This window comes from Pseudomonas piscis (assembly GCF_009380155.1).
GTDB lineage: Bacteria > Pseudomonadota > Gammaproteobacteria > Pseudomonadales > Pseudomonadaceae > Aquipseudomonas > Aquipseudomonas piscis.
Map to the genome: position 1 here is coordinate 725,926 of NZ_WHUV01000002.1, position 57,671 is coordinate 783,596.

Below are 57,671 nucleotides of genomic sequence, written 5' to 3' on the forward strand. Positions count from 1 at the left end.
TTCTGCCGGATGATCCAGCGCTATTTCGACAGCGTTCTCAAAGAAGGCAACCAGGTCATCGACCAGGCGCAGGGCAACAGTGCCGAGGTCCTGACGGAGTATTTCCGAGTAGGAGCCAAGGCTGGCAGTACGCTCAGCACACCCTTCCTGCTGGATCTGGAGCGGCTGCCGGAAGCCAAGAGGATCTTCGATGAGTACCAGAACGCCCGCGCGGTGGTCGCCGAGCAACTTCTCGAGCAAGGCATACGCGAGGGGTTCTTCGTGCCCTGTCACGTACAACTGATCGTGGAGACTTTGCGAGCGGCGGCGCAACGGCTGCGCCAACCGGAATTCCTGACCAAGGCCGGCATGACCATGGACCAGGCATTCGATGAGTTCTATCGGGTCATGCTCGGTGGGCTCCTGGAGAAGCGCCCCGGGGAGCCGGCAAAAGACAAGGCGCCGCGGGCACGCAAGGCCAAGACGCCGCAATGACTTGAAATGGCGCCCCCCGGCAGGTTCGAACCTGGCCGGGGCGGCGCACCGAGCCGATCGGGGTGGACCGGCTCAGCCGCTCAAGAGCCGATTCTCAGGCATCGCCCGGGGCGACACGAATCACCAGCTTGCCCGAACTCTGGCCGGATTCCAGGGAGTGCTCTGCCGCGGCGACCTGCTCCAGCGGCCATTGCTCGATCTCATACAGGGTTTCGCTTTCCAGCCACTCCAGGGTGAAGGCTTCGGAGGCTTCCCACTCAGGCTGGCCGAACCAGGCAACGATCGAGTACGGCATGATGGTGATGCCGTCATAGCAAATGGGTTGGGTATCGATGGGCGGCATGCTGTCGCCGGCCTGGCGGCCAAAGATGACCCAGCGGCCACGCTTGCGAATGACCTGGGCATCGGTGGCGATCGTCGGCCCGGAAACGCCGTTGATCGAGACATCGACCCCGCCCCCCTGCTCACCGCCGACAAAGAAGCCGCTGGTCTTGGGACCACAGATGCGATTGATCTCATCCACGTAGTTCTGCGTCTTGCGATTGACGACGTGGTCGCAGCCGTTGGCACGCAGCAACTGCACCTTGTCCTGCGAACTGCAGATGCCGATCACCCGGACGTTGCTGAACTTGCGCTTGAGGATCTGCAATACCAGAAGACCGATGCCGCCGGCTGCGGCATGGAGCAGCACGGTCTCGCCTTCGCGGACCTTGGCCCACTGGTACACGATCATGTAGGCCACCCGCATGTTGAGGAAATAGGCCAGGGCCTTGTCCAGCGCGATCGATGGCGGGAGTGGCTTGAGGCCCTCGGCAGGGGCGACGACGTATTCGGCGAAACCGCCTTCGAGTACCGCCGCGGCAACCTTGTCGCCGATCTTCAGGCCGCTCACCCCGGCACCGACCTGGTCGATACGGCCAGCCGCTTCCAGCCCGGCGATGAACGGCGGCGGCGTGTCACGCTTGAGCGTGCCGGTGCGATGCATGACATCGCCCCAGCGCATGCCGGCGTACTCGACCTTGATGCGAACCTGCCCAGGTCCGGCTTGCGGAGCCGGGGCGTCGACCAGTTGGTAGTTGTCGACCGAGCCATATTCATTGAGTTGGATAGCGCGCATTACAGACTCCTCTCTAGTGGAATGCTGGAGCTACGGCAGCCGAAACCCGCCCTGCATGGAGGGCATTTGATTGACGGGCTTCGGTACCGAATATCCATAATCAAGTACCATTACAGCATGCAAATGGGACCAAATCAAAGAATTTGGTACCGTTAATCAGTGATCCTCTCAAGCGAGCCCGCTACGGGTCGGGCCCGGCGTCTTGTGGTTGTGGCTCAAGCCGGCCCGGACGGCACCGGGCGAAATGCCGGCACCAGCCAATAGGCCAGTGCCGGGATCAGGATCAGCGCTCCCAGCATGTTCCAGATGAACATGAAGGCCAGCAGCAGACCCATGTCGGCCTGGAACTTGATCGGGCTGAAGGTCCAGGTGACCACGCCGATAGCCAGGGTGAAGCCGGTCAGCACCACCACCCGGCCAGTGAAGTTCAGCGCCTGACGGTAGGCCTGGGCCAGGGATGCACCGCTGCGCACGCCCGCCAGGGTGACGCTGAGAATGTAGAGCGCATAGTCGACACCAATGCCTACGCCCAGGGCGATCACTGGTAGCGTCGACACCTTGACCCCCATGCCGAGCCAGACCATCAGCGCCTCGGCCAGCACGCTGGTGAGCATCAGTGGCAGCACGGCGATCACCACGGCGCGCCAACTGCGGAAGGCGATGAAGCACAGCGCGATGACCGCCGCGTAGACCATCAACAACATGGTGCGCCAGGCGCTCTTGACCACGATGTTGGTCGCTGCCTCGATACCGGCGCTGCCCGCCGCCAACTTGAACTGCAGCCCCGGGCTGTCGTTGTCCTTGGCGAAAGCTTCGACATGGGCGGTCACTCGCTCCAGGGTGGCGGCCTTGTGGTCGCCGAGGTAGGCATACAGCGTCAGCAGGCTGCAACTGTCATTGCTCAGCCCGCGCGGGACCTTGGCGGTGGTCGAGTTGAGGATGGCCTGGTTCGGCACCAGGTCGTACCACTTGGGGTTGCCCTCGTTCATTCCCACCAGCATGCGGCGGTTCATCGTCGCTAGAGATTGCACGCTCTCTACTCCAGGAATCTGCCGCAGCTGCCACTCCAGGGCATCCACCTTGTTCAGGATGGTGTAGTCCGCGCACTGGCCTTCGGGGGTAGTGACCAGCACCGCCAGCAGGTCACTGGCAGTGCCGTAGGCCTTGTTCATGAAGGCGGCGTCCTGGTTGTAGCGGCTCTCGGGCCGCAACTCCGGAGCCCCGGGGTCAAGATCACCGATCTGCAGGTGAGTGCTGGCAAGCCAGCCACCCAGCGCCATCACCCCGGCCACCACCAGCGCCGCCGTGGCCCAGCGGCGCTGGGTGAACAGCTCCACGCCGCGCCAGTAGTTGCGCCGGAGCTGGGCCTGGTCGTCACGCAAGCTGCGCGCCGCCGCCCGGGCGCTGACACCGGTATAGCTGAGCAACACCGGCAGCAGGATCAGGTTGGTGAAGATCAACAGCGCCACGCCGATGCTCGCCGCGATCGCCAGTTCGCGAATGACCTGGATATCGATGGCCAGCAACACGGCAAAGCCCACCGCATCGGCCAGGAGCGCGGTCAGCCCCGCCAGGAACAACCGGCGGAAGGTCATGCGCGCGGCCTCCAGGCGCGGCCTGCCACGGCCGATGTCCTGCATGATGCCGTTCATCTTCTGCGCCCCGTGGCTCATGCCGATGGCGAAGACCAGAAAAGGCACCAGGATCGAGTACGGGTCCAGCGAGTAGCCCAGCGCGTGCATCAACCCCAGTTGCCAGAGCACCGCAATGATCGATGCCAGGAGCACCAGCACCGTGGAGCGAATGCAACGGGTATAGCCATACACCATCAGGGCCGCCACCAGCGCAGCCACGGCGAAGAACACCAGCATGATCCTCACGCCATCGATCAGGTCCCCCACCACCTTGGCGAATCCGCTGATCCGCACCTCCACCCCCTGCTGTTGGTACTTGTCGCGTAGTCGCTCGAGCTCCTGGGACAACGCGGCGTAGTCCAGCGCCTGGCCATCCGGGGTGGTCGTAAGCAGCGGCACGTAGATCAGCGAAGAACGGCGATCCAGCGCCACGGTCTGGCCGATTTCGCCCGAGCGCTCTATGTTGGCTTGCAGTTGTTCGAGGCTCCTCGGGCTGCCATCGAAGCCCCTGGGGATCACCGGCCCGCCTTCCAGACCCTCTTCGGTGACCGCCAGCCAGCTGGTCGAGGGCGACCACAGGCTTTTCATGCGGATCCGGTCGACGCCAGGGATGAGGAACACCTCATCGCTCAGCGCCCGCAAGGTTTCCATGTAGTGCTTGTCATAGAGGCTGGCACCGGGATTGCCGACCGAGATGCGCACGGCGTTGCCCAGCCCGGTCAACTCGGCCTGGTACTGCAGGAAGGTCTGGATGTAGGGGTGCTGGCGCGGGATGGTCTTCTCGAAGCTGGCGTTGAGCTTGAGCTGCAGCGCCTGCCAGGCCAGTAGCACAGTGAGCAACATGCAGATCAACACCACCCAGGGGCGATGGGAGAACACCAGGCGCTCGATCCAGGAGCCCGAATGCGCTTGGAGCTCGCTGGCTTGGGTCTCTTGCGACAAGCTGGGACTCATGGCGGTCATTTTAGGCTCACCTTCTTCACAAGAAAGACACCACGTACGGAGGCCACGACGGACTCGCCATTATCCAGGGCCAGGATTCCATTCAAGGGCGGTAACTGCCCCGGCAGGCGCAGCAGGTGATCGTGCTCCAGGCGCATGAGGCTCCCTCCCTGGTTGGCCAGCAGCACCTGGCCCTGGGCATCGACCGCTGACGCAACGATCGAATCCGAACCCAGGGCCGGAACCCGGCTCCAGTGCTCTCCGGCATCGCTGCTCTTCCACAGGTTGCCACGCAGGCCGGCCACCAGTAGCTCGCCTGATGCGCTGATCTGGGCGGTGAAGAAGCTGCCCTCATAGGGTACGGCGCAGCGGCGGAAGGTCCGCCCCCGGTCGTTGGAGTACAGCAGCGTGCCGCTCTCGCCGGCGACCAGCACTTCGTTGCCACGTGCGCGGATGGCATACAGGTGCCGGTCGGAGCCTCCGGGAAAGCGTGAGGAAATGCCCTGCCAATGCTGCCCGCCGTCAAGGGTTTCGAAGGCCAGGCCATAGGCGCCCACCACGATGCCGTGTTGTGCATCGAAGAACCACAGATCCAGCAGCGGCTTGTCCGCACCATCGGCGACCATGCGCTCGGCCTCCTCCACGGCCGGCCCCGCGCCACTGCCGGCCGCCGCCAACAGCTGCTGCGCGGCCTGGTTGCCGTCCAGTTGCCTGGCCCAGGTGCTGCCGCCATCGGTGGTGGCCAGCACCACTGCGCCATGGCCGGTGGCCCAGCCATGGCGCGAATCGACGAAGCGCACCGACGTCAACCCGACACTCACCGGCGAGTCCACTTGCTGCCAGCTATGGGCCTGGTCATCGCTGATGACGATGACCCCGCGCTCGCCCACCGCCACCAGCCGGCTTGCGGCGCTGGCGATGCTCTGCAGGCTGGCGCTCGGTATTTCTCGCAGTGTTTGCGCCGGCCGCTCCAGGGCTGGCAGTACAGGCGCCGCCTGGGCGATGGATAGATAAAGACCGGCAATGAATAAGCCAAGACGCAAAAGCATAGGTGCCACCGAAGAAGGCTTGGAATCGGGGGCGGCCACCGCACGCGGCCGCCTTGCAGGTTGCTCAGCGCACGCCACTGCGGGTCAGCGCATCGGGTCCGAACTCGGACGCGGGATAACTGGGCTTGAGGGCGTACTGGTTCGATTTGCCGGCCATCAAGTCCGACATGTAGCCCACTCCCGCCAGCAAGTCGGTGAACTGCCAGGTCAGGTTGACCACCGCCGGGATCTCCGGGGCGACGATGTTGCTCATCCAGAAGGTGCGCCACAGCTGACCCCTGCTGTCCCAGCGGTCGGCCAACTGGCAGCCCCAGGTGTCTTCATCGCAGTAGTAGCGGCTCTTGACCGCTGCATGGCGTTCGCCATCGCGCAGCGTGGCCTCGACCACCCACATGCGGTGCAACTCCCAGCGCACGTAGTCCGGGTTGGCATAGACCTTGTCGCCGAGGATCTCTTCGTTGGATTTGGCCCCCATGAAGGCATTGCCGTTGTAGGGAACGTAGATCTCCTTCTTGCCCAGCAGCTTCCAGTTGAAGCGCGTCAGGGTGCCTTCCCAGATCTGCAGTTCATCGGTGGTGGTCAGGCCCGCGGCCGACGACGATGGCGTGTCGCAGCAGGGGTTGGGCAGCTTGCGCACCCGGCGCTGGCCCGGCAGGTAGGTCCAGGCCTGGTCGTTGGCCGAATCCAGCGCATAGAACGAAGAGATGCCCTCCCCGGCGCGGCTGGGCGGCCCCACCAGGAAACCCGCCATCTGCCGGTACACCGCCTTGCCGTCATTGAACTGCTCGGGCTTGGCATCCTTCAGGTACGAGGGGAACTGGAAGTTGATCCGAGTCTCGGAAACCAGCACCTTCTTGCTGGGCAACTGCTGGTATCCGGCGCCCTGGATCACGAACGAGGCTCCGCGCCAGCGCAGCAGGTGGTTCCACATCACCTGCGCCCCGTTCTTGGGAATGGGGAACGGAATGCCCCCGGCAAAACCCCTTGGTACATCCCCATCCAGCGTGGCGTGGACCGCGTTCCAGGCAGTATTGGCGTACACCGCCTGTGGCGCGCTGGCGGTCCGGTGGGTCGGATAGACATTGATGCGATAGTCCGCAAACTTCTTGAACATCGCTACCTGGCCGTCGTTCAGCTTGTCGGCGTACTCACCGACGTTGCTGGCGGTGATGGTGAACAGCGGTTTTTCGTCCTTGAACGGATCGCCACGGCTGCCATTGGCCGCATTGGGCAGCGCGCTGGTGTAGCCGCCGTTCCAGGCTGGGATGCTGCCGTCCTGGTTGCCCGCGCGCTCGGCCCCGAAGGGGGTCAGCTCGGTACCCAGTTTCGCTGCCTCCTCGGCCGTGACGGCCGCATTGGTACTACTGATAAAAACCGCGAAGCAGGCAGCTACGCCACAAGACATCTGAAAGAGTTTCATCGTTACCTCGAATGACAGCGTTACCAGGTGCGGCGCACCGAGAAGGAGATGTAGTCGCGATCGGCAAGCGACTGGCCGAAGCTCGCCGCCGTGACGCCAGAAGGCAGGGTGATCGTGGCCGGCATGGCCTTGCCGAAGTAGTTGGTGTAGGCCAGCTTGAGCTTCCACACCGTGTCGTAGGTGCCGGCCACCCCCAGGGTGAAGGTGCCGCCGTTTTCGGGCGGGAAACCGGCAGCGAGCGAAGAACGCGAGCCCTTGGGGGCGTACTGGACGCCGATCGGCACATCGATATCGAGCCCTGGCAGCACCTGGCGATACGTAGGCTGGAACACCAGGGACAGGGCTGAAGCATCCCGGGTGGTGTTGGCATCCAGGGCCCCGCACTGCTTGGTACAGGACAGCATGCGGTTCCAGGCGATCTCGCCGGTCAGCGAGGCTTCGTTCCACCAGGCTGTGGGTGGCAGGTTGGAGATCGCCGAGAGGTTCAGGTGTCCCGTCCTGCCCACTGCATAGGCCGGTTTATCGCTGTTGTTGCTACCGGCGAAGTCCACCGCGCGGGTCGAGTACAGCGGTTGGTTGTGGTGCACGCCGGCTTCCAGCGCCAGGTTGGTATCGCCGAAGGAGTGGCTGGCACTGAAGGCCAGGGCGGTGGTGTCCTCCGGGTAGACCAGGGTATAGGACGCCGGGATGCCTCCGGCTCCCAGGGTGGTCGTACTCACGGGGCTCTTGCTGTGGAAACGCAGCGCATAGAAACCGAAGTCGGTTTCGTTCCAGTTCCACTTCAATTGCACGCCGCCCTGCCCCGAATCGGAGGCCCTGACATCCTTGTTGCGATTGACCTTGAGCATCTGCCCCGAAGGCAAGGGCACGAGAATGCTCTCGCCGCCGATAGGCGCGGTATCCCCGACGGCGAAATAGCTGCCCGCCGCAGGCAGGCGGTTCTCGACGAACTCGAACTGGTAGTAGGCGCCGATCGATACATCCGGCGTCAGCTGGATCTGCCCCGACACCTGGGGAACGGGCAATACGTATTCCTTGGCTTGCGCCGTCGAGTCGGTGGCCAGGCGGCTCAGATCGTAAGGGCTCTGCGCTCCGGCAATGGCGTTGCTGGAGAAGAACAGGCTTTCGCCCCAGACCAGCGCATGCTGGCCCAGGCGCACGACGCTCGGCATATCGCCCAGGTCGAACTTCTGATAGACGAATGCATCGAGGAATTCGGCGTTGCGGCCCATCCACAATTGCGTATCGGAAGAAAACCTGTTGTGCGGCGTATGGTTGGGAAAGGCCCCTGCGGAAAAACCCGGGTTGTCGTTCTTGCGGTTGTAGACATCGTCGTACCAGGCCGCACCAGAGACCCTGGCACCAAAGCCGCTCGAATGGCTGACGTCGACCTCGCTCACCCAATCGACGCGGTTCGAGACAATGCCCGGGTCGAAGTTGCGGTTGCCATCATCCTGGTTCGGATTGGCCACCAGTGCCGAACGATGGGATCTCAACCGCGAGATCACGCCGTAGCGCAGGGTGTTGTCCCAGCGTATCTGCCAGTCGGGATTGCCCAGGTCGATTTCCGCGGCGTTGCATGCTGGAGAATAAGCTGTCGCCGTGGCCAGTGCGCTTGCTGCGATGGCGAGTGCACTGCAGGTAGAAAAGCATGCTGCTGTTATTTTTATTTTCACTCTGCTGGCTCCTGTCGTTTATCGCGAACCCCCGCCCCAGGCCATCCGAGCAGGGGCACCAACTCCCAGCACCTGCCCGTGTTCGAGCCAAGCGCTGGGACTGCCCCTCATGACCTGTGGCCCGGGTACTGCCCTGGCCACTGATGCAACGGAGATCGGTACCGACTGATATTGTTGTGGTACCAATAGAGCATGAGGCATGGAACCAAGTCAACATATTTGGTACCAAAAGCCATGAGATCGTACCTTGCATGGCCGCCCTGTCCCGAGGTGCCGGCCGCGCCCCCCGGCTGGCCAATCAACACTCCGCGAGGCTTCCTGGCAGGTGGTGGCGCAGGGGGCACGGCTCTGGCGACAGGAGGTGCGCACGACGCAAGCCGTGGGTGCTAGCGATGAATCCGTTGCCAGCCGATCAGCACCGCGCAGGCACAGGCGAGCGCCACCAGGATCTGAAAGTGATTGATGCTCGCCAGCAGCGTGGCCTGGCTGGACAGCTCCCGGGCCTGTTCGGCGAATGCCATCCTGGCTGCCGTGCCCGCCTCGGCGAAGTGGCTGAAGTGACTGCCCATGACCTGGCTGCTCTGCTCGTAGCCCGGCCGTCCCGGCATCAGGTTGGCATTGAGGGCGGCGTACTGCTCAGTGGTTCGCCACTGGCTGAACACCGTGGCGATCGTGGTTCCCGAGGCCATTGCCAACTGGCCGAAAATGCTCTTGATCTGCTGGGCGTGGGACAGCAGCTTGTCGTCCCTGGAAGCTTCCCTGAAGGTCTGGGTCGCGGCGGTTCCCAAGACCAGCATCACGAAACAGCCATTGAGCACCAGGGCCGGCAGCACGTATTGCAGCGGGTCGACCGCAGGGCTCAGGTTCGACAGCAACCAGCCGAAGCCGCCCAGGCAGGCGAACCCCGCCAGGTAGAACTTCCTGGGAGAAGGCGCACGCAACAGGATCCTGGCCATGATCAACCAAGTCACCAACTCGCCCGCCAAGCCGCAGGACTGTAGCCTGGCGATGCTTTCCCAGGTCATTCCCAGGCCGGTCTGCAGCAGCGTCGGCAGTACATAGTTGTTGGCGTTCATCACCACGTAGCTCAGCGAGAACAGGCTCAGGCCCAGCAGGTAGCGCGGCGTGAGCAACTGCCGCAGTTCGAGCAGGGGCGCCTGCCTGTGCTGCAGGTGGAAGAAGTAGCCGAACAGCGACACTGCCACCAGCAGCCAAAGGACGAGCATCGGTGAATGGTCGTAGAAGTCGTAGCACAGCCGCTGGATGATGTAGAGCAACGAGAACGAGCCCATTGCCAGCAGCCCCAGGTCCAGCAGGCTGGCCTGGTTGTGCCGCTCCCGAGGCTCGGCAGTCGATGGCAGCACCCCGGCCGCGAGGAAAGCGGCGACCGTGGTACAGCAGATCAGTGCCCAGAACATCAGGTGCCAGTGATCCAGCGACACCGCCAGCGATGAGGCCACCGGAGCGCAAGCCGTCCCGGCCGCCAGGGCGCAGCAGAACACGGTGATGCCGGTGAAGCGTCCAGGCCCGGCCGGAATCAGGGTGACCAGCATTCGCGCACTGATCATGAAGGCCGCGCTGCCCAGAGCCATCAGCGCGCGTCCCAGGCTGAAGCTTGCAAGGTCGTGGCTTTGTGCGCAGATCAGGCACCCCAGCGCATGCAGTGCGATGGTCGCCAATACATACCAGCGCCAGCCGCTGCGTTCGAGCAGCCAGCGATGAATCGCGATGCCCAGGATGGCAATCCAGGCATGCAGGGCCGTGACAAGGCTGTATTCCTCGGGAGAGGCGCCGATTTCCCCGCGAATCGGCGCGGCAGCAAAGGCGAACATGCCGTTTTGCAGGAACTCTGCGAAGCACAGCAGGAAGATCAGCAGCAACAACCTGTGTTGGCCACTCTTCATTGCCGGGCCATCGCTGGTTGCCCTGCGTTGGCTTGCACGATCTCCTCGACCAGCTGGTCGGCGTCCTGAAGTTCTTGATCGAAGATCGTGGTACGGCTGGCCGAGAGCGCCGCGACATCCTCGCGCAGCACCAAGCCGCTGCGATCGTGGGTCTGGATCGCGACTTTCATCGACAAGCCCACACGCAGCGGATGCTCATTCAAGGCGCTGGGTTCAAGCTCGATGCGCACCGGCACGCGCTGGGTGACCTTGATCCAGTTGCCCGTTGCGTTCTGTGCCGGCAGCAATGCAAAGGCATTGCCGGTACCGGCATCGACCCCGACCACCCTGCCCCTGTAGGTCACCTGCGAGCCGTAGACATCCGAAGTCAGCAGCACTTGCTGGCCGATCCGGATGTTCTTGAGTTGCGACTCCTTGAAGTTGGCGTCCACCCACACCTGGTCGAGCGGGACTACGGACATCAGCGATACCCCAGGGCTGATGCGTTGCCCCACCTGCACGTTGCGGCTGGTGACGTAGCCCGATACCGGCGAGCCGATGCGGGTGCGGTGCAGGGCGACGAAGGCATCGCGCACCTCGCTCGCCGCGGTCATCACCAGCGGATGGGACCGCAGTCGCGTGCCCTCCACCAGCGCCTGGCTTTGCGCCAGGGCTTGTTGCGCAGCCGACAGGCCGGCCCTGGCAGTCTCCAGGGCCTGGCGTGCATGGCTCAGTTCCTCCCTGGAGATCGCTCCCGCATCGGCCAGTTGCGAGCGCCTTTGGAAATCGGCCGAGGCCTTCTGGTAATCGCTGGCCCGCGAGCTGGTTTGCGACTCCAGCTCCTTCACGTGCAGGTACTGCGCCCTGGCGTTGCGCACGGCGGTCGCCAGGGCGGCCTTGGCGCGCTCCAGGCCCAGGGCCTGGTCCACGTCGCTCAGGGCGATCAACCGCTGCCCCGGCTCGACCTTGTCGGTGTCGTCGACTTCGATCGCGGTGACGGTACCACTGACCTGGGACGTGACCTGGACCAGATTGCCGCGGACGTAGGCATCTTCGGTCACCTCGGTATCCAGTCCGGCCTGGTAGACGGCGGCCGCGATGCCGATGACTGCCAAGGTGGCGACCGCCCATTGCGCGCGCCGGGCATTCTTGCGGGGATCGGGATGTTGTTCGTTCATGGGGCTCATTGATCGTTCCGGATAAAACACGCGCGCGCACGAAAACCGCTCGCTTGCAGCGATCTGTGCACAGGCAATTCAGGAGCCACGACCCGTGGCTCAAGGGTGGGGAGCGGTGGCCAGGATCAGGCGACCGGCACCGCGGAGGAAGGAAGGGTCAGCCTGCTGTCGCAGGAGAAAAACGTTTCATGCATTCACCTCTGTAGACGTGCCAGGCACCGCTACGATGAATTTTCCGCCAGGCACTGCCTGCCACCATGACCGAGCCGCTCATTGATCGTGTCGAATCGATCAAGTCTGTAGCGCACCATCCAGGCGCCGCTGCCTGCGACACAACAGGCAGGTCGGACAAACACATGGGCAACCGCCAGACGCCGGTGTTTTACAAGGCGTGTTTTGCCATAAAATCACTGCTTGTGACCCACGACCGAGGTCGCCACCGTACAGCCGCTCGACCTCGACCTGGCTGGCGGGGACATTCGCTTCGCATCGAGTACTTGCCAATGAAACGCTCAATCACCAGCCGAGCGAACCTGGGTTCCAGCGCCCGGATCATTCATAGCCAAAAACCCTTCACCCATCGCATCCATGTCGAGCAATCGAGCCTGGTGGCGGTGTGGAAAGGCCAGAGCTGCTTGCGCTGGGCCGGGCATGAGTTGCTGGTGCGCCCGGGAGAAATCGTCGCGCTGGCCTCGGAGCAGACGTTCGATGTGATCCACATCCCCTGCCCTCGCTCGGGTTTCTTCGAGGCCCAGGTGCTGGTGTGTGCTGATCCGGTGGTCAAGGCGTTCCTGGAACGGCGGCCCAGGGGGCGGCGGATCAATGATGCGCAGTTGATCCAAGGCGGCAGCGAGGGGCTGCTGGCGTCCTTTCGCCACGCTTATGCCGGCTTCGATGAACAACTGCAATTGCCCCAGGCCATCGTCACCAGCCGCCTGACGGAGATGCTGACCTGGCTCGACCATCACGGAGGCTACTTCGCTACCAGCTCCAACAACCAGATCACCCTGCGGGTGCGGCAACTGATTGGCAGCGATCCTGGAGCGATCTGGACGGCGACCATGGTCGCGCGACACCTGGCCATGAGCGAGGCGACGCTACGCCGCAGGCTGGCAGCGGAAGGCAGCCACTTCCAGCAACTGCTGTTGGATGTGCGCATGGCCAGGGCCCTGACCTTGTTGCAGCTGACCGATCTGCCGATCGCCAATATCGCCTGCGAAGTAGGCTACAGCTGCAGCTCACGTTTCTCCTCGCGCTTTCGCCAGCGGTTCGGCGGCAGCCCTTCGGACATACGCTCGGCCGCAGCCTTCGAGCCAGCGGCTTGAAGGCACGGCGCCAGGGAGCGCGCCGTGCCTGCGCCTCATGGCGCCGGGTACACGGTGCCCTGGTTGACGCCAAAACCGATACGCACGAAGTCTTCCCGCTGGCACCAGCCCTTGAACAGCACGGTGTCGCCATCCTCGAGGAACCCCCGGCGCTCGCCGTGGCCGATGTCCACCGGTTGCGTTGCGCAAACCGTCAGTTCGATCAACGCGCCAGCTTCGCCTGCGGTGGGGCCCGAGATCGTGCCGCTACCCAACAGGTCGCCACTCTGCAGGTTGCAGCCACCCACGGTGTGCTGAGCGATCATCTGGCCCAGGGTCCAGTACTGATGGCGGAAACTGGTGCGGGTCAGGGTTCGCGGCTGCTGGCCGGCGGCGCGCTGGCTGGCGCTTTGAATCGACACCTCCAGCTGGATATCGAATGCCCCCGCCTCGGCGTTCTGTGCTGCGCTCAGGTAAGCCAGCGGTTGCGGCCGCTCCGGTGCCCTGCTCCAGCTCGTGCGGTACGGCAGCAAGGCCTCGAGGGTGACGATCCAGGGGGATATCGTGGTGGCGAAGTTCTTGGCGAGAAACGGCCCCAGCGGGTTCATCTCCCAGGTCTGGATGTCCCGTGCGGACCAGTCGTTGAGCAGGCACAGGCCGAAGATGTGCTGTTGGGCATCCTCCAGCGCAATGCGGCTGCCACGGGCATTGCCGCGGCCGATCACCGCGCCGATCTCCAGTTCGTAGTCCAGGCGCTGGCAAGGTCCGAAGACCGGAGCGGCAGCGGCATCCGGGCGGCTCTGGCCCATGGGCCGGTAGACCTTCTGCCCGCTGACCTCGATGGATGAAGCACGGCCGTGATAGGCAATCGGCAGCCAGTCGAAGTTGGGGTACACCTCAAGGCCGAACTGGCGGCAGCAGTTCACCGCATGATCGAGGGAGGCATAGAAGTCGGTGTAGTCCCCGACCTGGACCGGCATCCGGTATGCGACCTCCTCCTGGCTGATCAGGACCTGGCGCACGGTGGGCTCGTCCTGGCTGCCGGCTTCCAGCAGAGCAAAGAGCCCATGGCGCAGGGTTTGCCAGGCCTCGGGCCCCAGCTCCAGCAGCGGATTGAGCGATGCCCCCGCCGCGGCCTGCACGGCTGCGGCCAGTTCACCGCTGACGCACCGGGTACGAGACAAGGCTGCCAGGTCGACGATCTGGTCACCGATGCCCACGCCGCCACGCCAGGCTTCGTCGCCATCGCGACGGCGAAACACGCACAGCGGCAGGTTCTGCAAGGGAAAGTCGGTGGCGCGGTCATTGGCTTCGGCCAACCAACTCAGGCGCGTCGCATCATGGGTGTGGTTCAAATGCATGGGGTTCTCCTGGGGTGCGTTGGCGCTCATGCCCCGGCCTTGAGCGCGTCGTCGAAGATGGCCACGGCGCGGGTCCAGCCGGCCGACGCGCTACGGATCTTGCAGGGGAAGCAGGAAATGAAGAAGCCCGTGGAGGGCAAGGCTTCGAGGTTGTGCAGCTTCTCCAGGTGGCAATAGCCGATGTTGCGACCAGACTTGTGCCCTTCCCAGATCAGCGCTGGGTCTTGGGTCTGGGCGTACTTCTTGGCGGTATGCACGAAGGGCGCATCCCAGCTCCAGCCATCGGTGCCGGTCAGGCGCACGCCGCGCTCGAGCAGGTACATGGTGGCCTCCAAACCCATGCCGCAGCCCGCCGATACGTACCCCGGCTGGCCGTACTGCTTGCCCGCAGCGGTGTTGACCACCACGATCTCCAGCGGGCTGAGCTGGTGGCCGATCCGCGCCAGTTCCGCCTCGACATCTTGCGCGGTGACTACGTAGCCATCGGGAAACCGGGTGAAGTCCAGTTTCACTCCCGGCTGGAAGCACCACTCCAGCGGCACCTCGTCGATGGTGATGGCCCGCTCACGCTCGCCGAATGACTCGTTCATCGTGCTGTGGAAGTGATACGGCGCGTCCAGGTGCGTGCCGTTGTGGGTGTTGAGTTGCACATGCTCGATGGCCCAGCCTTCGCTGTCGGGCAGGTCCGAGACCTGCAGGCCGGGAAAGAACGAGGTGACCTGCTCCGCTGTCGTCCGGTGATCCAGATACTGGATTTTCGGCCCATACCCGGGCGGGTCGGATATCACATCGTTCTCAAGGAAGATTGAAAGATCTACAAATCGACGTCCCATTTCTATGACTCCTCATTCAGGAAGTTGCATGCCAATCAAACCCTGTCAGCCACCGGCAATGGCTCAGGATCGCCGACCCCCTGCACTTGGGCGGGTAGCCAGCAGACTGCTACGGCGGCGAGCAGGAACAGCACGCCGCAAAAACCGAGGCTCAGGCCGAGCCCCACGCTGCTCGCCAGCGATCCCAGGAGGATCGGCGAGAACGCCGACAGGCCGCGTCCGGTGTTGAAGCAGAAACCGGCGCCGGACGCCCGCAGATGGGTGGGGTACAACTGGGCGAAATACGAGCCGAACAGCCCGACAAACGACAGAAAGAAGGCGTAAACCGGGCCCAGCAACAGCAACAGGGTGCTGTCTGCCACCCAGATGTAGACCGGGAGCATGAGCCCCGACCCCACCAGGGAGACGATGACCATGCGCCGCTTGCCCAGGCGGTCGGCGAGCCAGCCGAACAGGTTGTAGCCGATGAACGCGCCAACGTTCATCACCGCGATCAGGTTCGCCATGGTGGTGGATGAAAGCCCGTGATGCTTGACCAGGAAGGTCGGGATCCAGGTCATCGTCCCCCAATAGGCCGTCAGCGCCAGGGCCGAGGCTGCGCTGCCCAGGAGCGTCCGGCGGGCCAGGCCCGGGCCGAACAGCTGTGCGATGGCCAGCGCCGGCCGGGCGTCCGCCCGTTCCGGTTGGCGGTGGCGCCTGGCAAGCCAGGCGGCGGACTCCGGAACCCGCAATGCGACATACAGCACCGGCACCAGCACCAGCGCACCGCTGAGGAAAAACAGCGTGCGCCAGCCATAGACTTGCAGCAGGCCGGCAGCCAGCAGCGCGGCCAGGCCGGAACCTGCGGAAAACGCACTGAGCACGAAGGCGGTCGCCCGGCCCCGCTGCCGGGCCGGCCAGGTCTCATGTACGTGGGCCGCGACGATTCCCCAGACCCCACCCAGCCCAAGTCCGGCGAAAAAGCGCAGGACCAGGATCTGCTTCCAGTCACTCGCCGCGGCAATGGCCATGGTCAGCCCACCGAATGCCACCAGCGATGCCAACAGGGCTTTCTTGCGGCCCAGGGTATCGGCCAGGGTGCCCATCACCAGGCTGCTGACGCCGACCCCGAGCAAGGTGGCGGTCACCATCAGCCCGGCCTGGCTGGCACTGATATGCAGGCTTTCCTGGATGGTCGGCAAGGCGATGATCAGCACCAGGATGTCCAGGGCATCGAAGGTGTAGCTGAGGAAGGAACCGATGAGGACACGCCATTTCAAGCTGTCGGGTTGGGTCGTCATGCTGACTCCTGGAGGTACCACCATGCTCGAGCGGAGCGGTGGTTTTGTTGTTTTGCGCAAAACTATACACACGTACAGTTAGCCAGTCTAGCCAAGTCGATGCGGTGGCGTGGGCCGGGTCGGGCAGGCACAATCAGCGCCTGCCCAGCAAGCCTTGAGGATGTCGATGACCCAGGTACCCCAGAAGCAAGAGATGGCCGTGGTAAGCAAGCGTGAGTCGATTCTCGATGCCGCCGAGCGCCTGTTCGCCGAGGGTGGCTATGACGGTGTTTCGATGCGCGATATCGCGGCGGCGGCCAACGTGGGCTTGCCCCTGGTGGTGTACCACTTCAAGACCAAGCTCAACCTGTATCGCGAGCTTTTCGAGCGGCGCAAGTCCGTGCTCGAAGCCCGGCAAGCCTTGTTGCGCCAGCCTCTGGCGGACGCAGAAGATCCGTTGGAGCACATCGTCCGGGCCTTCGTGACCCCCGTGATGAGCATCCAGCATGACGAGGCGGGAGTTGCCTATGCCAAGTTGGTGGCGCGCGAGTCTTCCGACCCCAAGGAGGCAGGCCGGGGCATCGTCGAGGCGCTGTTCGACCCGTTCGCCGCCGAGTTCATCGCCGCTATCCGCCAGGCCCTGCCCGACATCACGGCGGCCGCGGCGCATTGGGCCTATCACTTCGCTGTCGGCGCCCTGGTCATGAGCGTGTTCGACGAGCGCATCGAGCGGATCTCCGCTGGCGAGGTCAAGGCCATGGATATCGAGGTGAAGACCAACTACCTGATCTCCTTCATCACGGCCGGGATCCGTGCCACGACCGCGTAACCCTGTCGCTGAAGCGGGCATCTGCGGGCGTGCCCATGCCCGCGAAAAGCGCTGCGCCAGCAGTAGCGGGCACTAGATCTCGAGGTTCATGACCTCGGGGAAGGTGAACTTGAACCAGGGCGTGTAGTCGTCCGGATGTGCCTGGATATCCTGGCGAATGTCCTCGAGGGAGCGATACGTAAAGGCGTCCGCTTCGTCGGGATTCAAGACGGGCTCAACATCGCAACGGGCAAAGTACAGGTGCCCGTATTCGTGCTCGATCAAGCCTCCCGGCAGATGGAGAAAGTAACCGAGCTCGAAGCGCTTGGTCACCGGGCAGGTCAAGCCCATCTCCTCTTCCAGGCGTCTTTGCGCCGCATGATCGGTGCTCTCGCCTGGCAGCGGGTGCCCGCAACAGGTGTTGCTCCATAGACCGCCGCAATGATATTTGCGCGCTGCGCGCCTTTGCAGCAGCAGTTCATTGCGGCTGTTGAACACATAGACCGATACCGCCCGGTGGCGCGCCCCGACCTTGTGGGCGGCCAGCTTCTCCATGAAGCCCACCTCCCTGTCGTTGTCATCCACCAGGATTACCTCGATGTGCGGCATGTAGCCTTCCTCGCGTTGTGGGGTGGGTTTTCAGCGATGGGCTCAAGGCGCCATCGCAACTGCGATCCAGCTTAGTCCAGGCCCGCACCCGAGCTTTTGTCATTAAATCGGCCACAGGCCGGGCATACCCTTCGCCCGGTCTTAACATCGATAAGGAATCGATCATGAATCTTTCACGCCTGTTGCTGGCAGGAGTCATCGGCCTGGCACTCGCCCCCCTGGCCCAGGCCTCATCCACGGCCGATATCGAAGAAAAAGCCCAGCTGCGAAAACTCTTCTGCGAGTCCAGGGGCGGCTCTGACATTACCGCCCTGGGTGAACTGAAGAAGTCCGACGACGTCGGTGCCGTGGTGGTGTGCAAGCTTCCTCCATCGAGGACGACGGTGGTTGAAAACCAGGCCGCCGCAACGTTCTCGCCACTGCCGCTGACTCCTGTTACCGCCACCCTCGCGCCGCCTTCCGGGGTCTACAAGCTTGCTCCGGGGGCCAACAGCATCAACACCTCCTGCTCGGCCAACCTGGCCATCGCCAAATGGGCTGGCTTCCCCAGCACCAGCAACGGTAACGCCAGCTTGAATTGCCGAGGCTACAACACCAGCGCCGGGGGCAGCACGCTGGGCTGCAAGATCGAATGGACCGGGCCGACCCAGGTCGCCATTGGCGTCACGCCCTATGGCGGGCAAGTGGCAGTGAACTTCAGCTGCCAGGCCATACATCTTGGCTCCATGGGCACCGTCATGGACTTCAGCTACAGCGACCCGGTCTATTCGCGCATTCGGTATGGCTCGGTCCAGGCCACCGGCAGCCTGACCATCACCCAGTAACGCCCTCTGCTTGACCCATTACTGTCCCCGTCGGCGCCCATGGGCCGGCGGGGGCCGCCATTTCCCTCGCCCGGGTATCAGGCCGTGGACTTGAGCGCCAGGACCTTCCAGCTCGCCTTGCGCTTGCGGGCGACCAGGGCATCCAGGGCCTCGCCGGTGGGCCTGCCCTTGGTAGTGAACGTCACCGGGACCAGCAACAACAGGGCCACCCGGTCATCGTCGGCAATCTCCTCGGCCGCGGATGCCGGGTCCCAGGGTTTGTCCACCACCAGCATCGCATCCACCGAATCGGGCCAGGCCAGGTCCCCATAGCCAGGATCATCACGCAGCACCAGCATCCCCTCGCCCAAGGCCTGGTGTTCCAGGCTCTGGCGCGCCAGGCGAGCCAGTAGCTGCACCGGGAAGCACCAGGCTGGCTGTTGCGCCAGTCCATGCTGGGGAAGCGCCCAGTCCTCGGGCAGGCAGACGAACAGCTCGGTCATGGGAGTGGTGCGGTACAGGCCAATGGTGAACAACAGCTTGTAGCGCCCCTTGGTCAGCAGGCTGATATGCAGCGAAAACCGAGGGTCTGCGCTGGGTGGACTGAACAGCGCCGGCAGCACCCAGCCGGCGCTGTTGTGGACGAAGGTCGCGATCGCCTGCCCTGGCCCCTCGACGTCCGGGGTATCGATATCCAGGATGCTCTGTGCGCCATTGGCTTGCAGCAGCTCTGCAACCGCCGGGTGGCCCCAGGTGCGCGCGGCATCCAGGGCGCTGTTGTTGAAGCGCCGATGCAATTGGTTGACCGCGGCGCCCCGCGCCAGAAGCAGTGCGACCACCTGGTCATGGCCCGCCAGCGCGGCCGAGTAAAGTGGCGGGCAGATGCTCAATGACAGGCCATTGGCACTGGCGCCGGCGTCGAGCAACACGGTGCAGGTCGGCAGGCTCCCTTCGCTGGCCGCCAGCCCCAGCGCCGTTTCCTGGCCACTGACCCGCACCGGCTGATCCACCTCCAGGCCCAGCTCGAGCAGTAGTTGGCAAACCTCGGCCTGGCCTTCGCTGGCGGCCATATGCAGCAGGCCGATATCCCCGGCGGAGCCATAGCGGGGCAGCTCCAGCAACTGCGGATACTGTTGGGCAAAGGCCCGCAATCGCTCCACCCTGCCCTCCAGGACATCCTCGTAGAGGCGATCCAGCTGGGTCTCGTGTTCTTCGTAAAGTCGTTGCCACTCGGTCATCAGGTGCAGGTCCATGTTCTGTCGATACGCTCCGGGGGCGCATTGAGTCGTTAACCGCCGCGCTCGTCAACCACTTCGGTAACGGCGCACCTGTGCTCCAGGCGCCGACCCAGCCGGAACATCGCCAGGGCTTGCGGCAACAATGGCCATGGCCAATGACACGGCTACCTCCAGTTGCAAGCCAAGCAGCATCAGCACCATCGAAATGAAAGCGTGCTCCGACGCCCCTAGTGATAGTCAGGTGCCATTGACGCGAGGGTCTCGCCGGTGGTCAGATGCGCGCCAGTTTCAGGTGTCCCATGCCGCCGCGCATGGGGTTAAACGGGAAGCCGGTGCGTCATTGCGATGATCAGTCCGGCGCTGCCCCCGCAACGGTAAGCGAGCGAAGCAATCGACAGACCACTGTGCCAAGGCATGGGAAGGTGATTGCTTCATGTCCCTCGCAAGCCCGGAGACCGGCCTGCAACGTCGTTTGACAACCCCGCGGTGGGCGGGCGCAGTCCGGTTTGCGTGGGCTCGCGTGCCTGCGCTTGCCTATGCGTTGTTCCCTCCGGGATTCATTCATTCCTGATAAGCAGTAGGAATCGCATGTCCCGCACTTCTGTGTTGCTACCCCGGTCTTACCCCTGGCTGTATTTCACCCTGTTGCCTTGCATGAGCCTCACGCCCCTGGCGCTGGCTGGGCAACAGCCCTCCCTGGTTTTGCCGCAAGCGCAGGTGACGGCACAGGCCACCGATAGTCCAATCTCCTTGAGTACTCCCCTGCCGGCCGGTTCACGCCTGAACCTGACGGCCTTGGAAACTCCGGCCAGCACCAGCAGCCTCGACAGTGAGGCCATAGCCCGCAACAACCTGACGATCCAGGACGCGGTCACCCGTTCAGTGGGCATCACCAGCGTCGCCACGCCTGGCAACGGTAATACGGCGCTGTCGGCGCGGGGGTTCACCGGCCATAGTTCGGTCATGACGCTGTTCGACGGCTCACGCTTGTATACCGGTGCCGGCAGCCAGACGTTCCCGGTGGATCCGTGGCTAGTGGAGCGCATCGATATCATCCGCGGCCCAGCCTCGGTGCTCTACGGCGAAGGCGCCACTGGAGCGGTGATCAATGTGATCCCCAAGAAGCCCTTCGAAGGTGAGATCCATAACCGCCTGCGCCTGGGCTATGGCTCCAATGACCGGCAACAAATGGGCCTGGATAGCGGTGGCTCGCTCACCGACACCCTCAGCTATCGCCTGACGCTGAACCAGCAGCACAGCAATGGCTGGGTCGACCACGGCCAATCACGCAACCAGGCATTGAGCGCAGCGTTGCGCTGGCAAGCCAATGAAGACCTGAGTTTCACCCTGGCCCACGAACGTGGAGAGAGCGAGCCGGCCAGCTACTTTGGCACGCCGCTGATCGCCGGCCGCTACCGCGACAGCCTGCGGGACAAGAACTACAACCTGCGTAACGCGGTACAGCGTTACAACGATGAATGGACGCGCCTGAACACCGAGTGGGTGCTCAACGACAACCTCAGCGCCAGCAACCAGCTCTACTACATCAAGAGCCGTCGCCACTGGCGCAATGCCGAGGCCTACAACTGGGTCGGCTCCAGGGAGCAGCTATTGCGAGGCGACAACCTGGAGATCAAGCACGACCAGGAACAGATCGGCGATCGCCAGAGCTTCACCTTCGATCATTCGCTGTTCGGGTTGGACAGCAAGACCGTGGTCGGCCTGGAGTACAACCGGATCCGTTTCGGCGTGGCCAACAACTCGCCCTACAAGGATATCGGCGGTGACTACATCGATCCGTGGAACCCGGCTCCGGGTTATTTCCACAGCAAGTCGGCCTTCTCGCCCCAGACCGCCAGCACCACCCGTACCTTTGCACTGTTTGCGGAAAACCGCCTGCAACTGTCGGAGCGCTGGTCGTTGGTGACCGGTATCCGCCGCGACCAGAACCATATCGATCGCACCGACCTGCGCGCCGATACCCGGACCGATCGCAGCCTTGCGGGTGGTAACTGGCGCGCTGGCCTGGTGTTCGCGGTCACTGATCAGCTCTCACTGTATGGCCAGTACTCCACCAGTGAAGACGGCATCAACAACCTGATCAGTCTCAATCCGACCCAAATGCAGATGGACCTGACCGAAGCCAAGCAGACCGAGTTCGGCCTCAAGCAGCAGTTCTGGGATGGTCGTGGCGAATGGACGCTGGCGGCCTACCAAATCGTCAAGAAAAAGCTGCTGGCGACCGACCCGCTGACCCGCCTGGCACAACAGATTGGCCAACAATCGTCCGACGGCCTGGAAGCCTCGCTGGAACTGGCTCTGGATCACGGCTGGCAAATCTCGGCCAACGCTTCAGCGGTTCGTGCCCAGTACGATGACTTCGACGAGGTGGTCTCCGGGAAGCTGGTCTCCCGTGCAGGCAACCGTCCGAGCAATGTGCCGCGGCGCACTGCCAACCTGTGGCTGAACAAGACCTTGGCCCAAGACCTGGAAGCAGGCATGGGCCTGCGCTATGTCGACGCCAGGTATGCCAACACTGCCAACACCGTCGATGTACCGGGCTATACCGTGCTGGATGCCAACCTGGGCTGGCAGGCGCTGCCGGACGTACGCCTCAACCTGCAACTGAACAACCTGCTGGACCGCCGATATGCCGTGGCCCAGCAAAACAGCGGCCAGCAATGGTTGATGGGCGAGCCCCGATCGCTGTTCGTGAGCGCAGACTACAGCTTCTGAGGCTATGGCTACCGTAAACCCAGGGTTTGCGGTAGCACCCTTCACGCCCGCCCCGCCTCACTGCTTGCCGCGCATGCTGTTGCGCCAGATCCGGTAGCTCCTGATCCCCGCACGTACCGAGCCGAACAGCAGCTGCTCGTCCATTTCCGCACTCATCCCCGAGCGCTCCAGCATCTTCAGGAAGGTGCCGCGGGCACGGGCGATGGCGAAGTGAATGCCCTGGGCGGCCAGGGTGTCGCGGATTTCCCGCAGCACCGCGATGCCGCTGACATCGATATCGGTGACCGCCTCGGCATCGAACAACACCACCTCGGGCTTGCCGTCGCGCCCGATGTTCTCCAGCAGGCGCATCTTGAAGTAGTCGGCGTTGAAGAACAGGATCGCGTCGTCAAAGCGATACACCACCAGCCCGGGCACGGTCCGGGCCTGCGGATACTTGCTGATATCGACCTGGCCTTCGATGCCTGGCATCCAGCCCAGTACCGCGTCGGTGGGCTGGTAGATGCTGTACAGCAGGCGCAGGATGGCCAGGGTCACGGCGAACATGATCCCCGGCAATACCCCCAGGCCCAGCACGCTCACCGTAGTCAGCAAGCACAGCCAGAACTCGAAGCGGCTGAGCTTGTGGATCTGCCCGAGGGATTTCACATCGATCAGGCCCCAGCCGGCCATCAGCAGGACCGCGCCCAGGGCCGGCTGCGGGATCCAGGCCATGGGCGCGGTGAAGAACAACAGGATCAGGGCGATCGCCCCGGCGGCGATGATGCCCACCAACTGGCTCTTGCCTCCGACCATGTCGTTGACCGCGGTGCGCGAATCCGCGCCGCTGATGGCGAAGCCCTGGGAGGCCCCCGCCGCCAGGTTGCTCATGCCCAGGGCGATGAACTCATGGTTGGCATTGATCGCGTAACCGTGGCGCGCAGCGAAGCTGCGGGCGGTGAGCATGGCGCTGCAAAAACTCACCGTGGCGATACCCAGGGCGTCGCGCAGCAGGCTCTTGCTCTCTTCCAGGGTGGTGCTGGGCCAGGATAGTTCGGGGATGCCGGCAGGCACATGGCCCAAGACCGCCACGCCGAACTGGTCGAGGCCGAAGACCCCGGCCAGCAAGGTGAACACCGCCACCGTCACCAGCGCCGCCGGCAACCGTGGATAGCGGCGCGGCAAGCCGATCAGCAGGCCCAGGCTGGCCAAGCCGATGGCCAGGGTCAGCCAGTGGATCTCGCCCAGGCGCTGGAGAAAGTCCATCAGCCCGAGGATGAAGCCCTCGCCCTCGATCTTGAAGCCCACCACCTTGCCCATTTGCCCGGCGATCAGGCTCAGGCCGATGCCGTTCAGGTAGCCGATGAGGATCGGCCGCGAGAAGAAGCTGGCGATGAACCCGGCCCGGGCGATCCCCGCGGCGATCAGCATCAGCCCCACCAGCACGGTGACGATCATCGACAACTCGACGGTGCGCTGCAGGTCGCCCATGGCCAGGGGCGCCACGGCCCCGCCGAGCATGGCGCAGGTGGCGGCATCGGGGCCGACCATCAACTGCCGCGAGCTGCCGACCAGGGCATAGACGATCATCGGCAGCACGCAGGCATAGAGCCCGTACTGCGCAGGCAGCCCGACGATCTGGGCATAGGCGATGGCGATGGGAATCTGGATCGCCGCCACCGACAAACCGGCCCGCAGGTCGGCGCGCAACCATTCACGGCGGTAGTGCAGCAAGTTGGACAGGCCGGACAGATAGCGGGAGAGCAACATGCAGGGTCCTTTCGAAGTGTTCCGTTCTTGTTATTCATCCATGCCCTTGCAAGCCATGCGGCAGGCAAGGCGACGCAGCCCGCTATTGAAGCCAATCGCGCACTCGAACGCCATGAGCTGGAGCAGCTTTTATGCGGATCGTCGAACGTTGGCCTGACGCATCGACGGATACCGATAGAAGCTAACGCCAAGAGCTGCCAGCGTGCTGGATTTCACCACCGGATAAACGCTTGACCTTAAAGATAACTTTAAAGTTAAGGTTTTCCCGTGGCCGCAGAACCACGGTCTTTCGATTCACCAATCGATCTCGCCCAAGCCCCATGGCCGGCAGGCACACGTGGATTCGCTAAGCTCAATGGGCCGGGGCTGCCGAACAACCGATCGAGGTTGGCCCGCAGGCTCCACGCGGCGACTGCGCAACTTCTTCAACGACTCAGGGACACAGCATGCAAACCATATTGGGAGCCAGTGGGCAGATCGCCGTGGAGCTGGCGCGAGAACTGTCCAGCAGCCATACCGATGAGCTGCGGCTGGTCAGTCGCAACCCGGCCAAGGTCAACCCATCCGACACCTTGCTACCGGCCGACCTGCTGGATGCCGACCAGGCCGCCAAGGCCATCGAGGGCAGCAGCATCGTGTATTTCACCGCTGGCCTGCCGCCGGACACTCGCCTGTGGGAGCAGCAATTTCCGTTGATGCTGAAAAACGCTCTCGAAGCGACGCGCGCAGCCAACGCCAAGTTCGTCTATTTCGACAACACCTACATGTACCCGCAAAACGATCGGCTGCTCACCGAAGACGCGCCCTTCCAGCCCGTCGGCCGCAAGGGCCAGGTCCGGGCGGCCATGGCCTCCATGGTGCTGCAGGAGATGGCCCGCGGCGACATTCCGGTGCTGATCGGCCGGGCGCCGGAGTTCTATGGCCCCGGCAAGACCCAGAGCATCACCAACAGCCTGGTCCTGGATAACCTCAAGGCTGGCAAGACGCCGCGAGTGCCGGTGCGCGACGACACCAAGCGCACGCTGATCTGGACCCCCGACGCCAGTCGCGCCCTGGGGCTGCTCGGCAATACAGCAGATGCCTATGGGCAGACCTGGCACCTGCCCTGCGACGATCAACGCCTGACCTACAAGGAACTGGTCGGCCTCGCTGCACAGGTGCAGGGCAAGGCGCCCTCCTACAAGGTACTGGGCAAATGGACCCTGCTGGCCGCGGGCCTGGTTTCCAGCCAAGTCCGCGAGCTGCGCGAACTGCTGCCGCGCTACGAATACGACAACCTGTTCGATTCGTCGAAATTCAAGCAGCGCTTCCCCGAGTTCCAGGTCACTACCTACCGCCAGGGGCTGGAGCAGGTGCTGGGCCGCCACTGAGCCGGCACGGTGGACGAAAGCCGCGCTGCCGGCCGCTCACCGCTCGCCTTGCTAGTACCCACAGCGGTTTTTTCATCTAGTGTTGTGGTGTGCACGGACGTTCGTAATCGGCACGTAGCTTCCCAAGCTGATAACTATCAGTGCCCGGTGCAGCGCGTCCAAGCAGCCCTGCGCAGTCAAGCTTGATCGCAATGACCCATGGCCAAGGAGAGTGCTATGTCATACAGATCCTTGCTGCTTTGCACCCTGTTCACCCTGCCCGCCTACGTCTTGGACGCCCATGCACTGTCCAACGACGATCACGACCAGGAGGCCATCAAGCTATTCAACACCTCCGCCAAGGCGCCCTGCATCAGTGGTTTTCCCTGCTTTGCCATCAGCAACCAGTACCCGACGAGCCCGCCAGCCCCTGCCACGGACTTCCCCTGGAGCCATACCGACTACAAGACCGATCCAGCTAAATACATGGCCCAGGTACTGGCCTATGTGGTCGAAGGCAATACCGGTGTCGACTGGGAACTGCAAAAGAACCCCATCCGGCGTTGGTATCACGCCCCCTGGATGCATGCCAAGCGCGAGCCGGTCCATGGCCTGACCATGGAAAGAGGCAGCCGCCTGCACGAGCTGGGACCTGACCAGACCCGACGCACCAACAACTGGGCGGTAGGCTTCTACAACGACATCGGTGGCAGCAGCTTCGGCAAGGTATGGCAAGACAAGGCACGCCCCACCACGACCCAGGTGGTGTTCCCCGTGGGTACGGTCACCGCCAAGCTGCTGTTCACCGATGCTACCGATAGCGAGGCGCCCTACCTCAAGGGCAACAACCTTCAGTGGCAAGCGGACATTACCAACAAGCGCAATCCGCAAAACCTGCGCCTGCTGCAAATGGATATCGCGGTCAAGGGGCAGGCCGACGCGACTCATAGCGGCTGGGTGTTCGGGACCTTTGTGTTCAACGGCGCCCGGGGCGCGGCCAACTACTGGGACAACCTGATCCCCGTGGGCCTGGAATGGGGCAACTCGACGGACTTCACCTACGCCGATTACCAGGCCGGCAAGCGTCCGGGGGAAAGCTGGGTCAATCCCGAGGCCAAGGCGATGTTCGCTAACCGCGCACCGGACGACCAGATGGGCTACCTGGGACGCATGAACGGCCCGGTGGACAGCCCGCTTTCCAGTTGCATGAGCTGCCACAGCCGGGCCATGGATACCAATGGCGGGCCCGGACCGGACTTCAACCCCAAGACTGACGACAACTGCCTGGAAGTGGTCGAGCTCGAGAACCAGCAGACTTACGTGCGCCAGCCCACATGCAAGGTCAATGAGCAAGCGGTGCGCCTGTTCTACCGCAATCTCAAATCCGACGAGCCCTTCATCCCCGGCTTCAACTCACTGGACTACTCCCTGCAAATGGCCCTGGGAGTGGCCAACTGGCATGCCTGGAACAAGACCCAGCACCCGACGGCGCTGAAGGCGGACAGCAGCACCTTCAAGCTCAAGAGTTCCAGCGTCGGTACGCCGGTGTCGTCGAAGATCCCGCTGCTGCCCGCCGAGGAGGCCTTCCAGCGCGGTGATTGACTCTGCCAGCCGCCCGTGGCCAGTGCTGTGCGAGCGCCATGGGCGAAGGTGCTCCGGAGCACGCCCGGCGTGATGGGCAGCACCGAGTCCACAACGATGGCGTCGTCGCGTTCTCCTGGGCGACGCCACCGTCGACCTGCGGGCATTCGTTCTTAGCAGATGACACGAGGTCAGGTACGGGTCCTCCCCGCTACCTTGCCGCATCACAACGCCGACGCCCGGTGAGCACGGCGCCAGGAGCTGTTGCACAGTGCCCTGGTCACCGCGGACAACCAGCAGTACTTCGACCTGTTTTCCTCTGCCGGCGTGGCCAACTTCGGGCACAATCACCCGCAGATCAAGGCTCGTCTGATCCAGTATCTACAGCAGGATGGGCCGGTACACAGCCTGGATTTTTTCACCTCGGCCAAAGCTGGTTTCATCGAGCTGTTCGAAAGCACCATCCTGCCCGAGCGCTATCGTGGCCATTACCACTATTACTTCTCCCCTCCGGCCGGGACTCTGGCCATCGACGCGGCCCTAAAGTACGCGCGCAATGCCACAGGACGCCGGGAAGTGGCCTGCTTCACGAACTCCTTCCATGGACTTTCCTACAATGCCTTGTCATTGACCGGCAATGCGGCCAAGCGAGCCTCGGCCTACACCGATCTGGCCTCTGTGCTGCGCCTGCCCTATGACCGTTACCTGGGAGAACACGTCGATACCGTGGCGCTCTATGAAAAGCTCCTGGACGATGAAAGCTCCGGATATGGCCTGCCCGCCGCCGTGGTCTTCGAGACCATCCAGGCCGAGGGCGGCATCCATGCCTGCTCCGCCAACTGGTACCGGCGGTTGCTGGAACTCTGCGCGCGCAAGGGTATCGTTACCATCGTCGACGAGATCCAGGCAGGTTGCGGACGGGCCGGAGGTTTTTTCAGTTTCCAGGCCTTGTCGGAGCACTATCCTGACGTCATCTGCCTGGCCAAGAGCCTTTCCGGCTTCGGCCTGCCGATATCCCTGGTGCTGGTCAAGAAGGAACTGGACAGCCTGCAGCCAGGTGAGAACAGTGGCACCTTCCGGGGCAATGCCTTGGCGGTGCAATCAGCCTGTTTCATGCTCGAAACCTTCAACTCGGACGAGTTTGCCCATGGACTCAAGCGCAATGAGCAGATCCTTCAGGACGTGATGGCGCAGGTAGCCCAGAGATGCCCCGTGCGAGGACGGCACATGATCCATGGCATCGAGCTGGAAAGTGCCGAGATCGCCAAGCAGGTGCTGGTGCAACTGCGCAACCGGCATATCCTGGTGGAACAGTGTGGTGGCCAGGGCCGGGTGATCAAGATCATGCCGCCTTTGACCTCCAGTGCTGACAACCTGCAGTGCGCACTGGATGCGGTCATCCAGGTAGTGCGCGAATACACCTGACATGGAGCCCGGGATGAACACCACCCTGTTGCTTGAACGAATGGCGATCCACGACCTGCTGTGCCGGTTCCAAGGCACCTTCGACTTGCTGGACTGGCCAGGCATGCACCACTGCCTGTGGGAGCGGTTGCATATCGATTACTCAAGCTTCAGGGACGAAGCACCCGGGCCCATGCTGCGCGAAGACTACATTGCCCGGCGGCAGGCCGCGCTTAGCGAGTTGAAGATGCAGCACAACTTTTCCAACCTGCTGATCACGATCGATGGCACTGCCGCCACTGCTCGCTGCAATTACCAGATCCATAGATTCAGCACGCAGGACTGTCGTGGCCAGGGCGATTTCTTCCACTCTTACGGGCGATATTTCTTCGAACTGGCCAAGCGCGACGGGCAGTGGAGAATTTGCGCGATCCGCCAGCAACTCATTGCCAACCATGGCACACCAGGGCTGCACCGTGCGGTACTTACAGGCGCAACCTGAGATTCGAGGCGATATGGATACACGACAGCTGCTTACTTTTTCGTTGATCGCCTGGCTATCGATAGCCAGCCCCGGACCGGCGGTGGTCATAGCCATAAAGAACAGCCTCAGGCAAGGGCCGGGCGCGGTGTTGTCTGGTGCACTAGGCAATATCTGCGGGCTGTTCTGCCTTTCGCTGGCGACAATACTCGGGGTAGGCCTGCTCCTCAAGGCCAACCCCCTGGGCGTTCACCCTGCTCAAGATCGGGGGTGCACTCTATCTGTTCTACCTGGGCGTTGGGCAACTGATCCCCAGGAAGCAACTGTTCGGGTCGGAAGCGGCAGCGCAGCAACCCAGCCAGTCGTTTGCAGCGCTGTTCAAGGAGTCTTTCTTCCTCGCCATCAGTAACCCCAAGCCCATCTTGTTCTTTACCGCGCTATTTCCGCAGTTCATCAAGCCCGGCTCATCCCTGAGCATGCAGTTTCTGGTTTTGACCGGCATTTTCATGTTGCTGTCGCTACTGACGCTCCAGGGCTATGGACTGGCCTCACGCAAGATGGTCTGGCTGCTGAGCCAGCCGCGGATCGCCACTTTGGCCAGCCGGGTCGTGGGCTGCTGCTTCATTAGCTTCGGGGTGTTATTGCTGGCCTACCGTGCGCCATAGCCGAAGACCGTTGCTTGGGCTCCTCGCTGGATGACCCGGCAACTACCAGATCTTGTAGGTGCCAAGCCGATACCGGTCCTCTATAAGGGACCGCTTTACCTACCCTCGAGGACATCCAGCATGCACATGGAAGAGCACAGGCTGAGCGAGATGAACGATGAGTTGCGATTTTCGCTAGGGCGTTTCCGCTACGAACAGTTCGTGCAACGGCTGGGATGGCGACTGCCGGCCCATCCCCATCCGGACCAATGCGAATGGGACCAGTACGATACCGAACATGCCCGGTATATCCTGGCCATCAACCGGCAAGGCGCCATCGTCGGCTGTTCGCGGTTGATACCCACCACCTGCCCCAACCTGCTCGAAGGCGTCTTCAGCCAGACCTGCTCAGACGCACCGCCCAGGCATCCAGCCATCTGGGAAATGACCCGCTTCACTACCCGGGAACCACAATTGGCGATGCCGTTGTTCTGGAGGAGCCTGAAGGTCGCCAGCCAGGCGGGGGCCGAGGCCATCGTCGGGGTGGTCAACCGGACCATGGAGCGCTACTACAAGATCAATGGCGTGCACTATGAACGACTGGGGCCGCCGACCCTGCACCAGGATGAAAAACTCATCGCCATCAAGCTTTCGGCCCATCGCGAACAGCATCGCCGTGCCCTGGCCCCAGCGACTTTGGGTGGCAATACCCCTTTGCAGGAAACCGCCTGAACAGGCCGAGCCGCCCGCAGGCGACTCGGCAGCGGCTCAGATGTAGCCCAGGGCAACCGCGTAGGACACGGCCTGGACCCGGTTGCTGGCACCGATCTTGCGCTGGATGTTGCGGTGGTGGTAGTTCACCGTGTCGGTGCACACCCCCATGATCACGCCGATTTCTTCCGAGGTCTTGCCATCGGCAGTCCAGCGCAGCACATCGCATTCCCGTCCACTGAACTCGACCTGGGCATTGAACACGCTGTCATCGCTTTCCAGTTCAGAGATCTTCTCATGGGCAGCGATGGCGAATGCCTTGGTCACAGGTTTCAAGGCCTCGAACTCCTCGAGGCTGATGGCCTTGCTCCGGCGTGCCAGGCTCAGCAGGCCGACTCGTCCCTGGGCATTGAACGAAGGTTGCGCCAGGCCATGGCACAGGCCCGACTCCCTGGCTTCGGACCAGAACTGCGGGGTGTCGCGAAATAGCTCGTTAGTCCACAGGATCGTGGCCGGGGAAAGCTTGCTGTGCTTCACCGTCGGATCGATCAAGGCGTAGTTTTCCCCCTGGTAGCGCTGCACCCAGTGCTCGGGGTAATTGCTATATATAGATGTCCTGGGGCGCATGAACGGGGTCACGCTACACATGCCGTAGGCAAAGAAGTCGAAACCCAGTTCATGCAAGGCTCTCATCGCGATAACCCTGAATTCTTCAGTATCCGCGGCTTGTGCAAAGATACTGTAAAAATAAGCGTCCCATCCAAACAGCTGTCCTAATTCCATTTTGAACACCACTAAAGTTTGAACGAGGTCGTGAGACTAGACCAAACTGAACTCATGTCAACAGGTAAATCGGAAGCTCCATAGACGCCTTCGTACTAACACTAGATTTGTACTATATAGTTAAACTCGCTAGCCATAAGCCAGTATCTACTTTCGATATTAATAGGCCATTACCGGCCTTCAGACGACGAACGCACGATTCTCTTCACGATACTGAAACAGTCCTTCCGAATGGCTTCTTAGCCACCCTCGCTACAAGATCTGGTAGTTCCAACGCCAAGAAACGCAAGTGTATAAACAACCCCCATTCAACGCCGTTACAACAGCAAGATTCTTGATGGCTGCAACTAATTTCGCCCAGAAATAGTTAACCAGACATTTACTTTATTTTAGAAAACGATGGTTCTAATTAAGTGAGGATGCTGCCCATGACTGCTTCAAGCGCTCCCAGCGACTTTGATGATCAAGTTGAACTTCGCAGGAAAAATCGAGCCACCGTCGAGCAGTACATGCGTACTAATGGCAAAGATCGCCTACGTCGTCATGAGTTGTTCACCAAGGATGGCAGCGTCGCTTCCTGGACCAACGAAACCGGAAAACCCCTGGAATTCAGGGGCCATGCCAAGCTCGCCGCCCTCGGCGCGTGGATCGAGAAGTGCTTCCCGGACTGGCAATTCCACAATGTACGGATTTTCGCCACCAGCGATCCCAATCACTTCTGGGTGGAAAGCGACGCTCGTGGCAAGACTCGGGTACCGGGTTATCCAGAGGGATATTGCGAGAATCATTACATTCATTCCTTCGAACTGGACAACGGCAAGATCACCCAGAGCCGTGAGTTCATGAACCCTTTCGACCAACTTCGCGGCCTCGGTGTCCCGGTACCGAAGATCCAGCGCGCAGGTATTCCTGCCTCATAAGTCAAGTCCCTACAACATTGGAGAAAGACCATGCCAAATAGCGCTGCACGACAACTAAATGAGCACGACACCACCGAACTTCGACGGAAAAATCGCGCCACCGTAGAGCAATACATGCATACCAAGGGCCAGGACCGCCTGCGTCGTCACGAGCTATTTACCGAGGATGGTTCTGGCGGCCTCTGGACCACGGATACCGGTGCGCCAATTGCCATCAACGGCAAGTCCAAGTTGGCCGAACATGCTGTCTGGTCACTCAAGTGCTTCCCGGATTGGGAGTGGTACAACATCCAGATATTTGAAACCGATGATCCCAATCATATCTGGGTCGAGTGCGATGGCCACGGCAAGATCCTGTTCCCAGGATATCCGGAAGGTTATTACGAAAATCACTTCCTGCATTCTTTCGAATTGCAGGACGGCAAGATCAAACAGAACCGCGAGTTCATGAATGTCTTCCAGCAACTGCGCGCCCTGGGTATTCCGGTGCCGCAGATCAAGCGCGAAGGCATTCCTACCTGAATCCCATCGAGAGAGTGATCGCATCATGGAAGACTTACTGAACCGAGTTCTAAGTTGTGAAGCGTTGCAGCAACCTCAATGGAGCGAGCCTTCACAACTGCACGATGCGCAGGCCTATCTCCGGGACAGCGCGCCGCTGATTCGCGTCGAAGACGTCCTGGTGCTGCGGGAGACCTTGGCCAAGGTCGCGGCCGGCGAGGCAATGGTCATCCAGTCCGGTGATTGCGCCGAGGACATGAGCGAGAGCTCTCCCAACCACGTGGCCCGCAAAGCCGCGGTGCTGGACATGCTCGCCGGTGCATTGCGGCTGGTGACCCAACAGCCGGTGGTACGAGTGGGGCGGATCGCCGGGCAGTTCGCCAAGCCTCGTTCCAACAACAGCGAGCGCATCGGCGACGTCGAGTTGCCGGTGTATCGCGGTGACATGGTCAACGGCCGCGAGGCCGTCGACAGCCATCGGCAACACGATGCCCAGCGCCTGGTGCGTGGCTATCGGGCCGCCCAGGACATCATGCAGCACCTGGGCTGGAGCGAACCGGTGGACCAGGAGCCACTGAACGGTTCGCCGGCCTGGACCAGCCACGAGATGCTGGTACTGGACTACGAACTGCCCCAGGTCCGCCAGGACGAACAAGGCCGGGTGTTCCTCGGCTCGACCCACTGGCCGTGGATCGGCGAGCGCACCCGGCAATTGACCGGCGCCCATGTGGCGCTGCTCAGCGAGGTGCTCAACCCGGTGGCTTGCAAGGTCGGTCCGGACATCACCCGCGAGCAGTTGCTGAGCCTGTGCGAACGCCTGGACCCGCGTCGCGAGCCGGGACGCTTGACCCTGATCGCCCGCATGGGTGCGCACAAGGTCGGTGATCGCCTGCCGCCCCTGGTCGAAGCGGTCCGCGGTGCCGGGCACAAGATCATCTGGCTCAGCGACCCGATGCACGGCAACACCATAGTCGCCCCGTGCGGCAACAAGACCCGCATGGTGCGGACCATCACCGAGGAAATCATCGCCTTCAAGCATGCCGTGACTGCGGCCGGGGGCGTGGCTGCCGGCCTGCATCTGGAGACCACTCCCGATGAGGTCAGCGAATGCGTTTCCGATGTCATGGAGCTGGACCGGGTCGCCAGCCAATACAAGAGCCTGTGCGATCCGCGCCTGACTCCCTGGCAAGCCATCACCGCGGTGATGGCCTGGAAGAACTCGCCCTCACCCGCCCTTTTCTGACTGGAGTTAGTCGCCATGACCGGCATTCCATCGATCATTCCCTATGCCCTGCCCACTTCCCGCGACCTGCCCGTCAATCTCGCGCAATGGCATATAGACCCCGAGCGCGCCGTACTGCTGGTGCATGACATGCAGCGCTATTTCCTGCGGCCGTTGCCCGAGACCCTGCGCGAAAGCGTAGTGGGCAATGCCGCACGTATTCGCCAGTGGGCCGCCGATAACCAGATCCCGGTGGCCTACACCGCCCAACCCGGGAGCATGAGCGAAGAGCAACGAGGATTGCTCAAGGACTTCTGGGGGCCAGGCATGCAGGCCAGCCCCGGCGATCGCGAGGTGGTCGACGCCCTGGCGCCGCGTCCCGGCGACTGGTTGCTGACCAAGTGGCGCTACAGCGCGTTCTTCAATTCCGACCTGCTCGAGCGCATGCGCGAGAGCGGTCGTGACCAACTGATCCTCTGCGGGGTGTACGCCCACGTGGGAGTGTTGATTTCCACGGTGGATGCCTATTCCAACGACATCCAGCCGTTCCTGGTGGCCGATGCGATCGCCGATTTCAGCAAGGAGCACCACTGGATGGCCATCGAATACGCCGCCAGCCGCTGCGCCATGGTCGTGACCACCGATGAGGTGCTGCTATGAGCCAGGCCAGCGTCCCGCTGATCGAACGTATCCTGCAACCGGCCCCCGGGCCCTTTGCCCTGCTCTACCGTCCGGAGGCCACTGGCCCAGGATTGCTGGACGTCCTGGTGGGCAAGATGGCGGAACCCCGGCACTTGGCGGATATCGAGCTACCCGCCACCACCATCGGCGCACCGCGCCTGGACGTGCTGACGCTGATTCCCTACCGACAGATCGCCGAGCGCGGCTTCGAGGCGGTGGACGACCAGTCGCCGCTGCTGGCAATGAACATCACCGAACAGCAATCCATCGGCATCGAGCAATTGCTGCAGCTGCTGCCCGATGAGCCGATCCAGCTGGACAGCGAGCGCTTCGACCTGAGCGACGAAAGCTACGCCGAGATCGTCAGCCAGGTGATCGCCAACGAAATCGGCTCTGGGGAAGGCGCCAACTTCGTGATCAAGCGCACCTTCCTGGCGGAGATCAGCGACTACGGTCCGACCAAGGCCCTGTCGTTCTTCCGGCACCTGCTGGAACGGGAAAAAGGCTCCTACTGGACCTTCATCATCCACACCGGCGAGCGGACCTTCGTCGGTGCCTCGCCCGAGCGCCACATCAGCGTCAAGGATGGCCTGGCGGTGATGAATCCCATCAGCGGCACCTACCGCTATCCGCCCGCCGGCCCCAGCCTGGCCGAAGTGATGGAGTTCCTGGCCAACCGCAAGGAAGCCGAAGAGCTGTACATGGTGGTGGACGAAGAACTGAAGATGATGGCGCTGATCTGCGAGGACGGCGGCCATGTCCGTGGTCCGTACCTCAAGGAAATGGCCCACCTGGCCCACACCGAGTACTTCATCGAGGGCAAGACCCGCCGCGATGTGCGCGACATCCTGCGCGAGACCCTGTTCGCCCCGACGGTCACCGGCAGCCCGCTGGAAAGTGCCTGCCGGGTGATCCGGCGCTACGAGCCCCAGGGGCGTGGCTACTACAGCGGCATGGCGGCGTTGATCGGCAATGACGGCAAGGGCGGACGGTCCCTGGACTCGGCGATCCTGATCCGTACCGCCGACATCGATGACCAGGGCCAGGTGCGCATCAGCGTCGGCTCGACCATCGTCCGCCATTCCGACCCACTGGGCGAAGCCGCGGAAAGCCGGGCCAAGGCCGCCGGCCTGATCGCCGCACTGAAGAACCAGACCCCATCGCGCTTTGGCGACCACCTGCAAGTGCGCGCCGCCCTGGCCAGCCGCAACGCCTATGTCTCGGATTTCTGGTTGATGGACAGCCAGCAGCGCCAGCAGGTCCAGAGCGACTTCAAGGGGCGCCAGGTGCTGATCGTCGATGCCGAAGACACCTTCACCTCGATGATCGCCAAGCAGCTGCGGTCCCTGGGGTTGCTGGTGACCGTGCGCAGCTTCAACGACGAGTACAGCTTCGACGGCTACGACCTGGTGATCATGGGCCCCGGCCCCGGCAACCCCAGCGAGATCCAGCAGCCGAAGATCAACCACCTGCACCTGGCCATCCGCACCCTGCTCACTGAGCAGCGGCCCTTCGTCGCGGTGTGCCTGAGCCACCAGGTCCTGAGCCTGTGCCTGGGCCTGGAGCTGCAGCGCCGGGAGATCCCCAACCAGGGCGTGCAGAAGCAGATCGACCTGTTCGGCAACCCCGAGCGGGTAGGCTTCTACAACACCTTCGCGGCCCAGAGCACGAGCAGCCGCCTGGACGTCGAAGGCGTCGGCACCATCGAGATCAGCCGCGACAGCGAGACCGGCGAGGTACATGCCTTGCGCGGGCCGGCGTTCGCCTCGATGCAGTTCCACGCCGAGTCGCTGTTGACCCAGGAAGGCCCGCGGATCATGGCCGACCTGCTGCGTCATGCCCTCATCAATACCCCCGCCGACAGCAACGCTTCGGCGGCCCGGAGATAACCCATGCACGAATACGTCATCATCGACGCCTTTGCCAGTACCCCGCTGGAAGGCAATCCGGTCGCGGTGTTCTTCAATGCCGACGACCTGAGTGCCACCCAGATGCAGCGCATCGCCCGGGAAATGAACCTCTCGGAAACCACTTTCGTGCTCAAGCCGCGCAACAGCGGCGACTGGCTGGTCAGGATCTTCACCCCGGTCAACGAACTGCCCTTCGCCGGCCACCCGCTGTTGGGCACCGCCATCGCCCTGGGTGCCCACACCGAGAACCACCGGCTGTACCTGGAAACCCAGATGGGTACCATCGCCTTCGAGCTGGAACGCCAGAACGGCAGCGTGATCGCCGCCAGCATGGACCAGCCGATTCCCACCTGGTCGGCCCTGGGCCGCGATGCCGAGTTGCTCAAGGCCCTGGGCATCGAGTCCTCGACCTTTCCCATCGAGATCTATCACAACGGCCCGCGCCATGTGTTCGTCGGCCTGCCGAGCATCGAGGCGCTGTCCGCCCTGCATCCCGATCACCGTGCCTTGTCGAACTTCCACGACATGGCCATCAACTGCTTTGCCGGTTCCGGGCGGCGCTGGCGCAGCCGGATGTTCTCGCCGGCCTATGGCGTGGTGGAGGATGCCGCCACTGGCTCGGCCGCCGGGCCACTGGCCATCCACTTGGCTCGCCACGGCCAGTTGCCGTTCGGCCAGCAGGTGGAGATTCTCCAGGGCGTGGAGATCGGTCGACCTTCACTGATGTTCGCCAGGGCCGAAGGCCGGGCCGAGCAGCTCAAGCGAGTCGAAGTTTCCGGTAATGGCGTGCTCTTCGGGCGGGGGACCATTGTGCTATGAACAATCCACTACAAGGCAAGCCACTGTTGGGCAGCGGTATGTCGGAGTCCCTCACCGGTACCCTGGATGCGCCCTTCCCAGAGTTCCAGAGCCTGCCGGACGAGCCCATGGGCGTGCTGCGCAACTGGCTCGAGCGCGCCCGCCGCGTGGGCATCCGCGAACCCAAGGCGCTGGCCCTGGCCACCGCCGACAGCCAGGGCCGCCCTTCGACCCGGATCGTGGTGATCAGCGAGATCACCGATACCGGCCTGCTGTTCAGCACCCATGCCGGCAGCCAGAAAGGCCGTGAGCTGACCCAGAACCCCTGGGCCTCGGGAGTCCTGTATTGGCGCGAGACCAGCCAGCAGATCATCCTCAACGGCCGGGCCGTGCGCTTGCCGGATGCCAAGGCCGAAGAGGCCTGGTTGAACCGGCCCTATGCCACGCATCCGATGTCCTCGGTATCGCACCAGAGCGAGGAGCTGCTGGATATCCAGGCCATGCGCGACGCCGCCCGGGAGCTGGCGCAGGTCTCGGGACCGTTGCCGCGGCCCGCTGGTTACTGCGTGTTCGAGCTGCGGCTGGAGTCCGTGGAATTCTGGGGCAACGGCCAGGAGCGCCTGCATGAACGCTTGCGCTATGACCGCAGTGACAAGGGCTGGGAGGTACGACGCCTGCAACCCTGAATAAAGCAAGTGTTGGTACGGGATCTACCGCGCGATGGATTGGCACTGGGGGCAAGACACTGCGGTTTACCCGACATGCGTCATGGAAGTCTTTCCGGCCATCCTCACGCGGCTCATCGATTAATCAGAGGAGTTGCTAAATGTGTGGTCTCACAGGATGGGTAGACTATACGCGCAGGCTCGAAGGGGAAAATCCTGCAATTCGCGCCATGACCAATACACTCGCGTTTCGCGGGCCGGATGCCGAAGGTACATGGAAGCATCGGCATGCCCTTCTGGGGCATCGGAGGCTGGCGGTCATCGACCTGGACGGTGGCATCCAGCCGATGATCTATCGTTTCGCCGATGGCCAGGAGGTCGCGCTGGTCTACACCGGCGAGGTGTACAACCACGACGCATTGCGCGAGCAGCTACGAAAACTGGGGCACGAGTTCCAGACCCGCAGCGACACCGAAGTGGTACTGCATGCCTACCTGCAATGGGGCGAGCGCTGCTGCGAATACTTGACCGGCATGTTCGCCTTCGCCCTGTTCGACGGGCGCGATGGCCACCTGTTGCTGGTCCGTGATCGCCTGGGGATCAAGCCGCTGTTCTACGCCCGGCATCGCGATGGCCTGCTCTTCGCCTCGGAGATCAAGGCCATCCTGGCTCACCCGGAATTCACCGCGACCCTGGATGTGACGGGGTTGGCCGATGTGCTCACGCTGTCCAAGGGCACAGCCCAGACACCGTTCAGAAACCTGATGGAGCTGCTACCAGGCCATCTCCTGTCCTGGCGTCCCAATGGACCGATAAAGATCCACAGCTATTGGGAAGTACGCCGCCAGGAACACCAGGACGATTTGCCGACCACGGTGCACAAGACCCGCGAGTTGGTCACCCTGGCACTGGGGTCGCAGCTGCATGCCGACGTTCCGGTGTGCACGCTGTTGTCCGGTGGGCTTGACTCCACCGCCCTCACGGCGCTCGCCCAGCGCTTGGAGAAGACCAGGACCGGCGGGGATATCAACTCCTTTTCCGTGGACTTCACCGGCCAGTCTGAACATTTCAAGAGCGACGACCTGCGTCCCGAACAGGATCAGCCCTTTGCCTTGCTGGCTGCAAAGGCCATTGGCAGCCGGCACCAGACCGTGCTTATCGACAACGCGGAGCTTGTCAGCGACCTGGCACGCCGCGAGGTGTTCCGGGCCAAGGACGTGCCATTCACTTTCGGTGACATGGATACCTCGCTGAACCTGCTGTTCAGGGAGATTCGCAAGCACTCCACGGTGGCCATCTCCGGCGAAGGGGCCGACGAGGTGTTCGGTGGCTATGGCTGGTTCCGTGACCCCAAGGTCGTGGCCACTGCGAGCTTTCCCTGGGCGTCGCGAGTGCAGTTGCCGGCCGGGTTCATCAATCCGGACTTCAATCGCCGATGCGATCTGGCCAAGTACCAGCAGGCGAGCTACGACGATGCTCTGCGCCAGGTCGAGCATTTGGCCCAAGACAGCCCGCAGGAACGGCGGATGCGCGAGCTTTGCCATATGCACCTCAAGCGCTGGATGGTGATCCTGCTCGATCGCAAGGACCGCCTGAGCATGTGCAACAGCCTGGAGGTACGTGTGCCGTTCACCGATCACGAGCTGGTCGAGTACCTCTACAACGTACCCTGGTCGATCAAGAGCAAGGATGGCGAAGAGAAATGGCTACTCAAGCAGGCCTGTGCCGACCACGTCCCCGAGGCAGTGCTCAAGCGCAGGAAAAGTCCCTATCCGACCTCGGCCGACCTGGGCTATGAACGCTTCCTACGCCGCAGTACCGAGCAGTTGCTGCAGGACGTCGGCAACCCGGTGTTCGGCATCGTCTCCCACGCTCATATCACCGAGGAACTGCGCCAGCCCGAGGGCTGCTTCAATACACAAATAAGCCGGCATGGCCTGGAAACCGCACTGGCACTGGATGCCTGGCTGCGCTCCCACGGGCTCGCGGTCTGATCGGAGCCTGAGCTAGCCGCCCGGGTTCCCTCATCCCCCGGGGCACTGTGCGCAGTGTCCCGGCTATCCCACTGCATTGCGGCGGCATTGGCCTTAAGGCCCCTGCCATTGTGCGGCCATCGCTCAAAGGAGCTTGCCCCACCCGGCTTTCACCAGAGCCAGCCACCGCCGCGGGCCAGTTCCTGTTCGCAACTGCGGTATTGGGCGCCGAACAGCGAGGCCCGGGCCTGGACCTTGAGCGATACGCTTTTCAACCAGGGCTTGGCGTCGTAGCTGCGGTTGCGATAGCCACCCCAGCCTTCGTGGTAGTTCAGGTACTGGCCGTAGGCGTCCCATTTGGAGGTGCGATTGACGTTGTAGCTCTTCTGCATGTACCAGCCCATGAAATCCAGGGCGTCAGCGAAATTGTCGCGGCTTGCCCCCCAGCCACCTGCGTCCTTCTTGTAGTCGGCCCAGGTTTCATCCTTGGCCTGGGCGTAGCCGTAGGCGGTGCTGACCCGGCCCCAGGGAATGAAGCCCAAGAAGTAGTAGCGCGGGGGCAAGGCGTCGTGCTTGAACGATGACTCCTGGTACATCATCGCCATGGGCACCTGGATCGGGGCGCCCCAGCGCTGGTTCATCTTCTGCGCCGCTTCGTACCACTTGGGCTTCTCGCGAAAGATCTCACAGAGATTGTCGGGGTTGGCCGGAGGCTTGGTGGCGCAACCGGCAAGGGCCAGGAGCAGGACGGGGAGCAAGAGCCGAAGCATGGAGGGGACTATTCCTTGGGCGCGGGCCTGGTGCAGCCCTTCGGGCGAAGCTTTATACACACTTTGCCATCAGCCGGCGATACGCCAGCGCGCAGCGCTGTGTTGCAACTCGCAACAGCGCCTGGCCAGGTCAGGCCTGCCGGCACACACGCGGCAGGCCCGCTGCCGGTCAATCGGGGCGCCAGCGCTCTCCACGATTGTTGCCGGTGCCCTTGTAGCCGCCGTAGCCATCCGGTTCCCAGCCACCGCCGGCATTGTCTCCGGTGCCGATGAAACCGCCACGGCCATCGGGCTCCAGCCCCCTGCCCTGGTTCTTGCCAGTACCGGTGTAGCCACCACGGCCATCGGAGACATAACCACGCTTGCGGTTCTCGCCCGTCCCCTCGTAGCCGCCCTTGCCATCGGACGCCCAGCCGCCGCCCCAGGCGCTGCCTTCACCGTGGAAGGCGCCCTTGCCATCGGACTTGTAGTCTTGGCCGTAGTTGGTGCCGGTACCGGTGTAGCCACCCGAACCATCCGGGGTGAAACCGGCGCCCTTGTTCAGCCCGGTGCCTTTGAGTCCGCCATCGTCGGCCGGAGCATAACCGCGACCATAGTTGTTGCCGGTGCCTCGGAGCGAGCCGTCCTTCTGCAACTCGTAATCGGAACCCTGGTTCTTGCCCGTGCCCTTGAAACCGCCATGTCCGTCGGGCTCGTAGCCGCGATCCTGGGCGAAACCCTGGCCGATGAAACCTTCGGCGGCCAGCAGCGGCGTACCGACGCCGAGCAAGGCGATGGCCAATAGCAGGTGAGAATGTCTGTTCATGCCGTATCGATATCCTTATGTAGGGGGAACGCCAGAATTTTTTGCCTGCTTGACCTCAGCGGGAGATCGCCATCCAACCTGCGCAACCGGTCATGATCCCGGCCGAGGTGCGGTTCAGGCGCTGCATGGCCCTGGGCGACTGGATCGCCCGCTTGATCCGCGCCCCGGTCATCAGGTACGCCAGTTGGATGCTCAGGTCGATGCCGACCCCCAGTGCAGTGATGAAAGCCACTTCCGACCAGGACAGCGCCGTCAGGTCGAAGGCATGGGGCAGCACCGCACCGAAGAACACCACCGCCTTGGGATTGCTCAGGGTCAGCAGCGCTCCGGCGAGCAGCCCGCGGCCGGCCGAGCGCTTCGGCAGCTCCTCGGGCTGCGTGGGGTTCTTCGACCACAGCTTCCAGGCGATGAACAGGATGAAGGCCACGCCGAGCCACTTGACGCCGATGAACAAGTACTCGAAGCGCAGCGCCAGCGCCGCCAGGCCCAGGGTGGCCACCAGCAGCCAGAGCGCATTGCCCAGGACCATGCCACCGATGAACGGCAAGGTGGAACGGGCCCCGCGCGCCACCACCTGCCCCAGCATCGCGGCCTGGGCCGGGCCGGGAATGGCCGCGGCAATGGCGAACGGTACGGCGAAAAACCAGATCGAGGCAGTCACGCTCATCGACGAAATCCCCCAGGTCACAGTGATGTCGGCCTGGATACTCGCACCGAGGCAGCCGCTTGGGCAATGCCCGCTCCAGTGACGGCGCTGGATTCATGACGGGGCTTGGCCTGCGGGCCACAGGGGCACTGCATCAGCCCCCGGCAAGTACCTCCCGGGCGCACAGCAACAAGCCGTCGACCACCGCAGAAGGCGTTTGCGCACGGGTGGCCAGGCCCAGGGTCGCCCGTGGCTGTTCCAGGGCCAGCTGGCGAAAGTTCAGCCCGGGACGGGCCATCCGCTGCATCGAGGCCGGCACCAGAACAATGCCCATGCCGGCCGACACCAGGTTGACCGCCGAAGACACCTGGGGGGCCTGCTGGTGGATCAGCGGGCTGAAGCCCTGGGCCCGGCAAGCGCTGACTATCTCGGCGCTCAGGCCGTAGCCGGACTTGCGCGAATAGAGGATGAAGCGCTCATCGCGCAGGTCCGCAAGATCCAGGCGCTCGCGAGCGAGCAAGGGATGGCTATCGGGCAGCACCACCATCAGCGGCTCCTCACTGAGGACCTGGAATGCCAGGTCGCCACCCCCGGCAAAAGGCGGACGGACGATGGCGGCATCGATCTGTCGCTCCAGCAGCCGGCCGACCAGGGTCTCGCTGTTGCCCTCCACCAGGTTGATCTGCACCTGCCGATAGCGCTGCTGGTAGAGACGCAGCAACGCGGTCATGCCCTCGTTGAACGAGGCCGACTCGGTGAACCCCAGGGTCAGGCTGCCGATCTCTCCGCGCGCGGCTCGCAGTGCCCGGACCTTGGCCTCTTCGGCCCGGGCCAGGATGTCCCGGGCACAAACCAGGAAGGTCTTGCCGGCATCGCTGAGGACGATGCCGCGGCCCTGGCGGTGAAACAACGGCGTGCCGATTTCCTCTTCCAGTGCGCGGATCTGCTGGCCCAGCGGCGGTTGGGCGATGTGCAGGACCTGGGCCGCCTTGGTCAGGCTCTGGGCCTCGGCGGTGGCCACGAAGTAACGCAGGTGCCGGAGTTCCATGGAATGTTCTACGTTCTGATTTTGGATAATTAGAATATTAGACATAACAAATGCCCAGGACCAAGCTTTGCCTATCCAAGCAACGACACCCGCCAGCCCTGGGAGGCACCATGAAAAACACAAGGAAACTACGCGATCTGTTGGCCAGCGGCGAAAGCCTGGTAGCCCCTGGCGTCTACGACGGGCTCTCGGCGCGCCTGGTGGAGCTGGCCGGCTTTTCAGCCGTCTACGCCAGCGGCGGAGCCATCGCCCGCTCCGCGGCGCTGCCGGATATCGGCCTGTTGAGCTTCAGCGAGGTCCTGGAACGCGTGGAGAAGATCGTCGACGGCAGCGCTTTGCCGGTGATCGCCGATGCCGACACCGGGTTCGGCGGCAGTGCCAACGTCGAACGTACGGTACGTGCCTTCGAACGTGCCGGGGTGGCGGCACTGCACCTAGAAGACCAGGCGTTTCCCAAGCGCTGCGGGCACCTGGACGACAAGTCGCTGATCGATACCGAGCAGATGTGCCGCAAGCTGCGCGTCGCCCGCGAGGCTCTGGACGATCCGGACCTGGTGTTGATCGCCCGTACCGATGCGATCGCCGTCGAAGGCTTCGACGCCGCCCTGGAACGGGCGCAGCGTTATGTCGAGGCCGGTGCCGACATGATTTTCGTCGAGGCCCCGGAGACTCTTCAGCAGATCCGCGAAATCGCTGCCCGGGTCCCCGGACCCAAGCTGATCAACATGTTCCATGGCGGCAAGACCCCGATGATGCCGGTCGAGGAGCTGGCGGCCCTGGGGTATCAGCTGGTGATCATCCCTTCCGACCTGCAACGCGCGGCCATCCATGCCACGCAGCAAGTCCTGGCGCAGATCAAACGCAGCGGCGACAGCTCGGCGTTGGCCAGCCAGTTGGTGAGTTTCCAGGAGCGCGAGCGCATCGTGCGCACCAGCCGCTACCTGGAGCTGGACCAGCGCTGATCGCCGCGCCGCCCGAACAGGCCATAGCGGTCCCAGCGATACGGCGCCAGGTCGATCGCCGGTTGGCGGCCAGCCACCAGGTCGCTGACGATCCGCGCCGAGCCGCAGGCCATGGTCCAGCCCATGGCGCCGTGGCCGCAGTTGAGTAGCAAGTTGCGCACTTGGCAGGTGCCGAGGAACGGCAGGTTGTCCGGGGTCATCGGCCGTTGTCCGAGCCATTGCGTCGCGGTAACGCCCTGCAGCTGCGGGCAGACCTGCTCGGCGAAACGCTGCAGGGCGGCAAAGCGCTGCTCGATCTTGCCCGGTCCGGGTTGCCCGACATCGGCGAACCCGGTGAAGCGCAAGGTCTGGCCGAAGGCCGCCCAGGCTACCTTGTGCGGGATCAACACCGCGCCGACGCTCGGCCGCGGGATCCGGCCCAGAGGATAGGACAGCGAGTACCCCGTCACCGGGTGAATCGGCAAGCGCAGCCCCAAGGGCGCCAGCAAAGGTGCCGAAGCCAGGCCGGCGGCGACCACCACGGCATCGGCGCGCCGCCGGCCCTGGTGGGTCCGCACCCCCACCGCCACCCCGGCTTCGACCTCGACCGCCAGCACCTGCTCAGCGAAACGCGCCACGGCCTTGGTCACGCAAGCACGCTCGATGGCTGCCTGGGCATAGCGGGCTGCATCTCCCGTGCCGTCCCGGGCGCAGTAGACCCCCTTGGCAAAACCCACACGGGCCAGTCTTCTCCAGCCTGGGACCATGGGCTAGAGCAAGGCCGCCACTTGTTCGGCCGTGGCCTTGGCCGATTGCGGGTTCTGCCCCGTCACCAGGCGGCCATCGACCACCACCTTGGTGGTGAACGGCAACCAGGCCTTCTCGTAGCGTGCCCCACGCTGTTTCATCAGTTGCTCGACGTTGTACGGCACCTTGCCTGCCACGCCCGCCAGCACCTCCTCGATCCAGGCGTAACCAGTCAGGCGGCGCCCCTCCACCAGCAGCCGGCCGTCGCTGAGCCGCGTGTTGAGCAACCCGCAGTAGCCGTGGCAGACCGAAGACACGATGCCGCCCTGCTCGAAGATCTCCCGGGTCAGGCGCTGCAGGCCCGGGTCGTCGGGGAAATCCCACATCACTCCATGGCCGCCGGTGAAGTAGATGGCATCGAAGTCCGCGCCCTGCAACTCATCTGGATGAGCAGTGTGGGCCAGGCGCCGCAAGCTCGCCGGATCCTCCAGCCAGGCCTTGGCCGTGCCATCGAGCAATGGCCACTTCAACGCCCTGGGCTCCAGGGGCGAGGCGCCGCCTCTGGGGCTGACCAGGCGCTGCTCATGCCCCCTGGTGGCGAACACCTGCCAGGCATGGGTCAACTCCCCCAACCACAACCCGGTGGGTTGGCCGGGGTCGGCGTAATGGGCGACGTTGGTGACGACATGCAAGATGCGCTTGGCCATCGATAGGTACTCCGCACAGTGCCGGGACTGGCAAAAGGTTAGTCCACCAGGCTCGCAAACGCCCGGCAGGCAGGCTGGTTGGACGCCGCCCTGGTCACGCGGCAGCGCCGTCATTTGCCTGCTTGACATTGAGGTTAAGTTGAACGTTAGGGTTTACCGACCCCGGCCGGTATCGAGCGAACAGACGCCGGCCTTGCCCGGGGTATTCATCAGCGTGATGCACTCTCTGGAGAACTGGAACGTGAAACTTGCAACTGTCACCGCAATGGCCGGCGCACTCCTGGCCCCCCTGGCAAGTCCCGTGCTGGCGGACGCCACGGGCCATGCCGAAACCACGATGATCGATATCGCCGGCCATCCGGTGCCGGTGCTCAAGGGTGGCCTGTACGACCGCTATCGCTCCAACCCGCCGCTGTCGGTGATCGAGGCCGAGGCGCCGGGAATGGACCTGAGCTGGTTCAAGCAACTGGCCAAGACGCGGGTCGACATGGGCTTCGAGTCCTACTCGCCGAACTTCTACTACAAGAACAGCCGTATCACCGCGGTCTATACCGCTGACCTGGCACGTCTGCGCGAGCTGATCCCGGCCGAGGTGCTGGCCCAGGTCCAGCCGCTGCAGGTCTGGCCCGGTCGCGGGCTGGTGGCCTTCACCGCCTACACCTACGACTACTGCGACAACGACAGCTACAACGAAATTGCCCTGTCGATCATCACCAACAAGCCGGGCAAGTCCAACCTCGGCCCCCTGACCCTGGTCGGCCAGTCCATCTCCAAGGACTTCTGGGGCTACGTGCTCAAGCTGCCGGTGAACACCGAACTGGCCCGGGTGCGTGGCGTGGTGGGCTACAACCTGCCCAAGTGGCTGACCGACATCAGCCGCCGCGAAGAAGCCCAGAGCCTGTCCTACGACATCATCGACAGCCAGACCGGCAACGTCGACGTGATCTTCAAGGGCAGCAAGCTTGCGGACCTGTCCCACGACGTCGGCATGGTGACTAACAGCTTCACCAACCTCGACCACAACGGCCAGCTGGCCTACGGCTACGCCACCTCACGCCAGACCAGCCATGCCTCCAGCAGCAGCGCCGACGCCGCGCGCCTGATCCTGGGCGAAGGCAGCCTGTCCGACTACCTGCGTTCGCTGCAACTGGGCAAGTTGGTGAAATACGAGTACGTACCCGAGTTCCAGAGCGCGCTCTATGCCCCCAAGCCCCTGGCCAGCCTGAACGATAGTCACTGATCCCGGGTGTCCTGACGTGACCGGGACCGACCGCCAAGACGGCGGTCCCGGTGGCCACCGATCACTCGATACGCATCTGGCCCGAGCCCGGCAGGCTGCTGACCAGCCCGGCCCCGAGCAACTTCGCCGGGGTGTACGCGCCCCCTGCGGGGCGCTCGCCCGCGAGGTACTCGACCACTGCCAGGGCGCCACTGACGGTCAGGCTGTAGACATTGGCGGTGTGCACCCGGGCCACCTTGCGCTGGCCCTGGGCATTACGCGCCTCGCCCCATACATAGGTGCCCTGGTCGGCCCGCTTGGCATCGTCCGGGCCGGTCACGGTCTTGCCGATATGCGCCTTGAGGCGCTTCTGTACCCAGGCCAGGCCCAGCAGCGGACGGACCAGGTTGGCCAACCTGGCACCGCGGATCATCCCGGCCGACCCGGGGAGGAAGACCTCGATATTGGCAATGCCGGTGGTGTGGTAGGCGGTGGATACGTCGCCCCAGGGAATGGTCATGGCGAGCTTTTCACCGGCGCCGAAATCGATGCGCCGCACCTGGTAGGCCAGCGGCACCGTGACGATCTTGCCGTCGCGCCGCACCTTGCCACCCTGGGCCATGCCCTCCACCGAGGTCTTGGCCGTGCCGGGCGAGAAGCTCGAGCGCGAGTCGAAGCCCAGGGCCAGGTGCGTGGCATCGGGCAGTGCCGCCTTGAGCGCGGCGGCGACGCAGTCGGTGGGGATCACGTCGAAGCCCACGCCCGGGCAGATCACCACCCCCGCCTCCCGGGCTCGCAGCCCCAGGGCCTGGGCATGCTCGAAGACGGCGATTTCGCCGGTGATGTCCAGGTAGTGCGCCTTGGCATCCAGGCAGGCCTGCATCATCGGCGCTGCGGTGGCCGAGAACGGCCCGGCGCAGTGCAGGACCAGGTCCATGTCCTGGATGCGGGCCGCCAGCTGCGGTTCATCGAGCCCGAAGATCCGGGCCTCCAGGCCCAGCTCCCGGGCCAGCGGCTCGACCTTGTCGCGACTGCGTCCGGCCAGCACCGGGCGCAAGCCGCGCTGGTGCGCTTCGCGGGCGATCAGCTCGCCGGTGTAGCCATAGGCGCCATATATCATCCATTGCATCGGTTCGGCTGGGCTGGATCGTTCGTTCATGGTGCGGCTCCTGGCAGGGTTGGGCGAGGCGGCACGCTGCCCTCCTCGATCTGGCTGCGACGCTAACCTTCAAGCCCGGTTCAGGGTCAAGGGGCAAGCCCGGCTCGCCCGTCCTGCTCAAGGATAGAAAAGCAACAGGCCGAATACCGCGAACACTGCCAAATGCATGAACCCCTGGAGCGGCGAGGTGCGCTGGCCGCCGAAGCTCACCAGGGTGAGCCCGACGGTGATGGCGAACAGCAGCATCTCGGCAGCCGACAGCCCCATGATCACCTGCTTTTGGGTGATCAAGCCGATCACCAGCACCGCCGGCACCGTCAGCCCCACGGTGGAAACGAAGGCGCCCAGGCACAGGTTCAGGGTGCGCTGCATTTCATTGTTGCAGGCAGCCTTGATCGCCGTGATCGACTCGGGGGTGAAGACGATGATCGCGATCAGCACGCCGCCAACCGCCACCGGCGCCCCGGCCTGGGCGATGCCGTAGTCGGTGACCACCGCCAGGTAATGGGCCAGCAAAACGATGGGCAAGATGAGCCCAAGCAAGACCAGGGTGCGCAGGAGCATTTCCCGGCGATTGGCCGGCGGCTGCACGTCGGTCTCGGTGCCGGCTTGCGCCTGGGGAAGGTGCAGGCTACCGGCCGGCGGCTGGACGAAAAATCGCCGGTGGCTGCCCACCTGCAACCACAGGAAAGCACCGTACAACAACACCGTGATGGCCGAGACTCCCATGGCCTGGGTGGCGCTGAACTCACCGGCCCCGGAAGTGAAGTTCGGCAGCAGCAAGGCGATGCCGGTGAGCAGCACGATCATCGAGATGTAGGAACCTGCGCCCTGGGCGTTGTATTCCTGCTCGCCGTTGCGCGCAGCTCCAGCCACCAGGCACAGGCCGATGACCAGGTTCATGATGATCATCATCACCGCGAATATCGAATCCCTGCCGATGGTCGGCAGCTCCCCCGGGCCCAGGAGCATGGAGGCGATCAATATCACTTCGATCGAAACGATGGACAGGGTCAGGATCAACGTGCCGTAGGGTTCGCCCAGTTGCCGGGCCAGGTGGTCGGCCTCATGCACCACGCCGAACGCAGCGGCGAGGATGGTGCAGAACAGCAGCAAGAATACCCAGCTGGCGGTCAGTGGCTGCAGGGGCGCGGCCAGCAGCTCGCTCCCCTGGAAAAAGAACAGGCCCACCACCAGCCAGGAGCCGGCCAGGCGCAGGACTGTGGACAACGGCACTACTCGGGAAAGTTCGCTCATGTCGGTCTCATCTTCGGTTCATTGCACAAGGAACATAGCCCAGGCCATGGCAGGTTCCGGTTCGCGGTGAATCACTGGCTGGCACGCCCCTGTCCGGCGTTGCAGGGGGCGCCGGCGGGTAAGCCACGCCGGGCCTGGGCGCAGGCACGCAGCAACCGCGCGGCATGACGAAGAGGCTCGTGCGCAGCACAAGGGATGGAGCAGGCAGGGAAAAGTAGCGGGGACGCTGGCCATGGGGGCTTGCTCAGAAGCTTCGGGCCGTCCCGCATGTCGATCCTGGCCTCGGGGTCGTCCCCGGGCAGGTGGTTGAACGCGCCATGGAAGCGGCGCTGCGGCGCACTCTAGCACCGGTGTGCATGTCGGTTCCAGAGTCAACTCCTGCGAATCCCGCGGCATTCAACCAGCGAATCTTGCTTCTGCAAGCCGGCGAATGCAGGCACACGATTATAGTGGCGAGGGTTATCCGAACTTGGCACAAGCGAGGCACACATGCGATCAGCCCATGGTGGCGAAGCTTCATCCCCCGGAATCGAACGCCTGGATTTCGGCCGGGTCTCGGTGTTCTTCGGCAAGCGCCACGGCAAGTACCCGGACGGCAACCAAGTGATGATCCGCGGGACGGACACCCTGGCGGCCTTCGATCCCCCCATCGTCGCCAACTGCATCGGCCCTTGGTTCGATGCCACCGAGTTGGTGGTCCTGGGCCATGTCCACGAGGACCACATGGCCGGCCTGCATCGCCTGCCCCGAGCCAGCGTCCACGTCCACCAGGCAGACCTGGCCGCGGCCCGGAGCTGGGAGGGCCTGGCGGCGGCGTTCGGGATCAGTCACCCGGAACAGGCCCGGGTCATGCTCGAGTACTTGCAGGGACAGTTCTTCTACGCCCCGCGCCCGGATGCCCAGGGCTACCAGGACGGCTCCTGCTGGGAACTGGGACGCTCCAGGGTCCGCGCCTTCCATATGCCCGGGCATACCGCCGGCCATACGGTGCTTTTGGTCGAGCCCGAGGGCGTGGCCTTCATCGGCGATATCGACTTGACCGGCTTCGGGCCCTACTACGGCGACGCCACATCCAACCTGGGGGATTTTCGCCGCAGCCTGCAGCGCTTGCCGGATATCCCGGCCAAGGTCTGGGTCACTTCGCACCACCGGGGCGTCTACACCGATCGTGACAGTTTCCTCAATGCCCTATCGGCGTTCGCCAGCAAGCTCGATGAGCGTGAAAACCGGCTCCTGGCCTGGCTCGACGAGCAACCACAAGCACTCGAACAACTGGTGCAACGCGGGCTGCTGTACCCACCGGGACACACCGCGCCCTGGGTGTCGAGCGCCGAGCGGCGCACCATTGCCCAGCACCTGGCCGAGCTGCAGCAGGCCGGCCGGGTGCAGCAGGACGAACAAGGACGCTACCGCCCCGGCTGAGGGTGTCCGGATGGCTGCGCTACGTTCGAGGTTCGGCATGCCGCCCACCGAGCGTCCGGCACCTGATCAAGCGTGACTGGCCACCAGCACGCCCATGCCGATCATGGCCAGGATCTGCGTGAAGAAGAACGCGAAACGCCAGCTGGCGACCTTGTCGGTCTGTGGCAGGCAGATATGCACCAGGCTCTGGGCCATGCGCGCAGCCAGCATCAGCAGTGCCAGGCCGTCCAGGGCGCCGCTGGTGACGGCCGATACATGGATCGCCAGCACGATGGCGCCATACACCGGCAGGTTCTCCACGCAATTGCGGTGTGCAGCCATGGCCCGCTGGTACCAATCGCTGCCCTGGGGCTTGTTCGGCTGCCACTCACTCACCGTGGCGCGACCGGTCAGGATGCGCGACCAGCGATAGACGCCGACCGTGCCGAACAAGATGAGCAACGTCCAGCCGGCAAATGCCAACAGGACCCAAGTGGGCGTATTCACTCTGGACCTTCCTGATTGATGGATAATGGCGGGGTTTGCACAGCACTCAAGGTGCTGGCAGGCTCATGACGCTCCGGTTGCCTTGAGCCCGAACCATAATATTAGAATTATCTAAATTAGCAATTACTAATTTAATGGATTACCTGTTCCCATGACTCCAGAACCCATTGGCGACGACGAGCGCTTTCTCGTCGAAGGCGCGCAGAAAGCCGCTACTCTGCTGCGCGCAATCAGCAATGAATACCGCCTGCAGGTGCTGTGCCTGCTGATCGAGCATGGGGAAATCACCGTGGGTGGCCTGCTGCAGCGCATCACGCTGAGCCAGTCGGCCCTGTCCCAGCACCTGGCGAAGATGCGCGAAGAAGGCCTGGTGGCCTTCCGCCGCGAAGCCCAGACCCTGTACTACCGCATCGACAATCCCGACGTGGCAAAGATCATCGCCACCCTCAAGAGCATCTACCGCCCCTGACGACCACTCGCCGGCCCTATACCCGCGCGATCACCAGTTGTTCGAAGACCGGTGCCCGCAGGCGGTCCGTGCGTCCGGCGAAGTAACGTTGCTCCAGCTCGGCCGGTGCGACCAGTAGCGCCTCGGCAAACCCCAGCTCCAGCAGCCAGTGCTGCAACTGCCCGGGGTCGAAGCGGCTGATCCAGGGTTCGCCGCGAGCGGCGGCCAGGCTGGAAAACACCTGCACCGCCTCCTGGTCCAGGCCATCGAGCCCCGGATCCTTGATGATGAAACTCATCACCAGGCCACTACCGACGGGGAGCGCCAGCACATCTTCCAGGGTGCGCTGGATCGCCGCCCGCTCCAGGTACTGGGTGACGCCGAGCCAGGACAAGAAGGCCGGCACTTGGGGATCGAAGCCGACGGTTTCCAGGCCCTGGCGCAGGGTCATGCGCTCGAAATCCATGGCACAGAAACTGAGGTTGCGCGGAATGCCGATGCGCGCCGCGTGCAGGTAATCGCGCTTGCATGCCTGGGAGGCAGGGTGGTCGACCTCGATCAGGCGTATGCCCCGGGCCCAGTCGGGCTGGCGATAGGCGAAAGTATCCAAGCCCGCCCCGAGCATCAGGTATTGCCCTGCCCCAGCCGCTACCGCTCGATGCAGTTCATCTTCGGCCAAGCGATTGCGCATAACGAACAACGCCCGGGCCAGGCACTGCACCGGCCCTTGGAAGTCGTCGGCCCGGGCCTGGATCTGCGCCGCACTGGAGCCCTCGACCAGGCCGACCACCACCGGGTCGTCGACCACCTTGGGGTGCTGGTCAAGTACCTGGTGGGCGGCACGGGCGATGGAGGTGTAGATCGCGGTCCAGCTGGCCGTTGCATTCTGCATGGCGGTTTCCTGTCGGTTGCATGAGAAATCCACCGGCCCCGGCAACGCCGCCTGGTCTGGCAGGTGCCGGGCCGGCTTGCCTTACTGGCTAGGCCAGTGCCTGGCGCACGTAGCGGGCAATGGCCTCCACGGTCGGGTGGTTCCAGATGAGCGTGGGCGGCAGGTCGATCCGGTAGCGCTGCTTCAGGCGAATCCGCAGTGCCACGCTGAGCAGCGAATCCATGCCCTTCTCCACCAGCGACCGCTGGGGGTTGATGTCCTCGGGGGCACAACGCAGTTCAGCCGCGATCAACGCCTGGATGTCTTGCGCCAGCCACTGCCCAAGCTGCTCGTCGGGCACCGCGCGCCAGGGATCGAGTGACGTCACTTGCGCCGCCTCTTGCGCGGCGTCGCACAGCAGCCTGCTCAACACCGGCAGTGGCTGGCCGAGGTCCGCCGAGCGCTGCACGCGAAATACCGCCGCATAGGGTGCACCACAGTCCTGGGCCAACTGCCAGGACGACAGTGCCGTGGGGATACTCAGAGCCCCCAGGCCATTGGCCGCGCATTCGCGCAGGGTCGCGTCGATATTGCTGGACATCCCCAACTGCTCCCAGGCCATCCAGGCGATGCTCAGGGTCCGCTGACCGTCCTGCGCTGCCCGATACCTGGCGAAGCCATCCATGAAGGCATTCGCCGCGGCATAACCGGCCTGCCCCGAGGGGCGCGCCAGCTGCCCGCTGGAGGAGAACAGCACCAGGAAGTCCAGGCTCCCGGGAGGAAACGCCCGCTCCAGGGCCAGGGTCCCGGTGACCTTGGCCCGCAGCACCTGGGACAGGCTGGCGCGCTGCAGATGCTCGATCATGCCGCCCTTGAAGACGCCAGCGGCGTGCACCACGCCGCGTATCGCCGGCAGGCCCAGGGCCGACTCGGACAACGCCTCGGCCACCTTCGCCGTATCGGCGATGTCCAGCGCCAGGGGCAGCACCGTCACGCCCTGGCGCTCCAGCGCACGGATGCCGTCGATCACCAAGCGTTGTCGCGGATCCTGCAGCGCGGGCCAGGCGCTGCGTGCCGGCAAGCCTTGGCGGCCGATCAGCACCAGGCGCCGTGCACCCTGGTTCACCAGGTGCTGGGCGGCCTGCAGGCCCAGGGCGCCGAAGCCGCCGGTGATGGCGTAGGTGGCGTCCGGAACGCATTGCGGCTTGCCCTTGGGGCCTGGCGCGACTGCCTCCTGCAAGCGCAGGACCTGGCAGGCCTGGGTACCGATGGCCAGCACATCCTCGCTCTTGTGCCCCAGGGCGCCTCGTAGCAGGCCGAAGGTGCTGTCGCTGTTCAAGGCTGCCGGATCGATGTCGATCAAGCCTGCCCAGAGGCCTGGCTGTTCGCCGGCGACAATCCGCGCCACACCCCACAGCGGCGACTGGGCCAGGGCGGTCCGGTTGGCCATGGCCTTGACTCCGAAGGTCACGCAACCCAGGCGCAGGGATGGCTGCTCCAGGGCCAGGCGCTGGACCTGCTGCGTAGCTTGCAGCAGGCGCCAGGCATTGGCCTCGACCGCATCCGACAACGCCTCATCGTCTGCCGGTGCGCTGCCGAGCACCAGCACCAGCGTCGGCTGTCCATTCAAGCGCAATTCGGCGCCGTCTCGTACCCGGGCATGCTCGATCCCGGCCCGGCGCAGCCCCAGGGACAAACGCTGCGCGGCATCGTCGTCCGATCCGAGGAGCACCAACTGCGGCAGCGGCTCGGTGGGGGGCTCGAAGCGACAGATCTCCCAATCTTCGACGAACACCGTCGCACTGCTGCCGTGGGCCAGTTCGTCCTGGCGGTCCACCGTCATGAACACCAGGCCTTCGATGCGCGCGGCCAGCTCTCCCCGCTCATCGAGCACCAGCAGGTCGATGGGCTGGCGCTCGCCAGTGCGCGGCGCCAGTTCGGCGAACAGGGTAAAGATCTCCGGTGGCGTGGGCCTCGCGCACAACGAGGCGATAGCCGCCGGCATGCGCAACAGATCGTCATCCGGCAACAACAGCGGCAGGCTGGTCAGCGCGGCATCCAGCACCACCGCCCAACTGTTGGCCTGGCTCGGGCCGAGCTGCGCCTGGATCGTCGCCATCAGCCGGCCCGGCCCGCGCCGCAACGAACGGATATGCCACCGGAAGCCGTAGTCGGCGATACCCCGGCGCCGGTACATCGGCTCGAGCTGCGGCCACTCCAGCGACTCGGGGCAGTCAACCTGCCAGGCCGCCACTTCGGGCGCCGGGCCTTGCAGCTCGGTGCTCCAGTCCAGGCTGGCGGTGGTATGGGTCAACCAGCCCATTTCGCGCTCCTGCTCGGATTGCACCGCTTCATCGTCAAGTCGGCTGCACAGGCGGATCTGCTGGCCCTGCCTGACGATCTGGATATCCCGTGTACCTTCCACCGCCACGGGCGTGCGCAACACCACGTCACGCAGGGTCGGCAGGTGCCCGTCCCGCGTCCCGGCCTGCATGAAGCTGTTCAGCAAGGCCGCCGCTGGCAAGATCTCCACGCCGCAGATCGGATGGCTGCCCGGATAGGGACGCAGTTCGAAATCCAGCCGCGTGCGCCAGATGTCACAGGGCGGCGCACTGCGCACCAGCTGGTGGCTGCCCAACAACGAATGCCGCAGCGGGTCGTGGCCCTTGCCCAGGTTGGCCCGCACCGGCAAGGCCGTGGTCCAGTAGCGCTGGTGGTTCCAGCCCATGCTCGGCAGATCGAGCAAGGCTCCCGGAGCCGGCCATTGCAGGTCGGCGCCGTGGCAATACAGACGAGCGAGGCTAGCGAGCAGTTCCGGATACTCCGGCCGCCCCTCCCTGAGGCTCGGGCACACCATTACGTGTTCGCGCCCGCAAGCATCGGCGGTCTCCTTCAGGGCATGGGCGACGATGGGCTTGCTGGACACCTCAAGGTACAGCTCGAAGCCATCCTCCAGGGCTGCCGTCACCGCTTGCTCGAAAAGCACCGGGTTACGTGAGTTCGCGCACCAGAAGTCCGCATCCCGAGGCGCCAGGGCCCGGGGATCGCCCAGGGACGAGTTGTACATGGGCAGGCGCGGCGTCAGGCAGCGCAGTTCGCCAGCGGCTTGGCGGATATCCTCCAGGACCTGGTCGATGTGTGGACTGTGGAACGCCACATCGCTCGCCACGCGCCGCGGCACCAACCCCTCCTCGGCCCACTCACCGGCGAGCCGCTCGACCTCGCCGGCCGTACCGGAAATCACCGTGGACGAGGGGCTGGCGGCGATTGCCGCGACCACCTGTGCGCGCCCCTCCAGGCGCCTGGCGGCCTCGGCGAATGGCAGGTTGACCATGACCATAGCCCCCTGGCCGGACAGGCGCTGGTAAAGCGCCGCCCGGCGGCAGGCAAAACGCGCGGCCGATTGCTTGTCCAGGGCGCCGGCGACCACCGCCGCGGCGATCTCACCGGTGGAATAGCCGATCACTGCCTGGGGCTCGAGCCCCAGGCTGCGCCAAAGCGCCGCCAAGGCCAGCTGCAAGGCAAAGGTCGTGGCCTGGATACGCTCCACCGAATCGAACCCGCCCTGCTCCAGCGCCTCGCGGGGCGTGTACCCCAGCTCAGCACTGAACACTTCGGCCAGACTGTCCAGTTCAGCGGCGAATACCGGCTGGCTAGCCAGCAGCTCCCGGCCCATGCCATGCCACTGCGCACCATGTCCGGAGAACACCCAGACCGGCCCTCGCCCGGCCAGCACCGAGCCGCTGAAACAGCGCTCACTATCGCTGCCTGCCGCCATCTGGCCCAAGGCCTCGAGCAACTCAGTGGAATTGCTCGCCAACAATGCGCCCCTGGCAGGCAAGTGCGCGCGTCGTTGTCCGAGGGTATGGGCGATATCATCCAGCGCGGCCTCGGGGTGCTGTTGCACCCAATGGGCAAGGCGCGCGGCGCTGTGACGCAAGTTCTGCGGCGCCTGCCCGGACAGCGGGAACAGTCGCGTCCCGCAAAGCGGTTGGGCACCCGGCCGCGCCTGGGGTGTCACCGGCGCAGCCTCGATGATCGCGTGGGCGATGGTACCGCCCACGCCGAAACAAGAGACACCGGCCCGCCTGGGCGAACCGGTGTCCGGCCATGGTCTGAGGCTGGAAACCACCTCGATGCCCGAAGTGCTCCAGTCGACCTCGTCGGTCAGGTTCTCGTACAAGCTACGCGGCAGCTGCCCGTGGTTCAGCGCCAGCACAGCCTTGATCAAGCCGGCGATGCCGGCGCCCGCTTCCAGGTGGCCGATATTGGGCTTGACTGAGCCCACCAGGCATTTCTCGCCGCCGCTACGCGTGCTGCCGAACACCCGGGAAATCGCCGTCAGCTCGGCCTTGTCCCCCAGGCGGGTGCCGGTGCCATGGGCCTCCACGTACTGCACCGAGGCACAGGGAATACCGGCCTGGCGATAGACTTGGTGCAGCATCAGCTCCTGGGCTTCGCCATTGGGCGCCATCATCCCGGCGCTGTGGCCGTCCTGGAACACCCCCGAACCCCGGACCAGGGCCAGTATCCGGTCCTGGTCACGCAATGCATCCTCCAGGCGCTTGAGGACCAGCACCCCCGCTCCTTCCCCGCGGCCATAACCGTCGGCAGCGCCATCGAAGGATTTGCAGCGACCATCGGCCGCCGTGGCGCCCGAGGCATCCAGCGCCAGACTCAAACCGGGGAATGTCATCAGGTTCACCGCCGCCACCAGGGCCAGCCCGGTACTGCCATCGCGCAGGCTCTGGCAGGCCAGGTGCAGCGCCGTGAGCGAGCCGGCACAGGCGGTGTCGACCACCAGGCTGGGGCCATGAAGGTCGAGGATGTAGGACACCCGGTTGGCGATGCCGAACAACATCCCGCCGTTGACCACCCAGGGCTCGATATGACTCAGGTCGGCCAGCATCCGGTGCCCGTAGTCGAACGAATTGGCGGCGGCGAATACCCCCGCCTCGCTGCCCTTGATCATCAATGGCGGGATGCCGGCGTGCTCGAGCGCCTCCCAGGCCAGTTCCAGGATCATCCGCTGCTGCGGGTCCAGGGACTGCGCCTCGCGGGCGGAAATACCGAAGAATCCCGGGTCGAAATGATCGATCCGCTCCATGAAGCATCCACGGCGCGTGGCCTTCTTCAGCGCCGCCGCCACTTCGGGACTGCTGTTCTCATAATCGGCCCAGCGGTCGCCGGGCAAGTCACCGACCGCACAGCGGCCTTGAACCAGAAAGTCCCAATAACTCTCCAGGCTGGAAAGTTGCGGTGCGAAGCGACAGCTCATTCCGACAATCGCGATGGGCTGCAAGCCCGCATGCTGACCAATACCCTGTGCAAGGCGCTGTTCGTCGTCCATGACGCACTCCTGAATATATCCATTTCGTTAGTTTTGAAGGCCTCGAAACTTCATTCCCCAGTCAGTATTCCTTCCACTCGAAAGCCGCCATAGATTCAT

At 63.9% G+C, this 57,671-nt stretch carries 47 protein-coding genes, 1 pseudogene and 1 riboswitch (1 of these 49 running past the window's edge); of the genes and pseudogenes, 23 read left to right on the forward strand and 25 right to left on the reverse strand.

Features of this window, described 5'->3' with window-relative positions:
* Positions 1-474, forward strand: the 3' portion of a protein-coding gene (locus GDH07_RS13355; protein WP_152897841.1) for a TetR/AcrR family transcriptional regulator. The gene continues 156 nt to the left of window position 1, outside the view; the window shows 474 of its 630 coding nt (coding positions 157-630); the start codon falls outside the window, past its left edge; its stop codon occupies positions 472-474.
* A 94-nt stretch (positions 475-568) separates the two neighbouring features.
* On the opposite strand, the gene GDH07_RS13360 is transcribed toward GDH07_RS13355, so the two are convergent.
* The 7 genes from GDH07_RS13360 to GDH07_RS13390 all read right to left on the reverse strand — a co-directional run bounded on the left by GDH07_RS13360 (position 569) and on the right by GDH07_RS13390 (position 11,373).
* Positions 569-1,591: a quinone oxidoreductase family protein gene (locus GDH07_RS13360; protein ID WP_053129903.1), complete on the reverse strand. Its 1,023-nt coding sequence runs from the start codon at positions 1,589-1,591 to the stop codon at positions 569-571.
* 215 nt (positions 1,592-1,806) lie between these two features.
* Complete coding sequence (locus tag GDH07_RS13365; RefSeq protein ID WP_083456847.1) at positions 1,807-4,188, reverse strand: efflux RND transporter permease subunit; 2,382 nt, start codon at positions 4,186-4,188, stop codon at positions 1,807-1,809.
* A complete protein-coding gene (locus tag GDH07_RS13370; protein WP_152897842.1) occupies positions 4,185-5,216 on the reverse strand; it encodes a WD40/YVTN/BNR-like repeat-containing protein in 1,032 nt (343 codons plus the stop codon). Before GDH07_RS13370 ends, GDH07_RS13365 begins: the two co-directional genes overlap by 4 nt.
* 64 nt (positions 5,217-5,280) lie before the next feature.
* Positions 5,281-6,636, reverse strand: a complete 1,356-nt coding sequence (locus GDH07_RS13375; RefSeq protein WP_246195953.1) for a DUF1329 domain-containing protein — start codon at positions 6,634-6,636, stop codon at positions 5,281-5,283.
* Positions 6,637-6,656: 20 nt separating this feature from the next.
* Positions 6,657-8,312: a DUF1302 domain-containing protein gene (locus tag GDH07_RS13380; RefSeq protein ID WP_218584735.1), complete on the reverse strand. Its 1,656-nt coding sequence runs from the start codon at positions 8,310-8,312 to the stop codon at positions 6,657-6,659.
* 386 nt (positions 8,313-8,698) lie between these two features.
* Positions 8,699-10,216, reverse strand: a complete 1,518-nt coding sequence (locus GDH07_RS13385; protein ID WP_053129894.1) for an MFS transporter — start codon at positions 10,214-10,216, stop codon at positions 8,699-8,701.
* Positions 10,213-11,373, reverse strand: coding sequence for an HlyD/EmrA/EmrK family protein (locus GDH07_RS13390; RefSeq protein WP_178124056.1), 1,161 nt, complete (start codon positions 11,371-11,373; stop codon positions 10,213-10,215). The genes GDH07_RS13385 and GDH07_RS13390 overlap by 4 nt, the downstream gene beginning before the upstream one ends.
* A 503-nt stretch (positions 11,374-11,876) precedes the next feature.
* On the opposite strand from GDH07_RS13390, the gene GDH07_RS13395 reads away from it, so the two are divergent.
* Positions 11,877-12,698, forward strand: a complete 822-nt coding sequence (locus GDH07_RS13395) for a helix-turn-helix transcriptional regulator (RefSeq protein WP_178124057.1) — start codon at positions 11,877-11,879, stop codon at positions 12,696-12,698.
* A 35-nt stretch (positions 12,699-12,733) separates the two neighbouring features.
* Here GDH07_RS13395 and fahA read toward each other — a convergent pair whose 3' ends face one another.
* The 3 genes from fahA to GDH07_RS13410 are packed head-to-tail and all read right to left on the reverse strand — an operon-like array spanning position 12,734 to position 16,151.
* The gene (gene fahA / locus GDH07_RS13400; RefSeq protein ID WP_152897845.1) at positions 12,734-14,038 is read right to left on the reverse strand and encodes a fumarylacetoacetase; all 1,305 of its coding nucleotides are present in this window, start codon (positions 14,036-14,038) and stop codon (positions 12,734-12,736) included.
* Between the two features lie 26 nt (positions 14,039-14,064).
* A complete protein-coding gene (locus GDH07_RS13405) occupies positions 14,065-14,871 on the reverse strand; it encodes a cyclase family protein (RefSeq protein WP_053129882.1) in 807 nt (268 codons plus the stop codon).
* A gap of 35 nt (positions 14,872-14,906) precedes the next feature.
* Positions 14,907-16,151, reverse strand: a complete 1,245-nt coding sequence (locus GDH07_RS13410) for an MFS transporter (RefSeq protein ID WP_152897846.1) — start codon at positions 16,149-16,151, stop codon at positions 14,907-14,909.
* Positions 16,152-16,317: 166 nt separating this feature from the next.
* Here GDH07_RS13410 and GDH07_RS13415 point away from each other — a divergent pair, with 166 nt between their 5' ends.
* Positions 16,318-16,959: a TetR/AcrR family transcriptional regulator gene (locus tag GDH07_RS13415; protein WP_152897847.1), complete on the forward strand. Its 642-nt coding sequence runs from the start codon at positions 16,318-16,320 to the stop codon at positions 16,957-16,959.
* Between the two features lie 72 nt (positions 16,960-17,031).
* Here the strand turns inward: GDH07_RS13415 and idi are convergent, their stop codons facing one another.
* On the reverse strand, positions 17,032-17,547 hold the full coding sequence (gene idi, locus GDH07_RS13420; RefSeq protein ID WP_152897848.1) for an isopentenyl-diphosphate Delta-isomerase: 516 nt from the start codon (positions 17,545-17,547) through the stop codon (positions 17,032-17,034).
* Positions 17,548-17,711: 164 nt separating this feature from the next.
* Between idi and GDH07_RS13425 the strand changes: the two genes are divergently transcribed.
* Positions 17,712-18,371, forward strand: coding sequence for a hypothetical protein (locus GDH07_RS13425; protein ID WP_022644452.1), 660 nt, complete (start codon positions 17,712-17,714; stop codon positions 18,369-18,371).
* Positions 18,372-18,448: 77 nt separating this feature from the next.
* On the opposite strand, the gene GDH07_RS13430 is transcribed toward GDH07_RS13425, so the two are convergent.
* Entirely contained in the window at positions 18,449-19,603 is a 1,155-nt protein-coding gene (locus GDH07_RS13430; RefSeq protein WP_152897849.1) for an ankyrin repeat domain-containing protein, read from the reverse strand.
* A 258-nt stretch (positions 19,604-19,861) separates the two neighbouring features.
* A riboswitch (cobalamin riboswitch) is annotated at positions 19,862-20,065 on the forward strand.
* A gap of 111 nt (positions 20,066-20,176) precedes the next feature.
* Between GDH07_RS13430 and GDH07_RS13435 the strand changes: the two genes are divergently transcribed.
* Positions 20,177-22,324 carry a TonB-dependent receptor gene (locus tag GDH07_RS13435; RefSeq protein WP_152897850.1) on the forward strand — a complete coding sequence of 716 codons (2,148 nt, stop codon included), beginning with the start codon at positions 20,177-20,179 and terminating at the stop codon, positions 22,322-22,324.
* 57 nt (positions 22,325-22,381) lie between these two features.
* Here the strand turns inward: GDH07_RS13435 and GDH07_RS13440 are convergent, their stop codons facing one another.
* Positions 22,382-24,073 carry a SulP family inorganic anion transporter gene (locus tag GDH07_RS13440; RefSeq protein ID WP_152897851.1) on the reverse strand — a complete coding sequence of 564 codons (1,692 nt, stop codon included), beginning with the start codon at positions 24,071-24,073 and terminating at the stop codon, positions 22,382-22,384.
* A gap of 446 nt (positions 24,074-24,519) precedes the next feature.
* Here GDH07_RS13440 and GDH07_RS13445 point away from each other — a divergent pair, with 446 nt between their 5' ends.
* The 6 genes and pseudogenes from GDH07_RS13445 (at position 24,520) to GDH07_RS13470 (ending at position 30,264) form a co-directional block, all read left to right on the forward strand.
* Entirely contained in the window at positions 24,520-25,443 is a 924-nt protein-coding gene (locus GDH07_RS13445) for an NAD-dependent epimerase/dehydratase family protein (RefSeq protein WP_053129838.1), read from the forward strand.
* 216 nt (positions 25,444-25,659) lie between these two features.
* On the forward strand, positions 25,660-27,024 hold the full coding sequence (locus GDH07_RS13450; protein ID WP_152897852.1) for a hypothetical protein: 1,365 nt from the start codon (positions 25,660-25,662) through the stop codon (positions 27,022-27,024).
* 243 nt (positions 27,025-27,267) lie between these two features.
* On the forward strand, positions 27,268-28,428 hold the full coding sequence (locus tag GDH07_RS13455) for an aminotransferase class III-fold pyridoxal phosphate-dependent enzyme (RefSeq protein ID WP_178124058.1): 1,161 nt from the start codon (positions 27,268-27,270) through the stop codon (positions 28,426-28,428).
* 13 nt (positions 28,429-28,441) lie between these two features.
* Entirely contained in the window at positions 28,442-28,909 is a 468-nt protein-coding gene (locus tag GDH07_RS13460) for a nuclear transport factor 2 family protein (RefSeq protein WP_178124059.1), read from the forward strand.
* Between the two features lie 227 nt (positions 28,910-29,136).
* Positions 29,137-29,553: pseudogene (locus tag GDH07_RS13465) on the forward strand (LysE family translocator); the annotation flags it as partial.
* Positions 29,554-29,673: 120 nt separating this feature from the next.
* A complete protein-coding gene (locus GDH07_RS13470) occupies positions 29,674-30,264 on the forward strand; it encodes an acyl-homoserine-lactone synthase (protein ID WP_152897855.1) in 591 nt (196 codons plus the stop codon).
* 36 nt (positions 30,265-30,300) lie between these two features.
* Here the strand turns inward: GDH07_RS13470 and GDH07_RS13475 are convergent, their stop codons facing one another.
* Complete coding sequence (locus tag GDH07_RS13475) at positions 30,301-31,026, reverse strand: autoinducer binding domain-containing protein (protein WP_152897856.1); 726 nt, start codon at positions 31,024-31,026, stop codon at positions 30,301-30,303.
* A gap of 428 nt (positions 31,027-31,454) precedes the next feature.
* Between GDH07_RS13475 and GDH07_RS13480 the strand changes: the two genes are divergently transcribed.
* The 8 genes from GDH07_RS13480 (at position 31,455) to asnB (ending at position 39,717) form a co-directional block, all read left to right on the forward strand.
* On the forward strand, positions 31,455-31,946 hold the full coding sequence (locus tag GDH07_RS13480; RefSeq protein WP_152897857.1) for a PhzA/PhzB family protein: 492 nt from the start codon (positions 31,455-31,457) through the stop codon (positions 31,944-31,946).
* A 30-nt stretch (positions 31,947-31,976) separates the two neighbouring features.
* The gene (locus GDH07_RS13485; protein WP_031321683.1) at positions 31,977-32,468 is read left to right on the forward strand and encodes a PhzA/PhzB family protein; all 492 of its coding nucleotides are present in this window, start codon (positions 31,977-31,979) and stop codon (positions 32,466-32,468) included.
* A 25-nt stretch (positions 32,469-32,493) separates the two neighbouring features.
* Entirely contained in the window at positions 32,494-33,690 is a 1,197-nt protein-coding gene (locus GDH07_RS13490) for a 3-deoxy-7-phosphoheptulonate synthase (RefSeq protein ID WP_053129815.1), read from the forward strand.
* A 15-nt stretch (positions 33,691-33,705) separates the two neighbouring features.
* Positions 33,706-34,329 (forward strand): isochorismatase family protein, encoded by a 624-nt coding sequence (locus GDH07_RS13495; protein ID WP_022640947.1) that lies wholly within the window; start codon positions 33,706-33,708, stop codon positions 34,327-34,329.
* Positions 34,326-36,239 (forward strand): anthranilate synthase family protein, encoded by a 1,914-nt coding sequence (locus GDH07_RS13500; RefSeq protein ID WP_152897858.1) that lies wholly within the window; start codon positions 34,326-34,328, stop codon positions 36,237-36,239. The genes GDH07_RS13495 and GDH07_RS13500 overlap by 4 nt, the downstream gene beginning before the upstream one ends.
* 3 nt (positions 36,240-36,242) lie before the next feature.
* Complete coding sequence (locus GDH07_RS13505; protein WP_022640949.1) at positions 36,243-37,079, forward strand: PhzF family phenazine biosynthesis protein; 837 nt, start codon at positions 36,243-36,245, stop codon at positions 37,077-37,079.
* On the forward strand, positions 37,076-37,744 hold the full coding sequence (phzG, locus tag GDH07_RS13510) for a phenazine biosynthesis FMN-dependent oxidase PhzG (RefSeq protein ID WP_022640950.1): 669 nt from the start codon (positions 37,076-37,078) through the stop codon (positions 37,742-37,744). The genes GDH07_RS13505 and phzG overlap by 4 nt, the downstream gene beginning before the upstream one ends.
* 140 nt (positions 37,745-37,884) lie before the next feature.
* Positions 37,885-39,717, forward strand: coding sequence for an asparagine synthase (glutamine-hydrolyzing) (asnB, locus tag GDH07_RS13515; RefSeq protein WP_152897859.1), 1,833 nt, complete (start codon positions 37,885-37,887; stop codon positions 39,715-39,717).
* A 149-nt stretch (positions 39,718-39,866) separates the two neighbouring features.
* Here asnB and GDH07_RS13520 read toward each other — a convergent pair whose 3' ends face one another.
* From GDH07_RS13520 to GDH07_RS13535, 4 genes are all read right to left on the reverse strand, one after another.
* Entirely contained in the window at positions 39,867-40,466 is a 600-nt protein-coding gene (locus tag GDH07_RS13520) for a transglycosylase SLT domain-containing protein (RefSeq protein WP_152897860.1), read from the reverse strand.
* Between the two features lie 169 nt (positions 40,467-40,635).
* Positions 40,636-41,271 (reverse strand): hypothetical protein, encoded by a 636-nt coding sequence (locus GDH07_RS13525; protein ID WP_152897861.1) that lies wholly within the window; start codon positions 41,269-41,271, stop codon positions 40,636-40,638.
* Between the two features lie 55 nt (positions 41,272-41,326).
* On the reverse strand, positions 41,327-41,938 hold the full coding sequence (locus GDH07_RS13530) for a LysE family translocator (RefSeq protein WP_152897862.1): 612 nt from the start codon (positions 41,936-41,938) through the stop codon (positions 41,327-41,329).
* Positions 41,939-42,071: 133 nt separating this feature from the next.
* Positions 42,072-42,965, reverse strand: a complete 894-nt coding sequence (locus GDH07_RS13535; RefSeq protein ID WP_152897863.1) for a LysR family transcriptional regulator — start codon at positions 42,963-42,965, stop codon at positions 42,072-42,074.
* A 110-nt stretch (positions 42,966-43,075) separates the two neighbouring features.
* Between GDH07_RS13535 and GDH07_RS13540 the strand changes: the two genes are divergently transcribed.
* The gene (locus GDH07_RS13540) at positions 43,076-43,927 is read left to right on the forward strand and encodes an isocitrate lyase/PEP mutase family protein (protein WP_152897864.1); all 852 of its coding nucleotides are present in this window, start codon (positions 43,076-43,078) and stop codon (positions 43,925-43,927) included.
* Here GDH07_RS13540 and GDH07_RS13545 read toward each other — a convergent pair.
* Together GDH07_RS13545 and GDH07_RS13550 are read right to left on the reverse strand one after the other, a co-directional pair.
* Positions 43,903-44,643: an FAD-dependent oxidoreductase gene (locus tag GDH07_RS13545; RefSeq protein ID WP_178124061.1), complete on the reverse strand. Its 741-nt coding sequence runs from the start codon at positions 44,641-44,643 to the stop codon at positions 43,903-43,905. The genes GDH07_RS13540 and GDH07_RS13545 overlap by 25 nt on opposite strands.
* A 33-nt stretch (positions 44,644-44,676) precedes the next feature.
* On the reverse strand, positions 44,677-45,360 hold the full coding sequence (locus GDH07_RS13550; protein WP_152897866.1) for a type 1 glutamine amidotransferase domain-containing protein: 684 nt from the start codon (positions 45,358-45,360) through the stop codon (positions 44,677-44,679).
* A gap of 241 nt (positions 45,361-45,601) precedes the next feature.
* On the opposite strand from GDH07_RS13550, the gene GDH07_RS13555 reads away from it, so the two are divergent.
* Positions 45,602-46,600, forward strand: a complete 999-nt coding sequence (locus tag GDH07_RS13555; RefSeq protein ID WP_053129792.1) for a hypothetical protein — start codon at positions 45,602-45,604, stop codon at positions 46,598-46,600.
* Between the two features lie 61 nt (positions 46,601-46,661).
* Here the strand turns inward: GDH07_RS13555 and GDH07_RS13560 are convergent, their stop codons facing one another.
* On the reverse strand, positions 46,662-47,738 hold the full coding sequence (locus GDH07_RS13560; RefSeq protein WP_022640968.1) for a saccharopine dehydrogenase family protein: 1,077 nt from the start codon (positions 47,736-47,738) through the stop codon (positions 46,662-46,664).
* A 117-nt stretch (positions 47,739-47,855) separates the two neighbouring features.
* Positions 47,856-48,995 (reverse strand): calcium:cation antiporter, encoded by a 1,140-nt coding sequence (locus GDH07_RS13565; RefSeq protein ID WP_053129787.1) that lies wholly within the window; start codon positions 48,993-48,995, stop codon positions 47,856-47,858.
* A 489-nt stretch (positions 48,996-49,484) separates the two neighbouring features.
* On the opposite strand from GDH07_RS13565, the gene GDH07_RS13570 reads away from it, so the two are divergent.
* Positions 49,485-50,417: an MBL fold metallo-hydrolase gene (locus tag GDH07_RS13570; RefSeq protein WP_152897867.1), complete on the forward strand. Its 933-nt coding sequence runs from the start codon at positions 49,485-49,487 to the stop codon at positions 50,415-50,417.
* Between the two features lie 66 nt (positions 50,418-50,483).
* On the opposite strand, the gene GDH07_RS13575 is transcribed toward GDH07_RS13570, so the two are convergent.
* Positions 50,484-50,903: an MAPEG family protein gene (locus GDH07_RS13575; RefSeq protein ID WP_022640971.1), complete on the reverse strand. Its 420-nt coding sequence runs from the start codon at positions 50,901-50,903 to the stop codon at positions 50,484-50,486.
* Between the two features lie 151 nt (positions 50,904-51,054).
* On the opposite strand from GDH07_RS13575, the gene GDH07_RS13580 reads away from it, so the two are divergent.
* Positions 51,055-51,372, forward strand: a complete 318-nt coding sequence (locus GDH07_RS13580) for an ArsR/SmtB family transcription factor (protein ID WP_022640972.1) — start codon at positions 51,055-51,057, stop codon at positions 51,370-51,372.
* Between the two features lie 16 nt (positions 51,373-51,388).
* Here the strand turns inward: GDH07_RS13580 and GDH07_RS13585 are convergent, their stop codons facing one another.
* Positions 51,389-52,243, reverse strand: coding sequence for a class I SAM-dependent methyltransferase (locus tag GDH07_RS13585; RefSeq protein WP_085653255.1), 855 nt, complete (start codon positions 52,241-52,243; stop codon positions 51,389-51,391).
* Between the two features lie 88 nt (positions 52,244-52,331).
* Positions 52,332-57,572, reverse strand: a complete 5,241-nt coding sequence (locus GDH07_RS13590; RefSeq protein ID WP_152897868.1) for a type I polyketide synthase — start codon at positions 57,570-57,572, stop codon at positions 52,332-52,334.
* Between the last annotated feature and the right edge of the window lie 99 nt (positions 57,573-57,671).

What these genes read in the sequence shown, in the direction of transcription:
- GDH07_RS13435 (WP_152897850.1), top strand. Translation starts at nt 20,177, where the DNA reads ATGTCCCGCACTTCTGTGTTGCTACCCCGGTCTTACCCCTGGCTGTAT.
- GDH07_RS13550 (WP_152897866.1), bottom strand. Translation starts at nt 45,360, where the DNA reads ATGGCCAAGCGCATCTTGCATGTCGTCACCAACGTCGCCCATTACGCC.
- GDH07_RS13440 (WP_152897851.1), bottom strand. Translation starts at nt 24,073, where the DNA reads ATGTTGCTCTCCCGCTATCTGTCCGGCCTGTCCAACTTGCTGCACTAC.
- GDH07_RS13540 (WP_152897864.1), top strand. Translation starts at nt 43,076, where the DNA reads ATGAAAAACACAAGGAAACTACGCGATCTGTTGGCCAGCGGCGAAAGC.
- GDH07_RS13490 (WP_053129815.1), top strand. Translation starts at nt 32,494, where the DNA reads ATGGAAGACTTACTGAACCGAGTTCTAAGTTGTGAAGCGTTGCAGCAA.
- idi (WP_152897848.1), bottom strand. Translation starts at nt 17,547, where the DNA reads ATGCCGCACATCGAGGTAATCCTGGTGGATGACAACGACAGGGAGGTG.
- GDH07_RS13525 (WP_152897861.1), bottom strand. Translation starts at nt 41,271, where the DNA reads ATGAACAGACATTCTCACCTGCTATTGGCCATCGCCTTGCTCGGCGTC.
- GDH07_RS13445 (WP_053129838.1), top strand. Translation starts at nt 24,520, where the DNA reads ATGCAAACCATATTGGGAGCCAGTGGGCAGATCGCCGTGGAGCTGGCG.
- fahA (WP_152897845.1), bottom strand. Translation starts at nt 14,038, where the DNA reads ATGCATTTGAACCACACCCATGATGCGACGCGCCTGAGTTGGTTGGCC.
- GDH07_RS13475 (WP_152897856.1), bottom strand. Translation starts at nt 31,026, where the DNA reads ATGGAATTAGGACAGCTGTTTGGATGGGACGCTTATTTTTACAGTATC.
- GDH07_RS13375 (WP_246195953.1), bottom strand. Translation starts at nt 6,636, where the DNA reads ATGAAACTCTTTCAGATGTCTTGTGGCGTAGCTGCCTGCTTCGCGGTT.
- GDH07_RS13500 (WP_152897858.1), top strand. Translation starts at nt 34,326, where the DNA reads ATGAGCCAGGCCAGCGTCCCGCTGATCGAACGTATCCTGCAACCGGCC.
- GDH07_RS13530 (WP_152897862.1), bottom strand. Translation starts at nt 41,938, where the DNA reads ATGAGCGTGACTGCCTCGATCTGGTTTTTCGCCGTACCGTTCGCCATT.
- GDH07_RS13470 (WP_152897855.1), top strand. Translation starts at nt 29,674, where the DNA reads ATGCACATGGAAGAGCACAGGCTGAGCGAGATGAACGATGAGTTGCGA.
- GDH07_RS13460 (WP_178124059.1), top strand. Translation starts at nt 28,442, where the DNA reads ATGAACACCACCCTGTTGCTTGAACGAATGGCGATCCACGACCTGCTG.
- GDH07_RS13450 (WP_152897852.1), top strand. Translation starts at nt 25,660, where the DNA reads ATGTCATACAGATCCTTGCTGCTTTGCACCCTGTTCACCCTGCCCGCC.
- asnB (WP_152897859.1), top strand. Translation starts at nt 37,885, where the DNA reads ATGTGTGGTCTCACAGGATGGGTAGACTATACGCGCAGGCTCGAAGGG.
- GDH07_RS13590 (WP_152897868.1), bottom strand. Translation starts at nt 57,572, where the DNA reads ATGGACGACGAACAGCGCCTTGCACAGGGTATTGGTCAGCATGCGGGC.
- GDH07_RS13365 (WP_083456847.1), bottom strand. Translation starts at nt 4,188, where the DNA reads ATGACCGCCATGAGTCCCAGCTTGTCGCAAGAGACCCAAGCCAGCGAG.
- GDH07_RS13480 (WP_152897857.1), top strand. Translation starts at nt 31,455, where the DNA reads ATGACTGCTTCAAGCGCTCCCAGCGACTTTGATGATCAAGTTGAACTT.
- GDH07_RS13535 (WP_152897863.1), bottom strand. Translation starts at nt 42,965, where the DNA reads ATGGAACTCCGGCACCTGCGTTACTTCGTGGCCACCGCCGAGGCCCAG.
- GDH07_RS13565 (WP_053129787.1), bottom strand. Translation starts at nt 48,995, where the DNA reads ATGAGCGAACTTTCCCGAGTAGTGCCGTTGTCCACAGTCCTGCGCCTG.
- GDH07_RS13505 (WP_022640949.1), top strand. Translation starts at nt 36,243, where the DNA reads ATGCACGAATACGTCATCATCGACGCCTTTGCCAGTACCCCGCTGGAA.
- phzG (WP_022640950.1), top strand. Translation starts at nt 37,076, where the DNA reads ATGAACAATCCACTACAAGGCAAGCCACTGTTGGGCAGCGGTATGTCG.
- GDH07_RS13415 (WP_152897847.1), top strand. Translation starts at nt 16,318, where the DNA reads ATGACCCAGGTACCCCAGAAGCAAGAGATGGCCGTGGTAAGCAAGCGT.
- GDH07_RS13570 (WP_152897867.1), top strand. Translation starts at nt 49,485, where the DNA reads ATGCGATCAGCCCATGGTGGCGAAGCTTCATCCCCCGGAATCGAACGC.
- GDH07_RS13385 (WP_053129894.1), bottom strand. Translation starts at nt 10,216, where the DNA reads ATGAAGAGTGGCCAACACAGGTTGTTGCTGCTGATCTTCCTGCTGTGC.
- GDH07_RS13580 (WP_022640972.1), top strand. Translation starts at nt 51,055, where the DNA reads ATGACTCCAGAACCCATTGGCGACGACGAGCGCTTTCTCGTCGAAGGC.
- GDH07_RS13585 (WP_085653255.1), bottom strand. Translation starts at nt 52,243, where the DNA reads ATGCAGAATGCAACGGCCAGCTGGACCGCGATCTACACCTCCATCGCC.
- GDH07_RS13485 (WP_031321683.1), top strand. Translation starts at nt 31,977, where the DNA reads ATGCCAAATAGCGCTGCACGACAACTAAATGAGCACGACACCACCGAA.
- GDH07_RS13395 (WP_178124057.1), top strand. Translation starts at nt 11,877, where the DNA reads ATGAAACGCTCAATCACCAGCCGAGCGAACCTGGGTTCCAGCGCCCGG.
- GDH07_RS13425 (WP_022644452.1), top strand. Translation starts at nt 17,712, where the DNA reads ATGAATCTTTCACGCCTGTTGCTGGCAGGAGTCATCGGCCTGGCACTC.
- GDH07_RS13430 (WP_152897849.1), bottom strand. Translation starts at nt 19,603, where the DNA reads ATGGACCTGCACCTGATGACCGAGTGGCAACGACTTTACGAAGAACAC.
- GDH07_RS13495 (WP_022640947.1), top strand. Translation starts at nt 33,706, where the DNA reads ATGACCGGCATTCCATCGATCATTCCCTATGCCCTGCCCACTTCCCGC.
- GDH07_RS13410 (WP_152897846.1), bottom strand. Translation starts at nt 16,151, where the DNA reads ATGACGACCCAACCCGACAGCTTGAAATGGCGTGTCCTCATCGGTTCC.
- GDH07_RS13405 (WP_053129882.1), bottom strand. Translation starts at nt 14,871, where the DNA reads ATGGGACGTCGATTTGTAGATCTTTCAATCTTCCTTGAGAACGATGTG.
- GDH07_RS13520 (WP_152897860.1), bottom strand. Translation starts at nt 40,466, where the DNA reads ATGCTTCGGCTCTTGCTCCCCGTCCTGCTCCTGGCCCTTGCCGGTTGC.
- GDH07_RS13370 (WP_152897842.1), bottom strand. Translation starts at nt 5,216, where the DNA reads ATGCTTTTGCGTCTTGGCTTATTCATTGCCGGTCTTTATCTATCCATC.
- GDH07_RS13560 (WP_022640968.1), bottom strand. Translation starts at nt 47,738, where the DNA reads ATGAACGAACGATCCAGCCCAGCCGAACCGATGCAATGGATGATATAT.
- GDH07_RS13390 (WP_178124056.1), bottom strand. Translation starts at nt 11,373, where the DNA reads ATGAACGAACAACATCCCGATCCCCGCAAGAATGCCCGGCGCGCGCAA.
- GDH07_RS13360 (WP_053129903.1), bottom strand. Translation starts at nt 1,591, where the DNA reads ATGCGCGCTATCCAACTCAATGAATATGGCTCGGTCGACAACTACCAA.